Annotated in this window: 58 protein-coding genes and 1 riboswitch (1 of these 59 running past the window's edge); of the genes, 26 read left to right on the top strand and 32 right to left on the bottom strand. The window is 71.9% G+C overall.

The window, feature by feature from the left end; all coding sequences use genetic code 11:
* Positions 1-63: 63 nt before the first annotated feature.
* A riboswitch (FMN riboswitch) is annotated at positions 64-198 on the bottom strand.
* Between the two features lie 93 nt (positions 199-291).
* From ACIPJ2_RS15265 to ACIPJ2_RS15250, 4 genes are all read right to left on the bottom strand, one after another.
* Positions 292-2,760, bottom strand: a complete 2,469-nt coding sequence (locus tag ACIPJ2_RS15265) for a bifunctional lysylphosphatidylglycerol flippase/synthetase MprF (RefSeq protein ID WP_402729526.1) — start codon at positions 2,758-2,760, stop codon at positions 292-294.
* Positions 2,757-4,100, bottom strand: coding sequence for an alpha/beta hydrolase (locus ACIPJ2_RS15260; RefSeq protein ID WP_402729525.1), 1,344 nt, complete (start codon positions 4,098-4,100; stop codon positions 2,757-2,759). Before ACIPJ2_RS15260 ends, ACIPJ2_RS15265 begins: the two co-directional genes overlap by 4 nt.
* A 175-nt stretch (positions 4,101-4,275) precedes the next feature.
* Positions 4,276-6,018, bottom strand: a complete 1,743-nt coding sequence (locus ACIPJ2_RS15255; RefSeq protein WP_402729524.1) for a hypothetical protein — start codon at positions 6,016-6,018, stop codon at positions 4,276-4,278.
* An 83-nt stretch (positions 6,019-6,101) separates the two neighbouring features.
* The gene (locus tag ACIPJ2_RS15250; protein WP_402729523.1) at positions 6,102-7,427 is read right to left on the bottom strand and encodes a hypothetical protein; all 1,326 of its coding nucleotides are present in this window, start codon (positions 7,425-7,427) and stop codon (positions 6,102-6,104) included.
* A gap of 110 nt (positions 7,428-7,537) precedes the next feature.
* Here ACIPJ2_RS15250 and ACIPJ2_RS15245 point away from each other — a divergent pair, with 110 nt between their 5' ends.
* Positions 7,538-7,969 (top strand): GNAT family N-acetyltransferase, encoded by a 432-nt coding sequence (locus ACIPJ2_RS15245; RefSeq protein ID WP_402729522.1) that lies wholly within the window; start codon positions 7,538-7,540, stop codon positions 7,967-7,969.
* Between the two features lie 29 nt (positions 7,970-7,998).
* On the opposite strand, the gene ACIPJ2_RS15240 is transcribed toward ACIPJ2_RS15245, so the two are convergent.
* The 3 genes from ACIPJ2_RS15240 to ACIPJ2_RS15230 all read right to left on the bottom strand — a co-directional run bounded on the left by ACIPJ2_RS15240 (position 7,999) and on the right by ACIPJ2_RS15230 (position 9,507).
* Positions 7,999-8,526 (bottom strand): Lrp/AsnC family transcriptional regulator, encoded by a 528-nt coding sequence (locus tag ACIPJ2_RS15240; RefSeq protein WP_281265191.1) that lies wholly within the window; start codon positions 8,524-8,526, stop codon positions 7,999-8,001.
* A 68-nt stretch (positions 8,527-8,594) separates the two neighbouring features.
* Complete coding sequence (locus ACIPJ2_RS15235; protein ID WP_281265192.1) at positions 8,595-9,101, bottom strand: hypothetical protein; 507 nt, start codon at positions 9,099-9,101, stop codon at positions 8,595-8,597.
* 19 nt (positions 9,102-9,120) lie between these two features.
* Positions 9,121-9,507, bottom strand: a complete 387-nt coding sequence (locus tag ACIPJ2_RS15230) for a DUF5997 family protein (protein ID WP_281265193.1) — start codon at positions 9,505-9,507, stop codon at positions 9,121-9,123.
* Between the two features lie 33 nt (positions 9,508-9,540).
* Here ACIPJ2_RS15230 and ACIPJ2_RS15225 point away from each other — a divergent pair, with 33 nt between their 5' ends.
* A complete protein-coding gene (locus ACIPJ2_RS15225) occupies positions 9,541-10,317 on the top strand; it encodes a LysR family transcriptional regulator substrate-binding protein (protein WP_402729521.1) in 777 nt (258 codons plus the stop codon).
* On the top strand, positions 10,314-10,784 hold the full coding sequence (locus tag ACIPJ2_RS15220; protein ID WP_402729520.1) for a GNAT family N-acetyltransferase: 471 nt from the start codon (positions 10,314-10,316) through the stop codon (positions 10,782-10,784). Before ACIPJ2_RS15225 ends, ACIPJ2_RS15220 begins: the two co-directional genes overlap by 4 nt.
* Here the strand turns inward: ACIPJ2_RS15220 and ACIPJ2_RS15215 are convergent.
* The 3 genes from ACIPJ2_RS15215 to ACIPJ2_RS15205 form a co-directional block, all read right to left on the bottom strand.
* Positions 10,777-11,589 carry a DJ-1/PfpI family protein gene (locus ACIPJ2_RS15215; RefSeq protein WP_402729519.1) on the bottom strand — a complete coding sequence of 271 codons (813 nt, stop codon included), beginning with the start codon at positions 11,587-11,589 and terminating at the stop codon, positions 10,777-10,779. The two genes, ACIPJ2_RS15220 and ACIPJ2_RS15215, sit on opposite strands and share 8 nt — an antisense overlap.
* A 57-nt stretch (positions 11,590-11,646) precedes the next feature.
* The gene (locus ACIPJ2_RS15210; RefSeq protein WP_402729518.1) at positions 11,647-12,237 is read right to left on the bottom strand and encodes a DNA-3-methyladenine glycosylase I; all 591 of its coding nucleotides are present in this window, start codon (positions 12,235-12,237) and stop codon (positions 11,647-11,649) included.
* Between the two features lie 343 nt (positions 12,238-12,580).
* Positions 12,581-14,512, bottom strand: coding sequence for a copper-translocating P-type ATPase (locus ACIPJ2_RS15205; protein ID WP_402729517.1), 1,932 nt, complete (start codon positions 14,510-14,512; stop codon positions 12,581-12,583).
* A gap of 6 nt (positions 14,513-14,518) precedes the next feature.
* Between ACIPJ2_RS15205 and ACIPJ2_RS15200 the strand changes: the two genes are divergently transcribed.
* Both ACIPJ2_RS15200 and ACIPJ2_RS15195 read left to right on the top strand, forming a co-directional pair.
* Positions 14,519-14,728 (top strand): hypothetical protein, encoded by a 210-nt coding sequence (locus ACIPJ2_RS15200; RefSeq protein ID WP_402729516.1) that lies wholly within the window; start codon positions 14,519-14,521, stop codon positions 14,726-14,728.
* Between the two features lie 45 nt (positions 14,729-14,773).
* Entirely contained in the window at positions 14,774-15,865 is a 1,092-nt protein-coding gene (locus ACIPJ2_RS15195) for a glycoside hydrolase family 5 protein (RefSeq protein ID WP_402729515.1), read from the top strand.
* Here the strand turns inward: ACIPJ2_RS15195 and ACIPJ2_RS15190 are convergent, their stop codons facing one another.
* From ACIPJ2_RS15190 to ACIPJ2_RS15175, 4 genes are all read right to left on the bottom strand, one after another.
* Complete coding sequence (locus tag ACIPJ2_RS15190; RefSeq protein ID WP_402729514.1) at positions 15,866-16,846, bottom strand: lysostaphin resistance A-like protein; 981 nt, start codon at positions 16,844-16,846, stop codon at positions 15,866-15,868.
* A 25-nt stretch (positions 16,847-16,871) separates the two neighbouring features.
* Complete coding sequence (locus ACIPJ2_RS15185; RefSeq protein ID WP_402729513.1) at positions 16,872-17,288, bottom strand: VOC family protein; 417 nt, start codon at positions 17,286-17,288, stop codon at positions 16,872-16,874.
* 240 nt (positions 17,289-17,528) lie between these two features.
* Complete coding sequence (locus tag ACIPJ2_RS15180; protein ID WP_281265201.1) at positions 17,529-17,858, bottom strand: hypothetical protein; 330 nt, start codon at positions 17,856-17,858, stop codon at positions 17,529-17,531.
* Between the two features lie 20 nt (positions 17,859-17,878).
* The gene (locus ACIPJ2_RS15175; RefSeq protein WP_281265202.1) at positions 17,879-19,549 is read right to left on the bottom strand and encodes a sodium:solute symporter family protein; all 1,671 of its coding nucleotides are present in this window, start codon (positions 19,547-19,549) and stop codon (positions 17,879-17,881) included.
* Between the two features lie 188 nt (positions 19,550-19,737).
* Here ACIPJ2_RS15175 and aroQ point away from each other — a divergent pair, with 188 nt between their 5' ends.
* Entirely contained in the window at positions 19,738-20,181 is a 444-nt protein-coding gene (gene aroQ / locus ACIPJ2_RS15170) for a type II 3-dehydroquinate dehydratase (RefSeq protein WP_281265203.1), read from the top strand.
* A 109-nt stretch (positions 20,182-20,290) separates the two neighbouring features.
* Here aroQ and ACIPJ2_RS15165 read toward each other — a convergent pair whose 3' ends face one another.
* A complete protein-coding gene (locus ACIPJ2_RS15165) occupies positions 20,291-20,887 on the bottom strand; it encodes an NAD(P)H-dependent oxidoreductase (protein ID WP_281265204.1) in 597 nt (198 codons plus the stop codon).
* A gap of 85 nt (positions 20,888-20,972) precedes the next feature.
* On the opposite strand from ACIPJ2_RS15165, the gene ACIPJ2_RS15160 reads away from it, so the two are divergent.
* Positions 20,973-21,494 (top strand): MSMEG_6728 family protein, encoded by a 522-nt coding sequence (locus ACIPJ2_RS15160; protein WP_402729512.1) that lies wholly within the window; start codon positions 20,973-20,975, stop codon positions 21,492-21,494.
* On the opposite strand, the gene ACIPJ2_RS15155 is transcribed toward ACIPJ2_RS15160, so the two are convergent.
* From ACIPJ2_RS15155 to ACIPJ2_RS15115, 9 genes are all read right to left on the bottom strand, one after another.
* Positions 21,454-21,744: a hypothetical protein gene (locus tag ACIPJ2_RS15155; RefSeq protein ID WP_281265206.1), complete on the bottom strand. Its 291-nt coding sequence runs from the start codon at positions 21,742-21,744 to the stop codon at positions 21,454-21,456. The genes ACIPJ2_RS15160 and ACIPJ2_RS15155 overlap by 41 nt on opposite strands.
* Before the next feature lie 241 nt (positions 21,745-21,985).
* On the bottom strand, positions 21,986-22,252 hold the full coding sequence (locus tag ACIPJ2_RS15150) for a hypothetical protein (protein ID WP_402729511.1): 267 nt from the start codon (positions 22,250-22,252) through the stop codon (positions 21,986-21,988).
* Between the two features lie 69 nt (positions 22,253-22,321).
* A complete protein-coding gene (locus ACIPJ2_RS15145; protein ID WP_402729510.1) occupies positions 22,322-23,218 on the bottom strand; it encodes a hypothetical protein in 897 nt (298 codons plus the stop codon).
* Positions 23,211-23,336: a hypothetical protein gene (locus ACIPJ2_RS15140; RefSeq protein ID WP_402729509.1), complete on the bottom strand. Its 126-nt coding sequence runs from the start codon at positions 23,334-23,336 to the stop codon at positions 23,211-23,213. Before ACIPJ2_RS15140 ends, ACIPJ2_RS15145 begins: the two co-directional genes overlap by 8 nt.
* Before the next feature lie 35 nt (positions 23,337-23,371).
* A complete protein-coding gene (locus ACIPJ2_RS15135; protein WP_402729508.1) occupies positions 23,372-24,523 on the bottom strand; it encodes a cysteine desulfurase family protein in 1,152 nt (383 codons plus the stop codon).
* 1 nt (position 24,524) lies between these two features.
* Positions 24,525-25,490, bottom strand: coding sequence for a carboxylating nicotinate-nucleotide diphosphorylase (nadC, locus tag ACIPJ2_RS15130; RefSeq protein WP_402729507.1), 966 nt, complete (start codon positions 25,488-25,490; stop codon positions 24,525-24,527).
* Positions 25,487-27,112 (bottom strand): L-aspartate oxidase, encoded by a 1,626-nt coding sequence (gene nadB / locus ACIPJ2_RS15125; protein WP_402729506.1) that lies wholly within the window; start codon positions 27,110-27,112, stop codon positions 25,487-25,489. Before nadB ends, nadC begins: the two co-directional genes overlap by 4 nt.
* A 9-nt stretch (positions 27,113-27,121) precedes the next feature.
* On the bottom strand, positions 27,122-28,393 hold the full coding sequence (gene nadA, locus ACIPJ2_RS15120) for a quinolinate synthase NadA (RefSeq protein ID WP_402729505.1): 1,272 nt from the start codon (positions 28,391-28,393) through the stop codon (positions 27,122-27,124).
* A gap of 8 nt (positions 28,394-28,401) precedes the next feature.
* Positions 28,402-29,118, bottom strand: a complete 717-nt coding sequence (locus tag ACIPJ2_RS15115; RefSeq protein ID WP_402729504.1) for an NrtR DNA-binding winged helix domain-containing protein — start codon at positions 29,116-29,118, stop codon at positions 28,402-28,404.
* Positions 29,119-29,275: 157 nt separating this feature from the next.
* Between ACIPJ2_RS15115 and ACIPJ2_RS15110 the strand changes: the two genes are divergently transcribed.
* The 3 genes from ACIPJ2_RS15110 (at position 29,276) to ACIPJ2_RS15100 (ending at position 32,614) form a co-directional block, all read left to right on the top strand.
* Positions 29,276-29,557: an acylphosphatase gene (locus ACIPJ2_RS15110; protein WP_281265213.1), complete on the top strand. Its 282-nt coding sequence runs from the start codon at positions 29,276-29,278 to the stop codon at positions 29,555-29,557.
* A 135-nt stretch (positions 29,558-29,692) separates the two neighbouring features.
* Positions 29,693-31,177 (top strand): MDR family MFS transporter, encoded by a 1,485-nt coding sequence (locus ACIPJ2_RS15105; RefSeq protein WP_402729503.1) that lies wholly within the window; start codon positions 29,693-29,695, stop codon positions 31,175-31,177.
* A gap of 198 nt (positions 31,178-31,375) precedes the next feature.
* Positions 31,376-32,614: a D-arabinono-1,4-lactone oxidase gene (locus tag ACIPJ2_RS15100; protein WP_402729502.1), complete on the top strand. Its 1,239-nt coding sequence runs from the start codon at positions 31,376-31,378 to the stop codon at positions 32,612-32,614.
* A gap of 128 nt (positions 32,615-32,742) precedes the next feature.
* Here the strand turns inward: ACIPJ2_RS15100 and ACIPJ2_RS15095 are convergent, their stop codons facing one another.
* Positions 32,743-33,237 (bottom strand): 2'-5' RNA ligase family protein, encoded by a 495-nt coding sequence (locus ACIPJ2_RS15095; RefSeq protein ID WP_402729501.1) that lies wholly within the window; start codon positions 33,235-33,237, stop codon positions 32,743-32,745.
* A 155-nt stretch (positions 33,238-33,392) separates the two neighbouring features.
* Between ACIPJ2_RS15095 and ACIPJ2_RS15090 the strand changes: the two genes are divergently transcribed.
* The 3 genes from ACIPJ2_RS15090 to ACIPJ2_RS15080 are packed head-to-tail and all read left to right on the top strand — an operon-like array spanning position 33,393 to position 36,039.
* Positions 33,393-34,340, top strand: a complete 948-nt coding sequence (locus tag ACIPJ2_RS15090; protein WP_402729500.1) for a MetQ/NlpA family ABC transporter substrate-binding protein — start codon at positions 33,393-33,395, stop codon at positions 34,338-34,340.
* Complete coding sequence (locus ACIPJ2_RS15085) at positions 34,340-35,371, top strand: methionine ABC transporter ATP-binding protein (protein WP_281265218.1); 1,032 nt, start codon at positions 34,340-34,342, stop codon at positions 35,369-35,371. Before ACIPJ2_RS15090 ends, ACIPJ2_RS15085 begins: the two co-directional genes overlap by 1 nt.
* On the top strand, positions 35,368-36,039 hold the full coding sequence (locus ACIPJ2_RS15080; protein ID WP_402729499.1) for a methionine ABC transporter permease: 672 nt from the start codon (positions 35,368-35,370) through the stop codon (positions 36,037-36,039). The genes ACIPJ2_RS15085 and ACIPJ2_RS15080 overlap by 4 nt, the downstream gene beginning before the upstream one ends.
* Positions 36,040-36,388: 349 nt before the next feature.
* Here ACIPJ2_RS15080 and ACIPJ2_RS15075 read toward each other — a convergent pair whose 3' ends face one another.
* Positions 36,389-37,165, bottom strand: coding sequence for an endonuclease/exonuclease/phosphatase family protein (locus ACIPJ2_RS15075; protein WP_281265220.1), 777 nt, complete (start codon positions 37,163-37,165; stop codon positions 36,389-36,391).
* A 150-nt stretch (positions 37,166-37,315) separates the two neighbouring features.
* Positions 37,316-38,734, bottom strand: coding sequence for an MFS transporter (locus ACIPJ2_RS15070; protein ID WP_281265221.1), 1,419 nt, complete (start codon positions 38,732-38,734; stop codon positions 37,316-37,318).
* Positions 38,735-38,856: 122 nt separating this feature from the next.
* Between ACIPJ2_RS15070 and ACIPJ2_RS15065 the strand changes: the two genes are divergently transcribed.
* Genes ACIPJ2_RS15065 through ACIPJ2_RS15045 form a run of 5 tightly spaced genes read left to right on the top strand, consistent with a single transcriptional unit; the run spans position 38,857 to position 44,095 of the window.
* Positions 38,857-40,068, top strand: a complete 1,212-nt coding sequence (locus ACIPJ2_RS15065) for an alanine racemase (RefSeq protein ID WP_402729498.1) — start codon at positions 38,857-38,859, stop codon at positions 40,066-40,068.
* Positions 40,068-40,895, top strand: a complete 828-nt coding sequence (locus ACIPJ2_RS15060) for an IclR family transcriptional regulator (protein WP_281265223.1) — start codon at positions 40,068-40,070, stop codon at positions 40,893-40,895. The genes ACIPJ2_RS15065 and ACIPJ2_RS15060 overlap by 1 nt, the downstream gene beginning before the upstream one ends.
* Positions 40,892-41,857, top strand: coding sequence for a sugar kinase (locus tag ACIPJ2_RS15055; RefSeq protein ID WP_402729497.1), 966 nt, complete (start codon positions 40,892-40,894; stop codon positions 41,855-41,857). Before ACIPJ2_RS15060 ends, ACIPJ2_RS15055 begins: the two co-directional genes overlap by 4 nt.
* A gap of 25 nt (positions 41,858-41,882) precedes the next feature.
* Positions 41,883-42,536 carry a bifunctional 4-hydroxy-2-oxoglutarate aldolase/2-dehydro-3-deoxy-phosphogluconate aldolase gene (locus ACIPJ2_RS15050; RefSeq protein ID WP_402729496.1) on the top strand — a complete coding sequence of 218 codons (654 nt, stop codon included), beginning with the start codon at positions 41,883-41,885 and terminating at the stop codon, positions 42,534-42,536.
* Complete coding sequence (locus tag ACIPJ2_RS15045; protein ID WP_402729495.1) at positions 42,533-44,095, top strand: amidohydrolase family protein; 1,563 nt, start codon at positions 42,533-42,535, stop codon at positions 44,093-44,095. Before ACIPJ2_RS15050 ends, ACIPJ2_RS15045 begins: the two co-directional genes overlap by 4 nt.
* A gap of 49 nt (positions 44,096-44,144) precedes the next feature.
* On the opposite strand, the gene ACIPJ2_RS15040 is transcribed toward ACIPJ2_RS15045, so the two are convergent.
* The gene (locus ACIPJ2_RS15040) at positions 44,145-44,555 is read right to left on the bottom strand and encodes a RidA family protein (RefSeq protein WP_402729494.1); all 411 of its coding nucleotides are present in this window, start codon (positions 44,553-44,555) and stop codon (positions 44,145-44,147) included.
* Between the two features lie 154 nt (positions 44,556-44,709).
* Here ACIPJ2_RS15040 and ACIPJ2_RS15035 point away from each other — a divergent pair, with 154 nt between their 5' ends.
* Positions 44,710-45,939 (top strand): hypothetical protein, encoded by a 1,230-nt coding sequence (locus tag ACIPJ2_RS15035; protein ID WP_402729493.1) that lies wholly within the window; start codon positions 44,710-44,712, stop codon positions 45,937-45,939.
* 100 nt (positions 45,940-46,039) lie between these two features.
* Here ACIPJ2_RS15035 and ACIPJ2_RS15030 read toward each other — a convergent pair whose 3' ends face one another.
* The 3 genes from ACIPJ2_RS15030 to ACIPJ2_RS15020 form a co-directional block, all read right to left on the bottom strand.
* Positions 46,040-46,531 (bottom strand): pyridoxamine 5'-phosphate oxidase family protein, encoded by a 492-nt coding sequence (locus tag ACIPJ2_RS15030; protein ID WP_281265228.1) that lies wholly within the window; start codon positions 46,529-46,531, stop codon positions 46,040-46,042.
* A 107-nt stretch (positions 46,532-46,638) separates the two neighbouring features.
* Entirely contained in the window at positions 46,639-47,262 is a 624-nt protein-coding gene (locus ACIPJ2_RS15025; protein ID WP_281265229.1) for a hypothetical protein, read from the bottom strand.
* Positions 47,263-47,358: 96 nt separating this feature from the next.
* The gene (locus tag ACIPJ2_RS15020) at positions 47,359-48,468 is read right to left on the bottom strand and encodes an LLM class flavin-dependent oxidoreductase (RefSeq protein WP_402729492.1); all 1,110 of its coding nucleotides are present in this window, start codon (positions 48,466-48,468) and stop codon (positions 47,359-47,361) included.
* Between the two features lie 80 nt (positions 48,469-48,548).
* On the opposite strand from ACIPJ2_RS15020, the gene ACIPJ2_RS15015 reads away from it, so the two are divergent.
* The gene (locus ACIPJ2_RS15015; protein ID WP_402729491.1) at positions 48,549-49,457 is read left to right on the top strand and encodes an SDR family oxidoreductase; all 909 of its coding nucleotides are present in this window, start codon (positions 48,549-48,551) and stop codon (positions 49,455-49,457) included.
* Between the two features lie 79 nt (positions 49,458-49,536).
* Here the strand turns inward: ACIPJ2_RS15015 and ACIPJ2_RS15010 are convergent, their stop codons facing one another.
* Complete coding sequence (locus ACIPJ2_RS15010) at positions 49,537-50,328, bottom strand: NRDE family protein (protein WP_402729490.1); 792 nt, start codon at positions 50,326-50,328, stop codon at positions 49,537-49,539.
* Between the two features lie 124 nt (positions 50,329-50,452).
* Between ACIPJ2_RS15010 and ACIPJ2_RS15005 the strand changes: the two genes are divergently transcribed.
* From ACIPJ2_RS15005 to ACIPJ2_RS14980, 6 genes are all read left to right on the top strand, one after another.
* Entirely contained in the window at positions 50,453-51,790 is a 1,338-nt protein-coding gene (locus ACIPJ2_RS15005) for a bifunctional phosphopantothenoylcysteine decarboxylase/phosphopantothenate synthase (protein ID WP_402729489.1), read from the top strand.
* Positions 51,791-51,927: 137 nt separating this feature from the next.
* Positions 51,928-52,329, top strand: a complete 402-nt coding sequence (locus ACIPJ2_RS15000; protein ID WP_402729488.1) for a hypothetical protein — start codon at positions 51,928-51,930, stop codon at positions 52,327-52,329.
* Positions 52,326-53,087: a YqjF family protein gene (locus tag ACIPJ2_RS14995; protein WP_402729487.1), complete on the top strand. Its 762-nt coding sequence runs from the start codon at positions 52,326-52,328 to the stop codon at positions 53,085-53,087. Before ACIPJ2_RS15000 ends, ACIPJ2_RS14995 begins: the two co-directional genes overlap by 4 nt.
* A complete protein-coding gene (locus ACIPJ2_RS14990; protein WP_402729486.1) occupies positions 53,084-53,527 on the top strand; it encodes a DUF1810 domain-containing protein in 444 nt (147 codons plus the stop codon). The genes ACIPJ2_RS14995 and ACIPJ2_RS14990 overlap by 4 nt, the downstream gene beginning before the upstream one ends.
* Before the next feature lie 106 nt (positions 53,528-53,633).
* A complete protein-coding gene (locus tag ACIPJ2_RS14985) occupies positions 53,634-54,284 on the top strand; it encodes a GntR family transcriptional regulator (RefSeq protein ID WP_402729485.1) in 651 nt (216 codons plus the stop codon).
* A gap of 199 nt (positions 54,285-54,483) precedes the next feature.
* Positions 54,484-54,907, top strand: partial view of a MarR family winged helix-turn-helix transcriptional regulator gene (locus ACIPJ2_RS14980; RefSeq protein WP_402729484.1) — the 5' portion only. 59 nt of this gene lie beyond the right edge of the window; only the first 424 of its 483 coding nucleotides appear in the window; it begins with the start codon at positions 54,484-54,486; its stop codon lies off the right edge, out of view.

Genomic DNA, 54,907 nt, shown 5'->3' with positions numbered 1-54,907 from the left:
GCGTTCGACGATCGTCGGCATCGACGGACCCGTGCGCCCACGCAGGTGGTCGCGTCGTGTCCGCCAGCGCGCCTCCCATCCGGACTCTCACCGTCGGTCCCGGAGTTTCACCGAGTCAACATCAGGCGGGTTCACACCCGTCGTCAGTTCGTGGACTGTCACCACCGGTTCGGAATTACACCGACCCCGGAGCGCTTGCGTACCCCGAACGATACCCCAGCCGTGTGGGCGTCGCATCGACACCGGTCACACGCCGTCACGTCGTCACGTCGTCACGGGGTTCGTGGCTCGTCAGCCGCGGCCGCGCGCGAGTGCGACGGCCTGTCGGAGCGAGAGGTCGGGCAGGTACGCGCGGACCACCGCGACCCCGATGGCCGGCAGTGCCACCGGGTCCGGGTACGCGAGCGCGAGCGGGTGCAGGTCCGGGCCGAACTTCTGCTTGAACCGCAGGAGCGACCGGAAGCCGTAGACGGGTTCCAGGACACCGCCGACGAGTTCGAGGAGGTTCTGTCCGCCCTCGGGGGCAGGGCCGCCGGCGCTGGCGAGCGGCGCGGCGGAGAGGCTGAGCCGTTCGGCGCCGTCCTCCCGCATCCGCTCGGCCGCGCTCGCGACCAGGAACTCCATCACGCCGTTCGGGGCTGCTGCGGTGCGGCGCATCACGTCGAGGGTCCATCCCACGACGCGCCCTTCGCGGAACGACGGCAGCCAGCTGGTGACGGCGAGGACAGTCCCCTCGGCGTCCTGCGCGACGAGCGTGCGGACGGCGGGGTCGCGCATCTCGTCGATCCCTCCGAGCGTGAAGCCCATCTCCGGGAGCTCGCGCTCCGCGACCCACTCCTCCGAGATCGCCTCGATCTGGCGGGTCGTGGTCGCGGGGAGCTCGTCCCAGCTCGCCCACGTGGCCGTCACGCCCTCGCGGGCGGCCTTGTTCACCGAGGTCCTCACGTCCTGCTTCCGCTTGCCGCTCGTCGTCCAGGTCCGCGGGTCGAAGTCGGCGTCCTCGGCGACGGGCAGCGTCGCCCAGCCGACGGCGGTCAGCGCCCCGGCGACCTGCACGTCCACGCCGTAGAACACCGGCGTCCACCCGTTGTCGTCGCAGTACCGGGCGAAGTCGGTCAGCGCGGCCGGCCGGGCGTCCGGGTACCCGAACGGTCCGCCGACGGTGACCGCGACGCCACCGTTGCGCCGGAACGCGACACCGGCCCGGCCGTCCGCCGCGAACCAGTACGCGTTGCCGCGCCAGGTCGTCATCCACCCGAACGTGTCGCCGCCGCCCGCGACGAGCAGCGCGCGGGCGCGCTCCCGGTCGCGGTGGACCTCGTCGGAGTCCGCGTCGGGTCGTGCCGCACCGGTGGGGCCGATCGCCGCGATGGCGACGACGAGCCAGAGCACCGGGCCGGCGAGGCCGAGCGACAGGCGGCGCGCAGGGTCGAGGGCCGGCAGGTGGTCCCAGAACGTGGTCGGGGCGATCGGCCCGAGCGCCGCCACGACCACGCGCAGGGGGTCGGGGACCCGGTTCGGCGACGCGTCGGTGACGACCAGCAGCACCGTGACGATCACCGCCGCAGCGACGAGCACGGCCGCGGCGAACCCGACGGTGCGGCGACGAGACGGCAGCACGGTGAACGATCGGCGGAGCACGACGAGGACGACCGCGGTCGCCAGCGGGACCGCGATGGAGGCGAGGATCGAGAGCGTCACGACGAACTGGTCCTCCGAGCCGTGCAGGCGCTCCACCCGACCAGGGACCGCGCCGTACGTGACCGCCGCGGCGAGCGCGGTCACCACGTCGACCGCCACCACGAGCCACACCGCGAAGCGGCTGCCGCGGAACAGCCCGAGGCCGCCGACGACCAGGACGAGGAGCGGCGGCACCGCGAGCAGCACCGTCCACGGATCAGCCGCGTGGTACGCCAGGAGCCGCCGGAGGCACTCCCCCGCGACGCCGTCCGTCCGGCACCCGGACACCGGTGTGACCGGGCCGGCCCCGACGACGGCGGCGATCGGCGCGAGGATCCCGACCCGGGCGCGCGAGACGAGCGCGATGATGGGCCCCACCGCGGACACGAGGACGACGGTGCCGAGCAGGACGCGCGTCTCTCGGTGCGAGCTCCGCACCCACCCGGTGCGCTTCGGCGTGTTCCGGAGCAACTCGCCGAGCATCCACCCGGCTGCAGCTGCCAGCACCGCGTACAGGTCGGAGGCATGCCCGGCGTAGAGGAACAGGGCCGCGACGACCGCGAGGGCGTTGACGCGGATCCGTCGGCGCCACAGCGGACCGGCGAACGCGCTCGCGGTGACGATCGTGCCGACGACGGCGGTCCACGGGTCGAACGCGGTCGCGCGCCCGAGGAGGAGCGGACCGGCTCCACGGCCGTCGAGGTCGACGAAGGCGCTGAGTGCGCCGACCCCGGTTCCGACCACCGTCGTCACGACGAACGCGACGGCGGTCCGCCACGAGCCCATCAGCCGTTCCGAGGCGCCGACGAGGACGACCACGCCGGCGATGGTCAGGACCAGGGCGACGAACCCGGTCGACGCGGCGAACACGCGGAGCGGCCCCAGCGCAGCGGTGCCGGACGCTGCGTGGTGGACGCGCATCGCGACGCCGATGGCGGAGGTCAGCACGACGAGCAGCACGACGACACTCGTGACCGGGTACCGCCGGACACGGCCGACGACGGCGCGCCCCGCGCGGGTCAGCCGGGCGCGCACGGGCGCGACACGCTCCTCGTCGAGGACGCGGCCCCCGCCGGTCACAGCGCCCCTCGCATCGACGGCAGCCCGAGGTGGGCGACCACTGCCGGCAGCCCGTTCGCGAGGACGTACCGCACGGTGTTCCAGTCGTGCGCCGATCCGGGCGAGACGATGACCGACGTCTGCATGCCCGCCTGCACCGCGGCGTCGCGGAGCGCGGTGGTCGACGCGCGGTACGGAGCGTCGTCCTGCCCGAACCCGAAGACGGTGAGGTGGTCGTGGTACGGAGCATCGCGACGCATGGTGGCGATCGGCGCCGCGGCCTCGTAGGCCGCCCGGGAACCCCCGAAGCCGACGCGGACCGTGTTCGCGAGCGACCCGTTCTTCACGGTGAGTTCACTCGAGATGGCCAGCGCCGTACCGAACACCCCGGGGTGTTCGGTGGAGAACTGCATCGCGCAGGTCGCGCCCTCGGAGAAACCGGTGATGCCCCACGCGTCCGGTGTCGACGCCACGTCCAGGTGGTCCGTGATCCAGCGGACCGTGTCCGTCATCACGTACGTCGCGCTCCGCCCCAGGCGACGCGAGTCGACGCACATCGGGTTCCGGTTCGGCGCCCCGAGCTGGTCGGGCGACACGACGATCGGTGCCAGACCGTGGTGCGCCGCTGCGTAGCGGTCGAGGTAGCCACCGAGGTTCCCGGTCTGGAACATGTCGGACGGCTGACCCGGCTGCCCGGACAGCGCGATCAGGACCGGGAGGGTCGGCGGGTCCGCCGTCTGCGCAGCCGGCGGGAGCCAGACGACCGCCTTCCGTGCCCGGAAGTGCGAGACCGTCGCGGGGATCCGCACCGACAGTGTCCTTCCGGACTTCGGCATGTTCGCGGGGGCGGTCCACCGTGCTGCATCGACGACCGGGGTCCCCGCAGCCACCGCGTGCTGGTGGCCGAGCGAACCCGACGGGTAGGGGTTGGTGGTGATCGCCTGCTGGATCGTCCGGTAGGCGCCGAAGTCGACGTTCACGCCGAGCCCGGACGCCAGCAGGACGGCGGCAGCTGCGGCGACCGCGACGGTGCGACGCCCCCAGCCGCCCTGCACCAGGACGACGAGGCACATCGCGACGGCAGCGCACGCGAATGCGATCCACATCCGGGTGACCGGCGTGAACGCGACGCCGAACTCGTCCTGCACGTCACCGAGCCACCACACGAGGACGAGCCCGACCGCAGCACCCACCACGAGCGCCGCGGCACGGACGAGCAGCCGACGTCCTCGACCGCCCGCGCGCGAGCTGCGACGGAACGGGCCGAGCAGCGCCCAGATCGTCAGCAGCGCTGCCGCGACGTCGACCGGGATGAGGACGTCGGGCCGGACGATCGGCACGCGCAGCAGTTCGTTGAACACGCGTTCATCGTCCCGCTCGGTGACTCACCCGATGCTGCCGAACCGCTTCCGCTCCTCACAGCATCGGCATCATGCGCTTGCAGGAAGCACCCGGCTTGTTCCCAGGACACCTCCGTGCCGTGGGCGTGGTGCTGCGGGGTACCGGCGAACCGGTACCCCGCAGCGCGGATGGTGATCAGTGGCGGCGTCGGAGGACGAGTGTCCCGGCACCCCCGAGGAGCAGCATCAGCGCGATCCCCGCTGGCACGAGCTGCGAGGACGCCCCCGTGTACGCGAGCCCGGATTGGGTCGCCCAGGAGGTCGCTGCGCGGGCTGCCGTGGTGGAGACCGTCGCGACACCGGTGGTGGAGACCGCGGTGCCCGAACCGGTCGTCGACACGGTGGTCACGGCCTCGGCCGTGGTCCCCGAGCCGTCATCGCCGATCGGGGTGGTGACGCCGCCGGGCGTCGAACCGCCGTCGCCCGGGTCCGTGCCGTCGCCGGGCGTCGTGCCGTCACCCGGGTCCGTGCCGTTGCCGGGGTCCGTGCCGTCGCCGGGGTCGGTGCCGTCACCGGGGTCGGTACCGTCGCCGGGCGTCGTGCCGCCGTCACCGGGGACCGTCGTGGTCCCGGTGCTGGTGCCGTCGCCGACCAGGCCGATGCCGTTCCCACCGATGGTGATCGGGAGTGAGACCACCGGTGCGATCTGCGTCCCGGACAGGACCCCGTCCGAGCCCGACGTGGATCCGGCCGTGCCGCCGGTCGTGCCGGTCGCGGTGCCGCCAGCCGGCACGGTCGTCGTGGCTCCGGTGCTGGTGCCGTCGCCGACGAGACCGATGCCGTTCCCGCCGATGGTGATCGGGAGCGAGACCACCGGGGTGACCTGCGTGCCCGAGGCGGTGCCGTCCGTGCCGTCGGTGACCGGACCGGCCGTGGCGCTGCCGTCAGCCGTGCCCGTTCCGCTGGTCGGGGCGGTGCCGGTCGTGGTGCCGCCCGTGCTGGTGCCGTCACCGAGGAGACCGATGCCGTTGCCCGCGATGGTCACCGGCAGGGAAACGGCCGGTGTCACCTGCGTCCCCGAGGCGATGCCGTCGGACCCGGAGGTCGTCGGGGCGCCCGTCGTGCCGGTCGAGCCGGAACCCGGAGTACCGGCAGCCGGGGTGGTCGTCGATCCGGTGGAGGTTCCGTCTCCCACGACGGCGATCCCGTTGCCGGAGACCGTCACCGGGATCGAGATCAACGGTGCCACCTGGGTCCCGGAGACGGTCCCGTCGGCGCCGGAGGTCGAGCCCCCGGTCGATCCGCCGGAGGTCGCGCCGGCCGGAGCCGCCGTGCCCGTCGTCGAGCCGGTAGTGGTCCCGTCACCGAGCAGACCGATGCCGTTCCCGGACACCGTGATCGGCAGCTCCACCGCGGGGGCGACCTGCGTCCCCGAGGCGATCCCGTCCGACCCGGAGGTCGACGGTGCCGCGGGAGTCGCCTGCGCGGGTGCCGCGGCGGGGGCAGGGGCGGTCGGCACGGCGGTCGACGCTGCGTCGCCACCGACCGAGATCGCGTTGCCCGTCACGTCGACGGGCGCGCTCACGTCCGGTACGACCTGCGTCCCCGAGCCGACGCCGTCCGACCCGGAGGTCGACGGCGCCGCGGGAGCCGTGTCGGGCACCGCCGCCGACGCAGGGTCGACGGCCGGTGCGGCCGGTGCGGCGGGAGCTGCCGGAGCGGCCGGAGCCGGGACGGCCGAGGACACCGCGTCGCCGAGCACCCCGAGGGCGTTGCCGACGGCGGAGACGGGCGCGTCGATCGACGGCGCCACCTGCGTTCCTGAGACGGTGCCGTCCGTGCCGGAGGTCGTCGCCGCGTTCGCCGCGGTGGCCCCTCCGACCGTCAGCCCGCCGACGAAGAGGGCGAACCACAGCCCTCTCGAGACGTACTTGTTCATGGTCATCACTCCTGATCGAGATGTGTTCCCGACCGCGGTCGCGGTCGGTGGCGCGTCCTGCCTGACGGGCAGGTGCGCCGATCTCAATCAGGGGCGACGTCGTGGTCGCCGGTGAGCGACGCGGGAACGGCGTCGTCGGCGATGGTGCCGCGTGTCCCCGCGGCGAGGGGGTCCTGGTCGGCGTCGGCGCCGACCGTGCCGACGACACCGGCGCCGGCCGAGCCGACGGTCGTGGTGCTGCCGGCGAGTCCTGATCCGGAACCGCCGAGCGGCGAGTCCTGGTGGCCGTGTCCGTCGGGGACGAAGAGCGCGCCACCGCCGATCGCCGCGGACGCCGGAGCGGCCTGCTCACCGGAGGACGCGGCGGGCGCGAGCACGGTGACGTCGTCCGCGGCCGGGGTGGCCTGCGCGGCGACGACCTTGGATGCCGCAGCGGCCCGAGCAGGGACCTTCTCCGACGTTTCGGCCACCGACGTCGAGGAGCCGCCCACGGCGGGGACACCGTCACCTGCCGGAGGCGAGGGGATCTGTGGATGGGGCTCCGAGCCTCCAGGCAGGGTGCCCCCACCGGTCCCGGGCGTGCCTGGAAGCACGTCCGGGACCGTTCCCACGGCGGTCCCGACGCCGCCGAGGGTGTCATCGACCAGCCCGCTGACCGGTGCGGTCACCGTGCCGAGCGTGTCGTCGCCGAGCAGCGTGCCGACGATCGGGACGGCGCCGACGACGTGGTCGAGGGTGCTGACCACCGTCGTGACCGGGCGTGCGTCGGTGAGCGTCTGCACGGTCCCGGTGACGGGACGGAGCACGGTGGCGACGGTGCCGGTGAGCGGACGGGAGGCGCTGGTCGCCTCCGCAGGGTCGGCCGGCGTGGTCGACGTGGGCGGCGCGGTCGTGGTGGCCGGCTCTGCCGGCTGCGGTGCGGTCGGCTGGACCGGAGCCGCCGGTCCGGGAGCCGTCGGTGCGGCTGCTGTCTGCGGCGCGGACGGCTGCGCGGGGGTGCTCGACGGCGGTGCTGCCGGAGCGGGTGCTGCGGCCGGTGCTGGCGCAGCGGCCGGGGCTGGCGCGGGTGCCGGTGCCGCTGGGGCTGGCGCGGCCGGGGCTGCGGGGGCTGGCGCGGCGGGGGCTGGGGCTGCGGGGGCGACGGCCTGGTGCACGGGGTCCACGACGTCGCCGAGGACCTCCCCGACGCCACCGGCGACGCCGTGCACGGTGTCGCCGAGCCCCTGCACGAGGCCGCCGACGAGACCCGGCTGCGACTGCGACTGCGTCTGGGCGGGCGGCGCCGTGGAGGCGGACGCGGAGTGCGCGCCGAAGGTCAGCGAGAGCAGCACGGCGGCGGCGCTCACCCCGGTGCCCACGAGGGCGTACCGGATCGCAGCGTGCCAGGGTGCACGCAACGGCTTGTCCATGCGCTCACCTCCTGATCTGGCTGCGCACGTAGAGTGGTTGACCGGCACGGTACGCCTGATCGGGCGATCGCGCACCCCCTTTCCCAAGGAACCGTCAGGAACAGCTCGGCATGACCTCGATCTTCAGCGCCCCCACCCGTAACCTCGACATCGTCACGCTGCACGAGATCCTCCGGCTGCGCCAGGACGTCTTCGTCGTCGAGCAGGCCGCTGCCTACCCGGACATCGACGGCCGCGACCTCGAGCCGGGCACGATCCAGTTCTGGGCGGGCGAGGGCTCGGTCGACGCCACGCTGCGCCTGCTGCGCGAGCCCGACGGAACCGAGCGCATCGGTCGTGTGGCGACCGCGGCGGCCGCTCGGGGCAAGGGCCTCGGCGCGGAGCTCATGGAGGCCGCGATCGCCGAGACACGCTCCCCCGTGGTGTCGATCGACGCCCAGGAGCACCTCGAACAGTGGTACGGCCGGTTCGGGTTCGTCCGCTCCGGGGACCGGTTCCACGAGGACGGCATCCCGCACGTCCCGATGACCCGCACGCGGTAGCTCGTGCCGCGAGGTTCGCGCTCCCCGGCTCAGGCGTGCCAGCGACGGAGCTCGTCGTACGAACGCCCCTGGCGCTCCCGGTCCGCGACCAGGCGCTCGAACACGATGTTCGTCTGCGTCGTCGCGACGGACGGGTCCCCGCTCAGCTCGTCCGCGACGAAGTCCCGCAGCTGTTCGGTCGACGTGCACGCGATGTGCACGAGGAAGTCCTTGTCCCCGGCGAGGAACGACACGTCGAGCACGACGGGCACCCGGAGCAGGCGCTTCGCGAAGTCCCGGAGCTCGTGCCGTGCTGCCGCGTGCACCCGGACCGAGACCATCGCCTCGATCGAGAACCCGAGCCGCGCCACGTCGACGTCCGCCCGGTAGCCGCGGATGACCCCGGCGTCCTCGAGGGCGCGGACCCGCGCGAGACACGTCGACGGCGCGATGCCCACCGCGGCGGCGAGCCGGTTGTTCGGGATCCGCGCATCGGCGGCGAGGGTCCAGAGGATGCGCTCGTCGACCTCGTCGAGGCGCGGGGCGGGGTCGGGTCGGCGGACTGGGCGATCGGACACGGGACCACCGTAACGCGGGCTCGCAGCGATCGAGGGAAGGGGGCGCGGGGGACGCGGGGCGCGGCGCGCTACATCGCCAGGGTCATGCCGATCACGGCGACCGTCATCGCGAACACCTCGCCGCTGCGCACCGCCCGACGGTCGTCGCGCGCCCACTCGTACCGCAGGAGCCAGCCGCTGAACGCGCAGTACCCGATCACGCCGCCGCCGAGGACCGCCGACAGCGCGATCCCGTGTCCGGCGTGCGCGTCCGCGATCCCGGTCGCGTGACCCATCAGGAGCATCCCCGCCATCACGACCGACGACAGTGCCCGGTGCACGTCCATCGGCTCCGCCCGGCGCCCGTCCGCCCGGCGACGACGCATCACGGGCAGCGGCGCGAGGAGCAGCAGCAGCGTCGCCGCGAGCAGCGTCCACACCGCACCGGCGTGCACGACGGGCATCACCATCGCGACGAGCATGACCGCGGCGGGCACGATCACGCCGGGGCGCGGACGGTACCGGTCCCCGACGATGCAGCACACCGAGGCGAACTGCGGCACGACGAGCATGGCGTCGGCGACGGTCTCGTGCACTGGTGGTCCCGGCCGGAGGTCAGTCCTGCTTCGCAGCTGCGCGCGCGGCGCGGTCCTGCTTCACGCGGGCGTTCTCGGCGTGCACGGCGGCCTGCGTCGCACGCTCCTGCACGAGCCACTCGGGCTTCTCGACGAGGAGGTCCTTGATCTGCGCGGTCGTCAGCGGCTCGTCGATGCCGGAGCGGCCGAGACCGGAGATCGACACGCCGAGCTTCTGCGCGACGACGGGACGCGGGTGCGGGCCGTCGCGACGGAGTTCCTCGAGCCACGTCGGCGGCTCGGTCCGGAGTTCCTCGAAGGCGGTCCGCGTGACGGGCGCGTCGCGGAAGGACTCCGGAGCGGCCGACAGCAGGATGCCGAGCTTCTTCGCAGCCGTCTCGGGCTTCATCGTCTGTTCCTGCGCCATGGTGTCAAGGGTACGGCCCCTATGCTCGGTTGCATGACCGCGGCACTCACCATCGCCTTCGTGCCAGGGGTGTCCCCGGCCAAGTGGGCACGCGTGTGGCGTGATCGCTTCCCGTCCGTGGAGCTCCGGCTCCGTCCGATCGGCTCGTCCGACGTCGACGCGGCACTGGCCGACGACGTCGACATGGTCTTCGCCAGGATGCCCGTCTCGGACGTCCACAACGCGATCCCGCTCTGGACCGAGACCGCGGTCGTGGCGACACCGAAGGACTCCACGCTCGCGGACTCGTCCGAGATCACCCAGGCCGACCTCGACGCCGTGCACGTCATCGACGCCGGTCCGGTGCCGGCTGACGTCGACGGCGCGCTCGACCTCGTCGAGGCGAACGTCGGCGTCGTCGTCCTCCCGCAGTCCCTCTTCCGCAAGGCCAGCCGCAAGGACCTCGTCGCTCGCGCACTCGTCGACTCCCCCGGCACGCGGATCGCGCTCGTGTGGCGGGACGAGGACGCCTCGGAGCTCACCGAGGAGTTCATCGGCGTGGTCCGCGGGCGCACCGCCAACAGTTCCCGGAGCCAGCCGGACCAGCCGGGAGGCCCGGATCGCGCCGGCGACGCCGACGCACGCCCGTCCCGTGGCGGCTCCAAGGCCGCTGCGGGTGGCAAGGACGCCGCCGGCGGCAAGGCCAAGGCGAAGTCGCCAGGCGGCGCCAAGTCCGGCAGCGGCAAGGGCTCGAACAGCGGCAAGGCCCCGAAGCCCGGTCGCGGGCGGATGCGGGGCAAACCCAGCCGTGGCTCGAAGGGCAACCGATGACGGGCACGCGCCTGCAGACGATGCCGGCCACGAGCCTCCCGGCCTGGCTGGACGCGACGATGGCGGAGTACGTCGAATCGCGCATGCAGGCCGGCGAGACCCGCGAGCAGGCCGAGGCCAACAAGCAGAAGTCGCTCGACCAGTGGTTCCCCGATGGCGAGCCGCTCGCCGGGCACCACGTGTGGGACGTGCTCGACGGCGACGACACCGTCGTCGGGTACCTGTGGATCGGGCCGTTCGAGCCGGGCAGTGCCGACTGGTGGGTGTTCAACGTGGAGATCGACGAGGCGCACCGCAGGAAGGGCCACGCCCGCCGGGCGCTCGAACTCGGGCACGCCGTCGCGAAGGACGAGGGTGCGACGAGCATCGGGCTGAACGTGTTCGGCTACAACGCGGGCGCCAAGGGGCTCTACGAGCGACTCGGGTACGGCGTCACCGCGATGCAGATGAAGCTGCCGCTCACCTGATCACGGCGGCTGCCGCCCGTGCGACGCGTTCGCCGCGGGACTCCTCGGCGGCTGCGCGCGCCTCGGCGACGACGCGCGCGTCCGCCCGATCCGCCGACCCGGCGTCGAAGGGCGGCTGCGGGTCGTACTCGATCTGCAGCTGGATGCGCTCGGCGACCGGCTGACCGGCGAGCTCGGACGCGAACCACAGGGCCATGTCGATGCCGGCGCTCACCCCGGCCGCGGTGACGATCGACCCGTCGTCGACCACCCGTTCGTCCACCGGCGTCGCGCCGAACGCGGCGAGCATCGGCTTCGAGGCCCAGTGCGTCGTCGCCCGCTTGCCGGCGAGGAGCCCGGCGGCACCGAGGACGAACGCGCCGGTGCACACCGAGGTGATCCACGTGGCGCGTTCGGCCTCCCGCCGGACGAACCCGACGATCTCGGGGTCGAGCATCGCGTCGAACGCACCGTCGCCACCGGGGACCACGAGGACGTCCGCCGGAGCGGCGTCGGCGATCGTCACGGTGGGGACGAGGGAGAGCCCGCAGTCGCTCGGCACCGGGTCGAGCGTGGCGGCGACGTATTCGATCCGGGCGCCGGGCACGCGACTGAGGACCTGCGCCGGTCCGGTGAGGTCGAGCTGTGTGAGGTCCGGGAACAGCAGGAACGCGATCCGGATCTCCGACGAGTCGTGCTCCGGGGTGGTCACGTCGTCCTCGACGGGATCGGAGGCGGGGACCTCGACGTCGACCGGCACGTCGACGTGCACCGCGTCGACGGGGGTGATCTGCGTGACCCGGGGGTTCGGGTGCTCGTGCGTCATGCCCGCGACCCTAGCCCCGCGCTGATGCGGCTGCCCGGCCAGCCGCCGTCGAACGGCTCAGGCCCAGACGCCCGAGGTGCCCCGCCGGTGGCTGCCGACCAGGTGCGTGTCGACGATGCCGAGCGCCTCCATCAGCGCGTACATCGTCGTCGGGCCGACGAAGGCGAACCCGCGCTTCCGCAGCGCCTTCGACAGTGCGAGCGACTCGTCGCTCTTCGTGGGAACGTCGGCGTACGTGATCGGCTCCGGCGTCCGGTCGGGGCGGAAGGACCACACGAAGTCCGCCAGTCCGCCGTCCTCCCGCAGAGCCACCGTGGCGTTCGCGTTGGTGATCGTCGCGAGGATCTTCGCCCGGTTCCGGACGATGCCGGCGTCCGCCATCAGTCGGGCGACGTCCGCTTCACCGAAGCCCGCGACCGCGTCGGCGTCGAAGTCCGCGAAGGCGGCGCGGAACGCCGGTCGCTTCGCGAGGATCGTGCGCCACGAGAGGCCGGACTGGAACGCCTCGAGCGAGAGCCGCTCGAACACCCCGCGCTCGTCCCGCACGGGCATGCCCCACTCGGTGTCGTAGTAGTCGCGCAGCATCGGGTCGGTCGAGGCCCACACCGGGCGGGCGAGTCCGTCGTCCCCGGTCACCAGATCAGTCACGCCCCCATCCTGGCGGACCGCACCGACGTCATCGTCCTCCCCACTCGTGATGCGGGAGCTGACCTGCGGGACCCGACCCGAGCCTCCCGTCCGCGCATCCGCCCGTCGCCCGGTCGTCGACCGGTCACGACACCCCGCTCAGTGCTGCCGAGCGGCCTCGAAAGGTCGCTCGAGCGCGCTGGATCCGACAGATAGTGACCCCTCGGCGGACCCCCGCCGGGGTGTTGTGACCACTCGACCATCTGCCCGGGCGGGAGACGCGGCCGGGCGACGCGCAGCGGGCGCCACGGGCGGGCGCCGCCGGCCGGCGACCCCGGCCGGCGACCCCGGCCGGCACCGCACGTCAGGCGCGGAAGCGACGGAGGAGCTGGGCGTTCAGGCTGACGATCACGGTCGACAGGCTCATCAGCACCGCGCCGACCGCCGGGGACAGCACGAACCCGACCCCCGCGAGCACCCCGGCCGCGAGCGGCACCGAGAGCACGTTGTACCCGGTGGCCCACACGAGGTTCTGCACCATCTTCCGGTAGGTCGCACGCGACAGGTCGATCACGGTGAGCACCCGACGCGGGTCGTTCGATGCGAGCACGACACCGGCACTCTGCACCGCGACGTCGGTCCCCGCGCCGATCGCGATCCCGACGTCGGCACGCGCCAGCGCCGGGGCGTCGTTCACACCGTCACCGACCATCGCGACCACGGCGCCGGACTCCTGCAGCCGTGCGACCTCGCCGTCCTTGTCCTCAGGCAGCACCTCGGCGCGGACCTCGTCGATGCCGAGCTCCCGCGCGACCGCATCGGCCACCTGCTGGGCGTCGCCGGTGACCATCGCCACCCGGATCCCGCGGTCGTGCAGGGCACGGACGGCCTCGGCGGACTCGTGACGGACGGCGTCGCGCACCGCGAAGGCGGCCTGCACCGTCCCGTCGACCACCGCGACGATGACCGCCGCTCCGTCGGCACGCCACCCGTCGACGGTGGACTCGAACGCGGACGGCATGGTCGCACCGCTCTCGCGGAGCATCGCGGGTCCGCCGACCGCGACACGTCGGCCCTCGACGACCGCGCTGACCCCGCGGCCGGGGACGGACCCGGTGTCCGTCACCCGGTCGGACACGGGCACGCCACGGGCGTTCGCCGCGCTGACGATCGCGCGCGCCACCGGGTGTTCGCTGTCCCGCTCGGCAGCGGCGGCGAGACCGAGGACGGCGTCGTCCCCGACGGTGTCGACGACCTCTGGAGCCCCGGTCGTCAGCGTGCCGGTCTTGTCGAACACGACGGTGTCGACGTTCCGCATCGCCTCGAGCGCGAGCCGGTCCTTCACGAGGATCCCGGCCTTCGCGGCGCGCTCGGTGGAGATCGCGACGACGAGCGGGATCGCGAGACCGAGGGCGTGCGGGCAGGCGATGATCAGCACGGTGACGGTGCGGGTGATCGCCTCGGTCGGGCTGCCGAGGAGCAGCCACACGACGAAGGTGATGATCGCCGCCCCGGTGGCGAAGTAGAAGAGGAGCGCCGCAGCACGGTCGGCCAGGACCTGCGTCCGCGAGGACGACGACTGCGCCTCGGCGACCATCCGCTGGATGCCGGACAGGGCGGTGTCGTCGCCGGTGGCGGTGATCCGGACGCGGATCGAGCTGTCCGTCGCCACGGTGCCTGCGACGACGCGGTCACCAGCGGCCCGTTCGACGGCCGCGGACTCCCCCGTGATCATCGACTCGTCGACCTGCGCGCGTCCGTCGACGACCTCGCCGTCCGCCGGGACGCGGCCGCCTGGCCGGACCACGACCGTCTGGCCGACCTGGAGGCTCGACACCGGCACCTGGGACACGTCGCCCTGGTCGTCGATCACGTCCGCCTCGTCGGGCAGCAGAGCCGCGAGCGCGTCCAGCGCGCTCGACGCGACGCCCATGGCGCGCATCTCGATCCAGTGCCCGAGCAGCATGATCACGATGAGGAGCGCGAGCTCCCACCAGAAGTCGAGGTCGAGCCCGAACAGGCCGAGGCTCGTGATCCACGACGCGACGAAGGCCACGACGATCGCCATGCCGATCAGGAGCATCATGCCCGGCCGCTTCGTCCTGGCCTCCGACCACCCGCCGGTCAGGAACGGCCAGCCGCCGTACACGAACAGCACCGTGCCGAGCACCGGTGAGACCCAGCTCGCCCAGGCCGCGTCGGGAAGCGGATAGTGCAAGATGTCGGCGAACATCGTGCTGAACGCCACGACCGGGACCGCGAGGACGAGGCTCCACCAGAAGCGGTCGCGGAACATCGCGGCATGGTCGCCGTGCCCGCCGTGCCCGTGGTGCATGTGGTCGTGCCCGCCGTGCCCAGCGGTTCCGCCGTGGTCCGCGTGGTGGTCGTGGCCGGCGTGCTCGTCGTGCTCGTGGTGGGCGTGGTCGTCGTGCACGTGTCTCTGGTGGTCAGCGTGCTCGTCGACGGTGGTTCCGTGGCGGTGCTCGTCCATGCCGTCCACCATACCCCCTAGGGGTACCCGGTGGCGGTGACGCCGGAGAGAGCGCACCATTGCCGCATGAGACGACCCGAACTCGTCCGGCGCGCCCTGGCTGCCGGATGCACGATCATCGCCGTCCTCGCGGGCTCCCTGATCCCCGCGGCGACCGCCGGCGCAGCGACGACCCCGGCGACCCCGGTCACCGCACTGCGCGTCACGAAGAACGTCATGGTCGACCCCGCCGGCAAGGCGGTCAAGCTCCGCGGCGTGAACCGGTCAGGCACCGAGTACAACTGCCAGCAGGGCGGCGGGATCTTCTCCGGCCCGACCGACCAGGCGTCGATCGACCTGCTCCGCTCGTGGAACGTCAACACCGTGCGGATCCCGCTCAACGAGCACTGCTGGCTCGGCATCGACTGGGCACCGCAGTCGACCGGCGAGCCCTACCGCGCGGCGGTGCAGGACTACGTGGACCGGCTGGCCGCGAACGGGATCCGTTCGATCCTCGACCTGCACTTCACCGGCCCGGTCGCGATCTGGGGCGAGCAGGAGAAGGAGATGGCGAACACGACGTTCTCGTTGCCGTTCTGGACCTCGGTCGCGAGCCGGTTCGCCTCGAGTCCCGCCGTCCTCTACGAGCCGTTCAACGAACCCCACGACATCTCCGAGGCGTGCTGGCTGAACGGCTGCACGATGCCGGAGGGCTGGCAGGCGGCCGGGTACCAGCAGCTGGTGAACACGATCCGGGCCACCGGCGCCAAGCAACCGATCATCGTCAACGGTCTCGACTGGGGCCACGACATGTCGCCGATGCTGCGCTCGCTGCCGAAGGACCCGGCGAAGGCCCTCGTCGCCGGGCAGCACCTCTACAACTTCAAGGGCTGCGTGACGGCCTCGTGCTGGTCGGCGAACTTCGCCCCGGTCGCCGCGCGGATGCCGATGGTCGCCGAGGAGATCGGCGTGAACGACTGCTCGACGACCATGCCGCTGGCGTTCATGCGGTGGATGGACGCGAACGGCGGTGACGGGTACGTGTTCTGGAACTTCGGCACCACCGGCTGCCCCGACGGCGGACAGTACGGCGGTTCGGCGCTCATCAGCGACTGGAACGGCACTCCGACCCCGTACGGTGACGCAATCCGGCGGTACTTCCTCAGCCGCCCGGTGTGATCAGTCGGCCGGGCGGATCGGCTCGGCGGCCGCGACGGTCGTCGCCGGGGTGGGCGCGAGTGCACCCCGGCGACGGATCGCACCGGTCACGACGAGCACGGTGACGACGAGCGCGAGGACGATCCACCCGCCGTACCCGAGCGGACTGCGCGCCACGTCGGACACGTCGACACCCGAGGCGACGAGCACCGCCCCCACACCGGCGGCGCCGTTCACCCCCGCGTGGGCGAAGACGGCGGGCCAGACCGATCCCGTGCGGAGCCGGAGCCACCCGAGGACCATGCCGAGCAGCACGCACGCGACGACCATGAAGACGACGCCGAGCCAGTCCGTGCGACCGAAGTTGTAGCCGAGCAGGATGATCGGCGCGTGCCAGACACCCCAGACGACACCGGACCCGACCAGCGCGACCCAGGTGCCGTACCGCTCGAGCGCCGGGACGAGGAAGCCCCGCCACCCGATCTCCTCACCGACCGTGGCGAACGCGTTGAACACCGAGACGAAGGGCACCTGCGCCAGCTGCAGGGCGACGAGCAGTCCGATCGGCATCGGCAGTTCGCGGAGCCCAGCCGCGGCGAGGACGTCCCGGTAGCCGGAGAAGCCGGCGAGGTCGACCGGGAACCAGCCGGCGAGCACCGCCACGACGAGCGCCGCGACCGGGAAGAGCACGCCGCCGAGGTACGCGAACACGGTCACCCAGATCGTGCGGCGGACCGGGCGGAGCGGCCACACCCCGAGGAACCGCAGCACCGGCCGTGGACGCCGTCGCCCGAGCAGCGCGAGGACGACGACCGCCGACAGCAGCGGCGTGAACATCATCCCGACGATGAACAGCGTGGCGAACGGCGTCCCGAGCCCGCGCCCGGACAGCCAGAGCGGGAGCGTCACCGCCCACGCTCCCCCGAGCGCGAGCAGGACGAAGAGCGTGGTCGCCCACCCCGGGACACTGCGGTCGACGGCGGGCTCCCCCTGGTGGATCATGCCGGAATGCTACCGGCCACGACCGTCACGCCGCGGGCGGGCCGTCCTGCGCGGCCTGCGGGTCCATCCACACGTACTCCCAGCGGTGGCCGTCCGGGTCGGTGAAGCTCCGCTGGTACATGAACCCGAGGTCCATCTCCGGCCGGTCCTCGGTGCCCCCCGCTGCGACGGCCGCGTCGACGATGCGGTGCACGTCGTCCTTCGAGTCGGCACTGAGGGAGTTGATCACCTCGATCGTCGAGGGGTCGGCGATCGTCTTGTCGGTGAACTCGGCGAACTTCGCCGTGGTCAGGACCATGACGTAGATCGTGTCGCTGACGACGACACACGCGGCGGTCTCGTCGCTGAACATCGGGTTGATGGGGTACCCGAGCGCCTCGTAGAAGGCCTTGGAGCGGTCGAGGTCGGCGACGGGCAGGTTGATGAAGACCATGGTCGGCATGGACCCAACCTGGCCCGACCACGCGCGCACCGCAACCGTTTCGTGTCGCAACCATCGCTGCCGGACCCGACCCGAGCCTCCCGTCCGCTCCAGGGCGACAACGTCGCTGTCGCACGACGACCGCTCTGTCGCTCCTTGCGGACGCACACTGTTGCGCCCGTGCAGGAACGACGAAGTCGCTGTCGTACGACAGCGACTTCGTCGTTCCGAGTCGAACCGGATCAGCGGCCGACCGATCGCTCAGGCGAGCTCGCGGCCTTCGCCTGCTGCCTTCTGGTGCGCCTCCGCCTCGGCCTGGCCGATGATGTCCTCCGCCGGGACGGGCGCGAGCCGGTCCCAGAGGAAGAAGAGGAGCCCGCCGGCGAGCATCGAGAGCCCGACCCAGAGGTTGATGTGGATGCCGCCGGTCTTCTCCGGGTCGGTGTCCCAGTGCACGATCCCGACGATCGTCGTGATGATGCCGTAGAGGACGAAGAGGCCGCCGAGGATGCGGCGCAGGTCGAGGCGGCGGGTGGAGCGGACGAGCGCGGCCTTCTGCTCGTCCGTCATCGAGGTGGTGGTGTCACTCATGAGCGGTGATCTCCTTCGGATCAGAGGAACGGCAGGTAGAGGACGACGCAGAGCACGAGGGCGATCGTGCCGAGGAGCGCCGGCGAGCGGTACCAGGCGGTGTCGGTCGCGACGGCGTCACCGTGCATGTCGATCTTGCCGACGCCGTAGACCAGGCCGCCGAGGTCCTTCTCGGCCTTGGGCTTGGTGAACATCGACACGACGAACCCGACGACGAGCACCGTGACGAACGAGATGATCGCGCCGTACAGCGTCTCGGCGGTCCCGGTGGCGAACAGCTTCGGGTTGACCAGGTACGCGATCCAGGTGACCGTCGGGGTCACGATGCCGAGGATGTAGCCCCACAGCGCACCCTGGGTGGTCATCCGCTTCCAGAGCAGACCGAGGATGAACACGGCGAACAGCGGCGCGTTGAAGAACGAGAACAGCGTCTGCATGTAGGTCATGATGTTCCCCGCCTGGGCGGCGATGAACGCGGTGGCGATGCCGACGAGGACACCGACGACGGTGACCCAGCGACCGGTCTTCAGGTAGTGCACGTCCGGCATGTTCGGCTTGATGTAGCGCTGCCAGATGTCGTAGGTGAAGACCGTGTTGAACGACGACACGTTCGCGGCCATACCGGCCATGAAGCTCGCGAGGAGCCCCGTCACCGCGACGCCGAGGACGCCGGTCGGCAGGTACATCTGGATGAGCTTCGGGATCGCGTCGTTGTACGTCAGCGTGCCGTCGGCGAACTGGTTGCCGACGACCGCCGCGGCGATGAGGCCGGGGATGACGACGATGAAGGGGATGAAGAGCTTCGGGATCGCGGCGATGAGCGGGGTGCGGCGGGCTGCGGACATGTTCTTCGCCGAGAACGCGCGCTGCACCTCGGTGAAGTTCGTCGTCCAGTAGCCGAAGCCGAGCACGAAGCCGAGGCCCAGGACGATGGCGAGCCAGTTGGCGCCGATCGGGTTGGTCACGTCACCGAAGCCGGTGCCGGCCCACGCCTGCAGGTGCTGCACGCCCTGTGTCTCGATGATCGCGGACTTGAGGCCGCTCCAGCCGCCGACGCGGTGCAGGCCGACGATCGTCAGCGGGACGAGCCCGGCGATGATCACGAAGAACTGCATGACCTCGTTGTAGATCGCGCTCGAGAGCCCGCCGAGCGTGATGTACGCCAGCACGAAGCCGGCGGAGACGATGATGGCGAGCCACTCCGGCCAGCCGAGCATCGCCTCGATGACGATCGCCATCGCGTAGAGGTTGATGCCCGCGATCAGGACGTTCGACACCGCGAACGCGATCGAGTTCACCAGGTGCGGTGCCTTGCCGAAGCGACGGAGCATGAACTCCGGCACCGACCGGACCTTGGAGCCGTAGTAGAACGGCATCATCACGAGCCCGAGGAACACCATCGCCGGCACGGCACCGACGAGGTAGTAGTGCAGGGTCGCCATGCCGATCTGGGCACCGTTGGCGGCCATGCCGAGGATCTCGGTCGCGCCGAGGTTGGCGGACACGAACGCCAGACCGGTGATCCAGGCGGGCATCGAGCGGCCGGACAGGAAGAAGTCCATGCTCGTCCTGACCTGTTTCCGGGCGGTGAACCCGATCCCGATGACGACCGCGAAGTACACGATGATCATCAGGTAGTCGACCCAGCCCAGGTTGAGCTGGATCCCGTTGTTCGCTGCAGCGAGAACCATGTATTGACTCCACGTCGATGTGCTGTGATCCGCGTCTGCGCAGATCCATCGGGGGACATTACCCGGGTAGTACCGTTTTGTAACTTTTGCGCCGATCTGCGCGGTGGCCTATTGTGACCGTTCACATAGCCATGACATGTGTCAGGCGAACCGGGGGACGTCAGAATCCCCCTCGGTAGGCTTCGGACATGACCGAGCAGCCGCGCATCCTCGTCCTCAACGGCCCGAACCTCGACATCCTCGGCCGACGCGACCCGGAGCAGTACGGCGCCGTGACACTCGCCGAGATCGAGGCGATCGTGCACACCGAGGCAGCGGTCCACGATCTCGAGGCGGACTTCCGTCAGACCAACCGCGAGGGCGAGCTCGTCGAGTGGCTGCACGAGGCGCTCGACGACTTCGTCGGCGTCGTCATCAACCCCGCGGCGTACGCGCACACCTCGGTCGCGCTGCACGACGCCGTCGAGGCGCTCTCGGTCCCGGTCGTCGAGGTGCACATCTCGAACACGTGGAAGCGCGAGTCGTTCCGCCATGTCGACCACGTCGCCACGGCGGCCACAGCGGTGATCGCCGGCGCGGGCGCCGACGGCTACCGCCTGGCGGTCGCACACGTCGCGTCCCTGCTGAACTGACCCTCGGTCGGGTCGAGACACCTCACTCTGCGCGAGACGACGCACAATCCGGCGGCGTCTCGGCCGGAGGGCGGCGTCTCACACCGGTGCGCGTGCGCCGGCGCCAGGCTCAGAAGTCGGCGGGGCGGGGGACGTCCGTCGCCGCTGCCGTGACGAAGCCGCCGCGGATGATCGGCAGCGCCCGGCGGACGGCCTGGTCGATGCGGAGCTCGAGGTCGATGTTCGAGATGTCGTAGCCGCCCTCGCGCTTGGTGAAGTCCCGCTCGTTGCCGAAAACCCCGATCGGGAGCGTCGTGGACTGGAAGAAGCCGAACAGCGGACGCATCTGGTGCTCGACGAGCAGTGCGTGCCGGTCGCTCCCGCCCGTCGCGGTGAGGAGGACCGGGGTGTCGACGAGGTCGTACTGCCCGATCCAGTCGAAGAAGAGCTTGAAGGCGCCGGAGTACGCGGCACGGAACGCCGGACTGCCGACGACGAGCACGTCGGCCGCTTCCACGGCTTCGAGTGCGGCGACCGTGGTCGGGGACATCGCCGAACGGTCGGACGCTGCCCCGAGGTCGGCGAGCAGCGGCCCGATCTCCACGGTCAGGGTGCGCGCGTCCTCGATCTCCTCACCGAGTCGCGCGACCGTGGCGGCAACCAGGGTCGATGTGCGCGACGGGTCAGATGGGCTGCCGCTGACGCCGACGACGAGTTCTCCGCTCATGCGTTCGATGCTCACACGCACCCGGAGAGCCCGCACGGTTGTGACGACATGTGTCGCCCCAGGCGGCCCGCGTACCGTTCGCCGCATGCAGACGTTCCTGCCGTTCGCGGACTTCCACGCATCGGCCGAGTCCCTCGACGACCGGCGGCTCGGGAAGCAGCGCGTCGAGACGCTGCAGGTGATGCGGGCCCTGACCCTGCCGGACTACGGGTGGCAGCACCACCCCGTCGTGGCGATGTGGCGCGGGTACCGGCCGGCGCTGATGGCGTACCAGGACGCCGTCTGCGCCGTCTGGCTCGACCGCGGGCACGTCGACACGTGTCTCGCGAAGACCCTGGCCGACCTCGGCCGCTCCCCCGATGACCTCGACGCGTACGAACGCGGCGACTACCGGGTGCCGCCGTGGAACGACGACGAGGCCGTGCACCGATCGCACCGGTCGAAGCTCGTGCAGAAGGACCGGGAGCACTACCTGCCGCTCTTCCCCGACGTCCCCGACGACCTCGACTACGTCTGGCCGGTGCCGTCGGCGAAGGCCACGCGAGCGGGGAGCGTTGCGGGGAGTCCTACGCGATCGGGGTCCACGTCCCGCCGTCACGGCGCGTGACCCGGTCGGAGCGGATCTCCACCGTGTCCCGCAGGCCGGCGACCGCGAGCCGGGCGACCGCGATCGCGACCTCGTCGTCACCCGCCTCGTAGCGGACGACCGCGCACGGGACACCCCGGATCAGCCGGACGTCCTGCGCTTCGACGACGACCTGCTCGGCGACGAGGCGAGCGGCAGCCGGGAGCACGGCGTCGGGGGCGACACCGGGCGCCAGGGCACCGACGGCGAGGGTCACACGGTACGAGGGCACAGGCCAACGCTAACGATCATCCCCGACAGGGAAACGCACCCGGTCCCACCACGGACGGAGGGGATCCGGGGACGTCGTACAGGGATGACGTCCCGCGATCCGTGGCGGGGCTCCGGGTACTGCGGGGCACGACGACAGGGGATGTCGTGACCCGCTCCGGACGCGTGCTTCACAGGACGCTTCCGGCTGATCGCGCCGATCGGATCCCGAGGGGGGAACCGGATCCGGGCGGCGCGGGTCTTCAGCGGTGCTCGGTGTCCTCTCGGTACCGCTCCGACTCGGTCGGGGCGGGCATCGATCGACACGTCGCAGCGGGGCGGATCATCGGGAGCACCGCGCTCCCGATGGTCGCGAGCGCCCCGATGACGGCGATGAGCCCGAGGGGCGCCGAACCGAGATCGTGCCCTGCGGCGACGGCGAGTGCGAGGACGGTCGCGGGCGCCGGCAGGAGCTGCACCACCCGGAAGCGGTCCTCCCGGGCGACTCGAGTCGTTATCGCGTTTGCCATGTGAACACTGTGGCCGAGATCGCGTGTCCGCAAAAGGGGGGACAAGTCCCCAGTGCTGGAGTAGAACGTCTAGTACACCACTGTGGCCCCTGCAGACGGAATCACGTCGGAAACCCATGTAGCCACCCTGATTCCCGCTTCGACTCCGATTCCACTCGTGAGGAGAATCGAGGCGAGGGCGCTGAATGCAAGGGTCCATCGCATGCCGGTCGACCAGCGCACGGTCCAGAACACCGGCCGCCACAGCCAACGCCCCCAAGCTCCGTCACCACCGAGGACCACGTAGACGCCGGCAACGCTCGCGATGCAGAGCGATGTGCCGGAAACGAGCACGAAAAACGCAATGACAGCACCGACCGCCTGACAAAGGAGGACCGGGACCTCACTTCCTTGCGCATGCATCACAGCAGAGACCGCCGCGGAGAAGGTGCGATCTGCGGGGTCGACCCGCTCGAGGAACGTCTGGAGCACCGGATGCATGAGCGGGTGCAGCAACCAGATCGCGCTTGTGACCCCGAATAGGACGTAGAGCAGGACGGACAGGAGTTCCCACGCAAACCGCCGCCCAGCGACCACCCCCTGCCAGAAGAGGATCGCGAACGTTGCCACGGTCGAGAGCAGGGTTAGGCCGGCAGCGACCGCCAGAACCGTTGCAACCTCGGTCGAGAAAATTGCGTAGAGGTAGACGAGATAAACAGTGACGCCGAGCGAACCGAGCAGCCGCCCCCAGTCCCCATCGGATCCAGAGGATCCGTGAGTTCGAGACCGAGCGTGCCCGGTGCCGAGAGACGATCGGACGCGGGCCCAGACATGCCAGTCGGTACTCGCTCGAGCCTCCGCGATGGCGCCGTGCAGGCCGACCCCGCCTTCGAGGTGCGAGCCCGTCGCAAGTTGATTGAATGCACTTCCGATTGGAAGCCCCATCGCGATACCAATGAGGCCCGAGGCGGTCGAGAAATCAATCATGACGACCACGCCGCCGCCGCCCGAACCGCGAGTACAGCCATCCGAGCGCGGTCGAGGCAAACGCGCCGGCGAGGAGCCAGGCGATATCGTCGTAATGCTGACGGATCAACTCGAGCATTGCGCACCCATCCCAGCAACATATCAGGTGCCACTCTAAATCAGAGCGCGCACCGCCGCGACGGCGTCGGCGACCGCCCCGACCACGACTGGCACATCGGCGTCGGACAACGACGCATCGAACGTCAGCCGCACCGCACTGCGCGCCACCTCGTCGGAGAGCCCGAGCGCCGTGAGCACGTGCGATGCCTCTGTGCTGCCGGCTGCGCAGGCACTCCCCGACGACGAGACCACGTCACGCTGTTCGAGCTCGAGGAGCACCGTCTCGCCGTTCACCCCGGGGAAGCAGAACGACGCGTGCCCTGGGAGCCGGTGCTCGCGCGACCCGGTGACGAACGCCCCGGGGACACTCGCCACGACCCCGTCCAACACAGCGTCACGCACCGAGGAAGCGTGCATCGAGGAGGCCCGCGCCGCATCCGACGCGGACGCACCCCCGACCGACAGTGCCGTCGCCACCGCCACCGCGCCGGCGACGTCCTCGGTCCCGGACCGACGCCCGCGCTCCTGTCCCCCGCCGTGCACGAGCGGCTCCATCGGCACCCCGGCACGGATCGCGAGGACACCGGTGCCCTTCGGGGCGCCGAGCTTGTGACCGGAGAACGAGAGCGCGTCGACCCCGAGGACGTCGAGCCCGATCGGCAGCCACGGTGCGGACTGCACCGCGTCGGTGTGGAAGCGCGCGCCGACACCGTGCGCGAGTGCGGCGAGTGCCGGGATGTCCTGGACGGTGCCGATCTCGTTGTCCGCGTGGGCGATCGACACGAGGGTGGTGTCCGGTCGGAGCGCGGCGGCCAGCACGGCAGGGTCGACCCGACCGGACGCGTCGACCGGCAGCACGGTCACCGTGAAGTCGTGGAAGCGTTCGAGGTACTCGCAGCTCGCCAGGACCGCCTCGTGTTCGATCGCACTCGTCACGACGTGGCGCCCGCGCGGTGTCGCGAGCGCGATGCCCTTGACCGCGGTGTTCGCCCCCTCGGTGCCACCCGCCGTGAAGACGACCTCGGCCGGGCGGCATCCGAGCAGGTCGGCGACGGACGCCCGAGCCGCCGCGAGCCCGCGCGCCGCCTGGTCCCCGATGCCGTGGGTCGACGACGGGTTCCCGAAGCCACCGGTCAGCCACGGCCACATCGCCTCGAGCACCTCGCGGCGGACGGGCGTCGTCGCGGCCCGGTCGAGGTAGAACACGTCAGCCCGCAGAACCGGAACCGGAACCGGAACCGGAACCGCCACCGGAACGGGCACCGGAACCGGAACCGCCACCGGCACCGGCGCCGGCCGCCGGACCGGTCACGGACACGTCGAGCCCGAGGTCGAGTGCGCGCGCGGAGTGCGTCAGGGCCCCGACCGAGATGATGTCGACCCCGGTGGCCGCGATCGCCGCGACGGTGTCGAGGGCCACCCCGCCGGACGCCTCGACGAGCGCGCGTCCGGCCACGAGATCGACACCCGTCACCAGGTCGTCGATCGAGAAGTTGTCGAGCATGATCGTGTCCACTCCGGCGGCGACGACGGGTTCGATCTGGTCGATGCGGTCCACCTCGACCTCGAGGTGCACGGTGTGCCCGAGTCGCTCCCGGGCGTCCCGGATCGCCTGCCCGATGCCGATCCCGCTCGCGAGCAGCACGGCGAGGTGGTTGTCCTTCGCGAGCACCGCGTCGGACAGCGACGTCCGGTGGTTGTGGCCGCCGCCGCACCGGACCGCGTACCGCTCGAGCGCGCGGAGCCCCGGCGTGGTCTTCCTGGTGTCCACGATCCGTGCCCGGGTCCCGGCGACGGCCGCGACGTAGCGCGCCGTCGACGTCGCGATGCCCGACATCCGCTGCACGAGGTTGAGCGCGACCCGCTCGGCCCGCAGCACCGCTCGCGCCGGCCCGGTCACGGTCGCGAGGACGTCACCCGGCTCGAACGGGTCGCCGTCCGCGACGAGGACGGTCGCCGAGATGAGCGGGTCGACCGCGTGCATCACGGCGACGAACACCCCGCCACCACTCAGCACGCCGGGTTCCCGCGCGCCGAGGGTCGCCGTCGCGATCGCGTCGATGGGGAGGAGCGTCTCACTCGTGACGTCGCCCCACGGTGCGTCCTCCTCGAGCGCGGTCTCGATGACGCGACGGAGCGCGTGCGGCGGGATGGTTCCTGGATCGGTGGTCATGCGAGTGCTTCCTCGGGGACGGGATCGGAGACGGACGAGCGGACGGCGACCCAGCCGGTCGATGCCGGAGCACCGGGGTCGGTGTCCGGGTGGTCGGTGCGGGCGTGCGCGCCGCGGGACTCGGTGCGGGCCTCGGCGGCACGGGCCACCAGACGGGCGAGGTCGAGCAGCGCTCGGTCCTCGTGCTCCCGCACCGTCCGGGGTGCGTCCACGGCGAGCGCCGCGAACTCGCGGCGCGCGGCCGCCAGCCCACCGGCGTCACGGAGCAGGCCGACGCGGTCGGTCATGACGGTCTGCACCGTCTGACGGACGTGCGCTTGCGGGTCCTGGTGATCCGGGCCTCCAGGACGGCACTGCCGGGAGGCCCGGATCGCCGCCGCCTCGTCGCGCACCGCGGTGACGGGGAACGTCGCATCGCCGCGCAGGCGGAGCAGGCCGGGTCGCGCCGCGTCGACCGCGTCCGCTGCGCGGACGGCGAAGACCAGTCCTTCGAGCAGCGAGTTCGACGCGAGTCGGTTGGCGCCGTGCACGCCGGTGCAGGCCGCCTCGCCGATCGCGAGGAGTCCGGGGAGGCTGGTGCGTCCCTCCGCGTCGGTGGCGATGCCGCCCATGAAGTAGTGCGCTGCCGGGGCGACGGGGACGCCCTCCCGGGTCCAGTCGAAGCCGGCTGCGCGGGTCGCACGGGTGAGGCCGGGGAACCGTGCGACGAGGAAGTCCGGGTCGAGCCCGCTCGCATCGAGGAACACCTCGCCGCCGTCGCGCATCGCGGCCGCGATCCCCCGTGCCACGACGTCACGGGGCGCGAGTTCGGCGTCCGGGTGGACGTCCGGCATGAAGCGGTGTCCGCGCGCGTCGCGGAGGACGGCGCCCTCGCCGCGGACGGCCTCGGAGACGAGCCCGCCGCCGGGGACCGCGAGCCGGGTCGGGTGGAACTGCATGAACTCGAGGTCCGCGAGGACGGCTCCGGCGCGCCAGGCGGCCGCTGCGCCGTCGCCGGTCGCGACGAGCGGGTTCGTCGTCTCGCGGTAGAGGTGTCCGGCTCCCCCGGAGGCGAGCACGACGGCGTCGGCGTCGATGCGGCGCGGCTCGCCCAGCAGGTCGAGCACGTCGATACCGACCACCGTGCCATCCCGCACGACCAGGCCGGTGAGGCAGGTGCGCTCGAGGATCGTCACGTGCTGGCGGTGCAGCGCGCGGATGAGCGTCTGCTCGATCGCGGCACCGGTCGCGTCCCCGGCGGCGTGCACGACCCGCCAGCGCCCGTGTGCGGCTTCCCGCCCGCGGGCGAGGTCGTCGCCGTACCGGTCGAGGCTCGCCGGGTCGTCGGTGCGGTCGAACGGGACGCCGAGCGCGAGCAGGTCGCGGACGCGTGCCGGTCCGTCGGAGCAGAGGACCTCGACGGCGCGGGCGTCGGCGCTGCCCGCCGCCGCGACGTGCGTGTCCGCGGCGTGCAGTGCCACGGTGTCGTCGGCGCCGAGCGCGACGGCGATGCCGCCCTGCGCGTGGCTCGTCGCGGCGTCCGCGAGGGCACCCTTCGTCACGAGGGTGACGTCGTGGCGGGCGCTCGCACGGATCGCGGCGGTGAGGCCGGCGATGCCGGAGCCGACGATGACGACGTGCACGGCGCCGTCCTAGTCCCGCGGCTTCGCGGCGAGCATGCGTTCGAGGGCGACCTTGGCGTCGGCCTTGACCTCGTCCGGGACGACGATCTCGTTGAGGACCTCGCCGCGCACGAGCGCCTCGAGCACCCACGCCAGGTACCCGGGGTGGATCCGGTACATCGTCGAGCACGGGCAGACGACCGGGTCGAGGCAGAAGATCGTGTGCTGCGGGTGCTCGGCGGCGAGCCGGTTCACCATGTTGATCTCGGTGCCGATCGCGAACGTGGTCGGTTCGGTCGCGGCCGCGACGGTCTTCCGGATGAGGTCGGTGCTGCCGGCGGCATCAGCGGCGTCGACGACGGCCATCGGGCACTCCGGGTGCACGATCACCTGGACGCCGGGGTGGTCGCGGCGGGCCTGGTCGATCTGGTCGACGGTGAAGCGGCGGTGCACGGAGCAGAAGCCGTGCCAGAGGACGACCTTCGCATCCTGCAGGTCCTCAGCAGTGTTGCCGCCGAGGGGCTTCCTCGGGTTCCACATCGGCATGAGGTCGGTGCTGATGCCCATCGCCTTCGCGGTGTTGCGCCCGAGGTGCTGGTCGGGGAAGAACAGCACGCGCTGTCCACGCTCGAACGCCCACTCGAGCACGGTCGCCGCGTTGGAGCTGGTGCAGACGATGCCGCCGTGGCGACCGCAGAACGCCTTGAGGTCGGCGGCGGAGTTCATGTACGTGACGGGGATGACCGGCACGCGGCCGTCGGCGTCGGGTTCGGTGCCGTAGACGGACTCGAGCTCGGCCCATGCCGCCTCGACGCTGTCGATGTCGGCCATGTCGGCCATCGAGCAGCCCGCCGCGAGGTTCGGCAGGATGACGCGCTGGTCGTCACGGGCGAGGACGTCGGCGGTCTCCGCCATGAAGTGCACGCCGCAGAAGACGATCGCCTCGGCATCGGGCTTCGTCAGGGCGGCGTTGGCGAGCTGGAACGAGTCGCCGAGGAAGTCCGCGTGCCGGACGACCTCGTCGCGCTGGTAGAAGTGGCCGAGCACCACGACCCGGTCCCCCAACGTCGCCTTCGCCTGCTCGATGCGCTCGTGCAGTTCCTCCACCGGCGCGTGCTTGTACTCATCCGGGATCACGCCCTGCCGCGGTGCGGAGGTCGGGATGACGTCGGACATCGACGAACCGGGGCCGTAGCCGGGCCTGGCGTCGAAGTCCCACGTCGGCATCGCGAGGTCCGGCGTGCAGGTGCTGCCGTCGGCCTTGCCGTTGGAGATGAGCTCGATGGTCGTTGCGATGGACACGGTGGTTCCTATCGGTTCTGCGGTCGTGTCTGGTTCTCGGTCGTGGTGCCCTGTCGCAGCGGGCCGTTGTCCGCGTAGGCCAGGTCGGGGTTCGAGCGGTACAGCCGGGCCGGACGGTGCCGGTCCCCGCTCGTGGTCTCGTCGGTGGCGATCACGGCGTCGGACTGCGCGACCTGCCGCCGGAAGTTCGCGGGGTCGAGCGGACGACCGAGCACGGCCTCGTACACGGCGCGGAGCTCGGCGAGGGTGAACCGGTCGCCGAGGAACGCCTGCGCGATGCGGGAGTACGACATCTTGTTCCGCAGCCGCCAGAGGGCGTACTCGGCGATGTGGTCGTGGTCGAACGCGAGCGGCGGGTGCTCGTCGGCGAGGAACCACCGCACGTTCCAGTCGTCCGGCACGACGCTCGCCTCGTCCGGGCGGACCAGCGCCCAGTACACGATCGACACGACGCGGGTCGGGGACCGGTCGACGTCGCCGAACGCGTAGAGCTGCTCGAGGTAGCGCGGCTGGACGTTGGTCGTCTCGCGCAGGCGGGCGGCTGCGGAGTCCTCGAGCCCCTCGTCCGGACGGACCCAGCCACCGGGGAGCGCCCACGATCCCTCGTACGGCTCGGCGGTGCGGCGGACGAGCGGCATCCACAGCGCCGGCGCACCCGTGTCGGGGTGCGGGCGCAGCGCGACGATCACGGTCGAGACCGCGACGCGGATTGCTGCTTCGTCCAAGGTGCCTGCGTTCAGGTTTGATTGACTTTAAGTGTTCTGGTTCCAGTGACTCTATCACCGTGTCCACATGCCGGCGACACGTCGCCGAAACAATCGGTCACGGCCCCGAAAAACCCTGGTGATGCCCGGGAAACCCGACCCGCATACATTGGGCGACATGACAACGGTGACCAGGGTGCACGCCATCGTCTCGGGGACGGTCCAGGGGGTCGGGTTCCGCTACTGGACGGCACGCAAGGCGGACGGGCTCGAGCTGACGGGCTACGCACGGAACCTCTTCGACGGCACGGTCGAGGTCGAGGCGGAAGGGCCGTCGCCCGCCGTGGACGCCCTCGTGGAGATGCTGCACACCGGGCCACCGTCGGCGAGCGTGACCGAGGTCTCGACGCGCCCGGTCGTCCCGCACGGCGACGCCGCGTCGTTCGACATCCTGCACTGACCGTTCACCACGGGTGTCGGTGGATCGCGGAATAATCGAGTCCGTTCAGGTGCTGCACACCCAGTGCCCGGCGTGACGCCCGGTCACGCGTCCGCTCGTGCGGACTCCCCACAATCCACCGTTCGGAGCCGCCACATGACCGACCACGCCATCGACACCGCACCACGGACCGGCAGCGTCCCGGCGCGCACGGCTGCCGACGACCGCCTGGTGATCGGGCTGCTGCTCGTGTCCGCGTTCGTCGTGATCCTCAACGAGACGATCATGGGTGTCGCGCTGCCGCGGCTCATGGACGACCTCGACATCAGTGCGGCGACCGGGCAGTGGCTGACGACCGGGTTCCTCCTGACGATGGCCGTCGTCATCCCGATCACCGGATTCCTGCTGCAGCGTTTCAACACGCGGCCGGTCTTCATGTGGGCGATGAGCCTGTTCTCCGCCGGCACGCTCATCGCGCTCCTGGCTCCCGGGTTCGCCACCCTGCTCGTCGGGCGCATCGTGCAGGCGAGCGGCACGGCGATCATGATGCCGCTGCTCATGACGACCGTCCTGACGCTCGTCGATCCGGCACACCGCGGTCGGATCATGGGCAACATCTCGATCGTCATCTCGGTCGCCCCCGCCGTCGGACCGACCATCTCCGGGCTCATCCTCAACGCGTTCTCGTGGCGCTGGCTGTTCGGGTTCGTGCTGCCGATCGCGATCGCGGCGCTGGTCCTCGGCATGGTGAAGGTCCGGAACGTGGGCACCCCTCGGCCCGCCCCGCTCGACGTGCTCTCGGTCGTGCTCTCCGCCTTCGCGTTCGGCGGCGTCGTGTACGGCCTGTCGAGCATCGCCGAGATCGCCACCAGCGGACCGGTCGTCCCGATCACGGCGCTCGTGGTCGGTGTCGTCGGGCTCGTGCTGTTCGTCCTCCGGCAGACCCGGCTCCAGCGCAGCGACCGCGCCCTGCTCGACCTCCGCACGTTCCAGAGTCGGGGCTTCACCGTGCCGATCGTCGGGATGGGGCTGAGCTTCCTGGTCATGCTCGGCACGCTGATCCTGCTGCCGATCTACCTCGAGCGCGTCCTCGGGCTCGAGGTCCTGAACGTCGGTCTCCTCCTGCTCCCCGGCGGCCTGCTCATGGGTCTGCTCTCCCCGATCGTCGGGCGCATCTACGACCGGCGCGGGCCGCGGGTCCTCCTCATCCCGGGCACGATCATCATCAGCGTCGTGATGTGGGGGTTGTCCACGGTCGGCACGGACACGAGCGTGTGGTTCGTCCTCGGCGCCCACGTCGTGCTGAGCATCGGGCTCGCCCTGACCTTCACGCCCCTCTTCACCGCGGCACTCGGCGTGCTGCCGCCGAAGCTCTACTCGCACGGCAGCGCGGTCCTCGGCACGACGCAGCAGCTCGCGGGTGCCGCCGGCACGGCGTTGTTCGTGACGTTCCTGACGATCGGCGCGGCGACGGCGACGGCGGGCTCCGGGGCAGAGGGTGTGGCGCTCGCGACGGCGTCCGGCGTGAAGACGGCGTTCCTCGTCGGTGGCGTCATCTCGCTCTTCGGGATCCTCACCGCCTTCTTCGTGCGGAAGCCCGAACTGCCGGAGGGCGCCCCGACGCCCCCGCCGGCGCACTGACCCGCCGCGGGAGCCCGCGCGCCCGGCGGCGCTGACGCGGTCGCGGCGCCGCACCCGCGCGCCCGGCGGGGCCCACGCGGTCGCACCCCGTCACGAACATCGCGCCCCGTCACGGCGGGGCGCGATGCTCGTGACGGGGCGCGATCTCTCGCCGGCCCGGCGCCCGCGGCACACGGCAGCGCGTGGCATCGTGGGCGCATGCGGTCGACGACGAGCGAGCTCAACTGGTCCGGCACGGTCACGTACACATCGGAGCGCGTCGAACGCCCGAGCACGCTGGACGAAGCCGCCGCGATCGTCGCCAGGGAGCCCCGGGTCCACGGCCTCGGCACCCGGCACTCGTTCAACGACGTCGCGGACGCTCCCGGGGTGCTGCTCGACCTGACGGCGATCCCGACCGACCTGGTGATCGACCGCATGCCCGACGGCCGCGCGACCGCCACGCTCGGCGCCGGCACCCGGTACGGCGACGTCGCCCCCGCGATCGACGAGGCCGGCTTCGCGCTGCACAACATGGGGTCGCTCCCGCACATCTCGATCGGCGGCGCGATCGCCACCGGCACGCACGGCTCCGGCACCGCACTCGGGTCGCTCTCGACGGCCGTCAGGAGCCTCGAACTGCTCGGTCCGGACGGCGAGACGCGCACCATCGGCAGCGACGACGTCGACGGAGCCGGCAGCGTCCTGCACCTCGGCCTCCTCGGCATCGTGACCCGGGTGACGCTCGACCTCGAGCCGACCTACGCCATGCGCCAGGACGCGTACGGCCCGTTCCCGTGGCGGACGTTCCTCGACCACGCCGCCGAGATCCACGCCGCCGGCACCTCGGTCTGCTCGTACACGCGCTTCGGCGACGAGATCAGCGAGGTCCTCGTGAAGGCCCGCAGCGCGCACGTGCCCGACGAGCTCGTCGGCGCACCGCGGCTGCCAGGGACGCCGGGCGACGAGCACCGCACCGCCCGCGACGGGTCGATGGGCCCGTGGTGGGACCGACTCCCGCACTTCCCGATCGGCACGGTCCCGTCCCACGGGTCCGAGGTGCAGAGCGAGCACTTCGTCCCGCTCCGGCACGCAGCAGCGGCGCTCGACGCCCTCCGCGGGCTGGCCGACCGCATCCAGCCACACCTGCACGTCGCCGAGCTCCGCACGATGGCGGCCGACGACCTCTGGCTCTCCCCCACGCAGGGCGATGACGTGTTCTGCATCGCGTTCACCTGGAAGAAGCACCCCGTCGAGGTCGCGGCACTCCTCCCCGACCTCGAGGCGCGGCTCGCCCCCTTCGACGCCCGTCCGCACTGGGGCAAGATGAGCTCGCTCGACGCGGACGCGGTGGCAGCGCTGTACCCGCGGCTGCCCGCGTTCCGCGACCTGGTCCGCAGGGCCGACCCGGATCGGACGTTCGCGTCCGCCTTCGGCGAGCGCGTCTTGCGGACCTGACCCGAGCCTCCAGTCCGGCAGTCCACCGGCCACCGAACTGGGCCCACGCCGCCGGTTCCCGGCCGACGCGCCAGCGGCGGACGGGCCGTGCCGGTGGGGAGAGGCTCGGCACCGGCCCGCCACCCCCCTCACGCCAGTGGGGTGACCACCTTCGCGTCGCCGTCCCAGTGGCGGAGACCGCCGACGGCCAGCGTCTGCGGGAGTGGCCCGATCGCCGCGAGCGCGCGGAGCGCCGCGGGGAGGTCGACGTCGCGGATGCGCCGGGCGAGTGTGACGTGCGGCGCCCACCGTCCGGGTGCCGATGGGTCGAGCGACCCGGGCGAGACGTGGTGCACCGCCTGGTGGAACCGTGCGAGGGGCTCGTCGACGACCACGCCGAGGCCGAGCACGTGCCGGCCGGGTCCTGCGGGGAAGAGCAGGATCCCCGCGATGCGGAGCGCCGCCGGCAGGGGCACGTCGAAGCGCTCCGGGACGGGCAAGGACTCGCCCGCCGCCAGCGTGACGTGCGGGTCGTTCGTGCCGGAGCGCCCGAGGCTCGGCAGGTCGGCCTCGGTCAGCGCGTTCCACACGGCCCGGACCTCGCGATCCGAATCGTCGTCCAGGACCAGCTCGATGCTCCGCACGGATCGAGTCTGCCCACGGACGCCTGCGCAACGGATGTAACACGGCGGAACGCAAGTCGCCGCCGCTCGGTCTGCGCGTCACACTCGTGGTCAGTCACGACCGTGTGACCCCCCGCAGCACGGCCCGCGAGGCCCCCGCCCCACGAGGAGCACCCATGACCGCCCCCGCACTGCCCCAGAAGCCGAAGCGCAAGCGCCCGATCGGCTGGATCGTCGCCGCGGCGATCGTCGTCGTCGCGATCATCGTCGCCGTCGTCGCCGTCGCGGTCCGCTCCGGCGGTGACAGCGACGGTGCCGCATCGGGTGCCGCTCCGAAGACCGTGACGATCGGTGTCTCCGACAAGTCGCTGCCGTACTGGAACACGTACGTGAAGCTCGCGAAGGACAAGCTCAACGTCACCGTGAAGCTCCAGAACTTCTCGGACTACTCGCTGCCGAACCCTGCGCTCAAGGACAAGCAGATCGACATCAACCAGTTCCAGCACATCCAGTACCTGGCGAACTACAACGTCACCTCGGACGACGACCTGCAGCCGATCGGCGCGACGGCCGTGTACCCGCTCCCGCTGTACTCGACGAAGGTCTCGAAGGTCTCCGAGTTCGAGGACGGCGCGAAGATCGCGATCCCGAACGACGCCATCAACGAGGCGCGTGCACTGCTGGTGCTGCAGTCGGCCGGCCTGCTGGAGCTCAAGGACGGCGGCAGCGCCTTCTCCACGACCGCGGACATCACCTCGCACAAGGTCGACGTGCAGACGCTCGACGCCTCGCAGACCGCGAACGCGCTGCAGCAGGGGTCCGTCGAGGGCTCGATCGTCAACGTGAACTACGCCACCTCGGCCGGGCTCGACACCAAGGACGCGATCTTCCAGGACGACCCGAAGAGCGCCTCCGCCAAGCCGTACGTGAACGTCTTCGCGGTGCGTGACGCCGACAAGGACAACAAGACGTACCTCGACCTGGCGAAGCTGTTCCAGGACGACGCCGTGCAGAAGGTCTTCGCGAAGGACTACCCGGACGCCGTGTCGAGCGACGAGAGCGCCGCGTCGCTGCAGCAGGAACTCGTGTCGGTCGAGAAGGACGCGAAGGCGGCAACGAAGTAGTGGCTGCCCTCGTCGAACTCCGCGGCGTCTCGAAGCACTACCGCCGCGCCGACACCGGCGAGACCGTGGTCGCCGTCGAGGACGTGTCGCTCGACGTCGAACAGGGCGAGGTCCTCGGCGTCATCGGGTACTCCGGTGCCGGCAAGTCCACCCTCGTCCGCCTGGTCAACGCCCTCGAGCTGCCCTCCTCGGGCACCGTGACGGTCGCCGGCCAGGAGCTGACGGCGATCCCCGAGCGGGATCGCCGTCTGGCGCGTCGTCGCATCGGGATGATCTTCCAGCAGTTCAACCTGTTCCGGTCGCGCACCATCGCCGGCAACGTGGCGTACCCGCTCAAGGTCGCCGGTGTCGCGAAGGAGGAGCGCGACCGCCGTGTCGCCGAACTCCTCGACTTCGTCGGACTGCTCGACCGTGCGTACGCCTACCCCGAGCAGCTGTCCGGTGGGCAGAAGCAACGCGTCGGCATCGCCCGTGCGCTCGCCGGCAACCCCGACCTGCTGCTCGCCGACGAGGCCACGAGCGCCCTCGACCCCGAGACCACCTCGGAGGTGCTGGCGCTCCTCCGTCGTGTGAACCGGGAACTCGGCGTCACGATCATCGTCATCACGCACGAGATGGACGCCGTCCGGCAGATCGCGGACCGGGTGGCCGTGATGGAACAGGGACGGGTGGTCGAGGTCGGCGACGTGTACGACGTCTTCTCCACGCCGACCAACCCGGCGACCAAGCGGTTCGTCCGCACGGCCCTGCACGACCGGCCGTCGGCCGAGACGCTGGCGCGGTTGCGGGAACGCCACCCCGGTCGGCTCGTGACCGTGCAGATCACCGACGAGGTCGGCCTGCAGAACCGGATCGACCAGGTGTTCCGCTCCGCGGGGGTGACCGCAGAGCTCGTCTACGGCGGGGTCGGTGAGATCCGGGAGCGCCGGATCGGTTCGCTGACGTACGAGCTGTCCGGACCCGGCATCGACGACGTCGTCTCGGCGCTCCGCGCGGCCGGGGTCACCACCGACGAAGAGGACCGAGCGTGAACAACTCCTTCCAGAGCGTGATCGACACGTTCGACGTCTTCCTGTCCTCGGTGCGCGACACCATCGTGATGTCGCTCGTCTCGCTCGTGATCGCCGGGCTCATCGGTCTGGCGCTCGGCCTGGCGCTGTACGCCACCCGGCCGGGCAGCCTGCTCGGCAGCCGGACGGCGTACACGATCATCAACCTGGTCGTGAACATCGTCCGCCCGATCCCGTTCGTGATCTTCCTCGCGGCGATCGCACCGTTGTCCCGCGTGGTCGTGCAGACGACGATCGGTGTCCCCGCCGTGACGTTCGCGATCTCGCTGGCGGCGGCGTTCGCGGTCGCCCGCATCGTCGAGCAGAACCTGCTGTCCGTGGACCCGGGCGTCGTCGAGGCAGCGCGGGCATCGGGTGCGCACCCGATCTCGATCCTGCTGACGGTGCTCATCCCCGAGGGCCTCGGGCCGCTCATCCTCGGCTACACGTTCATCTTCATCGGCATCGTCGACATGACGGCGCAAGGTGCCCTGATCGGCGGCGGCGGCCTCGGCGAGTACGCGATCACGTACGGGTCGCAGCGGTACGACTGGTGGATCGTCTACGTGTCGGTGGCCGCGATCGTGGTGATCGTGCAGCTCGGGCAGTTCATCGGCAACCGCTTGGCGCGGGCGACGCTCCGGCGCTGACGCGGTCGTGCGACCGGTCGCAACACCCCGCTCACGTCCGCCGACCGGTCGCAGATCGTCGGTCGAAGCGTCCCCGAGCGACAGTTCGTGACCGCTCGGAGGTCAACCGACGGAGTGTCGTGACCGGTCGGCGGGCGCACCGTGCGACGGACCGGCCGGGATGCTGTGGCGTCACCGGCGCGCCGGGCGGGCACCGAGCCTCCCGGCCGGTCGCAACAACCCGCTCACGTTCCCCGACCGGTCGCGGAACGTCGATCGGAGCGCCACAGGGCGACGATCTCCGACCACTCGACGGACGCCGGGCGTCGGCGCCGGGCGTCGGTGCGGCGCGCAGCGCGCCCCGCCCCCGTCAGGCGGCGGAGTCGGCCTCGACGGGACGGGACGACGACGCTGCCGGGGCCTCGTAGTGCGCGCGCACCAGGATCGGGCGGTGGTCCGAGATGCCGGCGGGCAGCGTCTCCACGCCCGCGATGTGCAGCCCGACGCTCGTGGCGAAGTCGAAGTGCCCCGTGAACTTCCGGTACCGCAGGTACGTCGGCTGGTCGGAGAGCGAGAGCGCGAAGCCGTGCGACTCGATCTTGCGGCGGAGGTTCGTCTGGAACCAGGGGTAGTTGAAGTCGCCGACCATGATCGCGGGGGCCTCGCTCGACAGGTCGCGGACGAACTGGTGCGCTGCCTCGATCTGCTTGCGGCGCAGGGAGTTCGTCGCGGTCAGGGGCGAGGCGTGGAACGACGCGACGATCACGTCGGTCGACGCCTCCCGGTCGCGGAGGTGCATCGCGATGAGCCGTTCGTGCGCCGGAGCGAGCACGCGGTCGTGGAGCGACTTCTGCAGGGAGTGGATGCTGAAGTCCTGCACGTCGAAGCGGTCGTCGCGCTTGTAGATCGCGAGTCCGAGGCGGTTCGCCTTGGTCGACGCCGCGAGCGTGAGGCCGCCGACGGAGGGCGCGAGGTCGTTGCTGTCGCACTCCTGCACGCAGATGACGTCGGCGTCCGACGCCTCGGCCAGTGCGGCGAGTTCGCCGTTCGCGGTGTGCTCCCGCAGGTTGTAGCTGACGACGCGGATGGTGGTGGGTCGGACGTCGGTGTCCGTCGGGATCGTCCCCTGCTGGTCTGGCACGGTCATGCTGCCTTCCTTCCGGAGTGGGGTCCCTGCGTCCCGCTCAGTCTGCCGCGGCAACGGTACTCGTCGACCTCAAGCAGTTTCTGAGACTGTAGCGCCTGCCGGGTTTCGTGCGCGTGACGGCGACACGAACGGTCGTGTCGCCTCGACGACTCACGCACGGACCCGTCGTGCCGGTCGGACGGTCTCCCCCGCCGTCCGACTCATCACGAGCCCCTCGACGCAGGCCACCACGAGCAGGGCTGCGATCACCCAGAACGTCAGGACGTAGGCGCCGTCCCCGGCGAGCCCGGCGCCGGCACGGATGACGACGGCCGCGACGGCGACACCGAACCCGGCGGCCGTCTGCTGCAGCGTCGAGGACAGGGTGTTCGCCGGGGTCATGTCGGCCTGCTCGACGTCGGCGAAGGCGATCGTGTTGTACGCGGTGAACCCGACCGAGCGTGCTGCACCGCTCACGACGAGCAGGACGGCGAGCAGCCAGAACGGGGTGTCCGGCGTCAGGAAGGTCATCGCGACGACCGTCAGCGCCGCGATGGCGGACGACACGATGATCACCGGCCGGTAGCCGAACCAGCGGAGGAACGGCGTGGTCGCCGGCTTGATGCCGAGGTTGCCGACGAAGACGAACAGCACGGCGCTGCCCGCCTCGACGGCCGTCCACCCCCAGGCGTCCTGGAAGAGCAGGGGCAGCACGAACGGCACCGCGGACACGGCCAGGCGGAACAGGCTGCCGCCCGCGTGCGACACACGGAAGGTCTCGAGCCGGAACGCGTCGAGCCCCATGATCGGGTGCTGCGCCCGCCGGAAGTGCCGGATCGCGAGCCAGCAGCAGGCGGCCCCGACCACGCCGGACACGATCGTGGCGACGACCGGCACGGTGTCGAGCGCGAGCAGTGACGCCATCACGACGACCCCGCCGAGCCCGACGCACGCCAGCAACGACCCCGGCCAGTCGAACGGCACGCGCTCCGGCGCACGTTCCTGCGGCACGAGGACGAGCGCGGCGATCAGTGCGATGACCCCGAGCGGGATGTTGACGAGGAAGATCCAGTGCCACGACAGGGTGTCGACGAGCACACCACCGACGAACGGCGCGATGATCGGCGCCGCGAGGGCCGGCCACGTCAGGATCGCGATCGCCGTGACGAGCTGCTCGCGCCCGGCGCTCCGCAGCACGACGAGCCGCCCGACGGGCACCATGAGCGCTCCGCCGATCCCCTGCACGATCCGCCAGATCGTCAGCTCGACCAATCCGGTCGACAGGGCGCAGAGTCCGGACGCGATCGTGAACACCGCGATGGCGCCCACGAACACCGTGCGCGAGCCGACCCGGTCGGTCAGCCAGCCGCTCACCGGGATGAACACGGCGAGGGTGACGAGGTACGCGGTGATCGCGATGCCGATCGCCGCCGAGTCCACGCCGAGGTCACGGCCCATCGCCGGCGCGGCGGTGGCCAGGATGGTGCCGTCGAGGAGCTCCATGAAGAACGTCCCCGCCACGAGCACGGCGACCGCGGTGCTCCCGGTGCGTCGGCGGGCAGGGGGTGCTGTCGATGTCGTCCTCGTCATGTCAGTCCAAATGCTATGCCCGCCACCACCACATGACGTTCTGCAATGTGGAACGGTGGACGTGACGACGTTGTCCGGGCGAGCGCCGCTGGACCAGCGTGGGACCCGTCGAAGGAGGATCGATGCCGACCACCCCCGCCACCGTGACCGCGAAGGGCTCGTGGGAGCCGAGCGCTCCCGCGCCGCACCACGTGCTGCAGGACGCGCACCTGCCCGTGATGACGCTCCGCGAGTCCGCGCTGACGAACAACACCGCCGTCATGCAGGCGTACGTCGAGCGGCACGGGCTCCTGTTCGCGCCGCACATGAAGACGCACATGGCGCCGGCACTCGCCCAGCGGCAGATCGACGCCGGCGCGTGGGGCGTCACCCTGGCGTCCGTGCAGCAGGCGATGGTCGCGTGGGAGCACGGGATCCGGCACGTCCTGATCGCGAACGAGGTCCTCGACCCGGCAGGACTCCGCTGGCTCGCATCGCGCCGCGCCGTCGACCCCTCGTCTGACGTGCTCTGCTACGTCGACTCGACCGCCGGGGTCGACGCGGCCGCTGCCGCCGCGTCCGCCGTCGACGGCGAACTCCACGTGCTGGTCGAGGTCGGGTTCCCCGGCGGTCGTACCGGCGCCCGATCGGCGGCGGCAGCGACATCGGTCGCGGGAGCCGCCTCCGATGGCGGTCTCGTCCTCCGCGGGGTCTCCGGGTACGAGGGCGGTCTGCCCGGCGTCGACGAGGCCCGCGCGTACGTGGCCGGCGTCCTCGACGTGGCCGAGGCCGTCCGCCCGCTGGTCGCCGGTCCGCGCGCCCTGTTGAGCATGGGCGGCAGCGCCTGGTTCGACGCCGTGAGCGAGGCCGTCGCAGCCCGCCCGGACGACCTCGACGTGCTGCTCCGCTCCGGCGCGTACCTGACCCACGACGACGGCTTCTACGAGGAGCGCACACCCTTCCACCGACACCCGACGGAGGGCGCGCTCCGCGCAGCCATCGAGGTCTGGGGGCGGGTCACGTCGTGCCCCGAGCCCGGCCTGGCACTCGTGGCCGTCGGCAAGCGGGACATCTCCTTCGACGAGGGGCTGCCGGTGGTCCGGCAGATCCGGCAGATCCGGTCTGGAGGCTCGGTGCAGGTTCCTGGGACCGCGCCCGTTCCCGGGGCGGTCACCGTCACCCGTCTCGACGACCAGCACTGCTACCTCGCGCTGGCGACGGGGGTGTCCCTGACGCCGGGCGACGTCGTCGTGTTCGGCATCTCGCACCCGTGCACGGTGTTCGACAAGTGGCGGCAGGTGCACGTCATCGACGACGACGACACCGTGCTCGAGACGATCGCGACGTGGTTCTGATGACCGTGACGGATGCGCAGGAGCTGCCGGCCCGCAACGCCGCCCTGTCGCTTCGCCGCGGCCTCCGCATCCTCGACCTCGTCGCCGACCGCACCAGGAACGGCGAGCCATCCGTCAGCCTCACGACCCTGAGCGTCGAACTCGGCACGTCGAAGTCGACGGTCCTGCGGCTCACGGCACCCATGATCGAGAACGACCTGCTGCGCCGCACCGCGGACGCCGGGTTCACGCTCGGGCTCGGGGCGCTCCTGCTCGGCCAGAGCTACCTCGAGGGCATCGACCTCCGCGCAGCCGCCGCACCGTTCCTGCGGCGGACGGCGGAACGCACCGGGCTGACGTGCCACCTCGTCGTGCCGGACGGCACCGACATCGTGTACGTCGACAAGGTCGAGACCCGCGGGACCGTCCGGATGGGGTCCAGGATCGGCAACCGTCTGGCGATGCGCAACACCGCCTCGGGCAAGGCCATGGTCGCGTTCGGGGACCCCGAGCTGCTCGACCGCGTGCTCGCGCACCCGGCGACCGCGATGACCGAGCACTCCATCACCGACGACGACCGGTGGCGGCAGGAGATCGGCAGGACCCGGGAACGCGGGTACGGCATCGACGACCGCGAGAACGAGCCGGACATCCGGTGCGTCGCCGCCCCGGTCTTCGACCACGCCAACCAGGTCGTCGGGGCGATGAGCATCTCGGGGCTCGCCTCCCGTTTCCGCACGACCGCGGTGCGCGAGCTCGGTGACGGGGTCGTCCGCACCGCGCTGGAGATCTCGGTGGCGCTCGGGTCGTCGTCCGCGCAGCTCGCCCTCGCGCGGGGTGCCCGGTGACCGGCGTCCTGACCTTCGGCGAGACGATGCTGCTCCTCGCCGGACGCGGAGCGCTGACCGACCTCGACACGATGCGCGTCGACACCGGCGGCGCCGAGAGCAACGTCGCGATCGGCCTGGCGCGTGCCGGGGTCGACGTGACCTGGATCGGCCGCGTCGGTGCCGACCCCGCCGGTGACCGGGTGCTCGCCGACGTCGCAGCAGAGGGCGTCGACGTGGTCGCGGTGCGGGACCCCGAGCGGTCGACCGGGATCATGGTCAAGGAACGACTGGCGGACGGCCGCACCCGTGTGACCTACCACCGACGCGGCTCCGCCGGTTCCGCGTTCACGCCGGGAGACCTGCCGTCGGGGATGGTCGAGCGCGCGTCGCTCCTGCACGTGAGCGGGATCACCCTGGCGCTGTCCCAGACCGCCCGTGAGACCGTGCACGCCGCGGTCGTCCGGGCGCACGACGCCGGGGTGCCGATCGCGTTCGACGTCAACCACCGGCCGAAGCTCGTCGACGACGTGACCGGACGCGAGTACTACCGCGCGGTCGCTGCACGGTCGTCGGTCGTGTTCGCCGGTGACGACGAGGCTCGACTGGTCCTCGGGCACGACGAGGACGACGGCGACGAGGAGTCGCTGGCGCACGAGCTGGCCGCCCTCGCGAACGGTCGCGCCGTCGTGAAGCTCGGGTCGCGCGGTGCGGTCGCCTCGATCGACGGCGTGCTGCACCGCCGCGCGGCGAGCCCCGTCGCCGTGGTCGATCCGGTCGGTGCCGGTGACGCGTTCGTCGCCGCCTGGCTCGCCGCCGACCTGGCCGGCGAATCCCCCGACCGGGCCCTCGACCGCGCCGCGGACGCCGGCGCGCTCGCCTGCACGGTGGACGGCGACTGGCGCCGTCCCGACCCGGCAGCGCTCGGCGTCGTGGACCCGGCCGGCATCGACCACGCCGTCCACGACCGCGTCGACCGCTGACCACGATCAGAAGAAGGAACGCACGATGACCGACACCGCATCCCCCGCCACGCGCCCCCAGCGACACCGTCACGACGCCGGCCCGACGATCGCGATCCTGCGGGGCGGGACCGGCGACCACGTCGAGGACGTCATCCGCACGCTCGTCGACAGCGGCGTGAGCGCGATCGAGATCACGACGAACACCCCGCGGTGGCGCGAGGGCATCGCGTGGGCCGCCGAGCGCTACGGCAGCGCTGCGTCGATCGGCGTCGGCACCGTGCTCGACACGCGACAGCTCGACGAGGCAGCGGCAGCGGGAGCCACCTTCGCCGTCAGCCCGCACACCGACCAGGCGATCGGCGAACGGGCCCACGAGCGGGGGCTCGGCTGGTACCCGGGCGCCGCGACGCCGACCGAGATCGTCCGGGCGTGGCAGCTCGGCGCCCGGGCCGTGAAGGTCTTCCCCGCCGCGCCGCTCGGCGGCCCCGCGTTCCTCAAGCAGGTGCTCGCGCCGCTCGACTTCGTGGACGTCATCCCCACCGGGGGCATCGGGGTCGACGACGCGGCCGAGTACCTCGCCGCCGGTGCGGTCGCGGTCGGCCTCGGCTCCCCGCTCGTCGGTGACGCCCTGACGTCCGGCGACCTCGACGCGCTCCGTGGGCGGGCCGAACGCCTCGTCGCCGGGCTGTCGAGGTGACGAGCGTCCTGCTCCGCGGCGGCTCGGTCGTCGGCGAGACCGGAGCGCTCCGAGCGGACGTGCTCGTCGAGGACGGTCGGATCACCGGGGTCGGGACCGACCTCGACGTCCCGGCCGGCGCGACCATGGTCGACTGCGGCGAGCGCCTCGTCATGCCGGGATCCGTCGACGCGCACTCGCACGGCGGGTCGCTGGTCTTCGAACCGGAGGTCCAGCTCGCGCTCCTCCGGCAGGGCGTCACCACGATCGTCACCGGACAGGACGGCGTCGGCCCCGCTCCGGGAGACGGGTCCTACGCGGACACCTACTTCGCCGCGATCGACGGGCCGCACCCGACGTACCGCGGCGGCGGCATCGGCGCGCTGCTGGACACGTACGACGGAACGACCCCGGTCAACGTCGCGACGCTCGTCCCAGCCGGCACCGTCCGGCAGCAGGTCGTCGGCGACGTCGACGGGCCCGCGACGCCCGAACAGCTCGCGGCGATGCGGGCCACCGTGCGCGCAGGCCTGGACGCCGGCGCCGTGGGGCTCGCGACCGGGCTCGACTACGTGCCGGGGCTCTTCGCCGACACGGCGGAGCTCATCGCGCTGTGCACCGAGGTCGCGGCCGTCGACGGGCTCTACGTGTCGCACATGCGTGGCGGCTACGAGACGAACGCCCGCGCGGGGCTCGACGAGATCGCCGCGATCGTCCGGTCGTCAGGGGTCCGGGCGCACGTGTCGCACCTGCACGCCCCGGTCGACCTGTTGCTCGAGGCGCTCGCCGACCTCGAGCGGACCGGCGCCCCGATGTCGTTCGACGCGTACCCGTACTCCCGTGGGTGCACGATCCTGTCGATGCTCCTCCTGCCGGCGGCCCTCGCCCGCCCGGGGACGACGGACCTCGCCCGGGCGATCGCCGATCAGGACGGTCGCGCCCGTGTCCGCGGTGCGGTGCTCGACCGGGTGCTCGGCCGGGCCGACCTCGGCACCGGATGGGCCGAGCAGATCACGCTCTCGCACGTCCCGGCGGCAGAGTTCCACGCGCTGCAGGGCCGGACGCTCGCCGACGCGGCCGAGGCCACCGGGACCGACCCGGTCGACCTCGCCCTCGACGTGCTCGTCGACTCGGACCTGCAGGTGACCGTGGTGATGCGGGTCCCCCGGCCGCGGACCGCGGACGACCTCGCGCCGCTGTTCCGGCACCGGGGGCACTCGGCGGGCTCCGACGGCATCTTCGTCGGCACGCACCCGCACCCGCGGGCGTACGGCACGTTCGCGCGGTACCTCGAGGAGTACGCGGTCGCGGGTCGGCTGACGTGGCCAGAGGTCCAGCGGAGCCTGTCGACCACCGCCGTCGAGCGCTACCGGCTCGGCGACCGCGGACGGGTCGCCGTCGGGGCGGTCGCCGACCTCGTCGTGGTCGATCCGGAGACCGTCGCGGCGCAGTCCACGTACGACCACCCGATGCGTGTCGCCGAGGGCATCGACGACGTCCTCGTCGCCGGGGTGCTGGTGCTCGCGGACGGTGCGCTGACGCACGAGACCCCCGGTCAGGGTCTCCGTCGAGGTCGGTGACGGGACTCCATGACCGGGGGTCGCTGAGACTGGACTCAGCTGCGCGGGATCAGGCGTCCTCGCCGTCGGTGACGCGGGTCTTCGTCGGCAGGACCGCGACGACGTCGATCTCGACGAGGATGTTCGCGAGGTGCGACTGGACGGTGGTCCGGACCGGGTACGGCTCGGAGAAGTGCTTCGCGTACTCCTCGTTGAAGGCCGGGAAGTCGCGGTCCGAGTGCTCGAGGTGCACGGTCGACTTCACGACGTCGTCGAGCGTCGCGCCGTGTTCGGCGAGGACGGCTGCCACGTTCGCCAGGACCTGGGCGGTCTGACCGGCCACGTCGTCGGCGAGCGCCCCGGTCGCGGGGTCCTGCGGGCCGAAGCCGGCGGTGTAGATGAACCCGCCCGCGACGATGCCCTGGCTGTAGGGTCCTGCGGGCTTGGGGGCGTTGTCGGTCACTATGGCGGTCTTCGTCACGGTGGCTCCTCACGGTGGGGGTCGAACGGGGCCTCCAGGCTAGAGCGCGCCGTGGTGGCGTGCCCGGCCGTCTCCGGGACGTGTTCTGGCCTGCAGAACGCACCACGAGACTCCAGTGCGAGCACCACTCAGCCACCGTGACTATCGTCGTGTCGTGCCGTCCGCCCCGTCGTCGATCGCCGCCGGCCGTCGCCGCGCGGTCGATCTGGTCACGAGTCTGCCCACCTGGGCGACGGTCGTGCTCGTCTGGGTCGGTGGGCGCGTGCTCTCCACGCTGTGGCTCGCGCTCGCGTACCCGCTGATCGGGCGGTCACAGCCGGAGAACGCGATCTGGACGAACGACCACGGGTTCCTGCGGTTCCTCACCGCGTGGGACGGCCAGTACTACGAGCAGATCTCGCTGCACGGCTACCCCACGACGCTGCCGCTCGACGCCGCCGGACACGTGGCACAGAACCCGTGGGCGTTCCTGCCGGCGTTCCCGTTCACGATCCGGTTCGTGACCGTGTGGACCGGGATGACGTTCGAGGTGGCGGCGCCGCTGATCGCGCTCGTGGCGGGGATCGTCGCCACGTTCCTGCTGCACCGACTCGTCCGGGAGCGTGCCGGGGACACCGCCGCGCTGTGGTCCGTCTTCTTCTTCACCTGCGGGCCGCTGTCGTTCCTGCTGCAGGTCGGCTACGCGGAGAGCATGTTCCTCGCACTGACCTTCGGTGCGCTGCTCGCGATCGAGCACCGGCGGTACGGGCTCCTGACGGCGCTCGGGGTCGCCGCTGCGTTCACGCGGCCGGGGGCGCTCGCGATCCCGTTGACGCTCGGCATCGTCGCCCTGGTGCGCTGGGTCCGGCTCCGTCGCGCAGGTGACCGCGTGCTCGACCGGTTCCCGTTGCGGGAACAGCTCACGGTCGTGCTGTCGGGGCTCGTGATGGTCGCCGCCGGTGTGGCGTGGCCGGTGATCGCGTCGCACGTGACCGGGCGCCCCGACGCGTACCTGGCGACCGAGATGTCGTGGTGGGTGAACTTCATCGGGCGTGTGGACTTCGTGCCGCTGACCCCGTGGTTCCTCACGACGCTGCAGTGGGTCGGCATCGGTGGGATCCCGATCGTGATCGGGCTCATGGTCGGGTACCCGATCTGGCTCCTGCGCCGCTCGACGCGGAAGCTCGGGCTGACGACGCTGGTGTTCTCCGGCGGGTACGCGCTCTACGTCTTCGCGGTGTCGCTGCCGATGGCCTCGACGCCGCGGCTGCTCATGCCGCTCGCGCCCCTGATGGGCTCGCCCGAGCTCGTCGCGAAGCCCTGGATGCGCTGGACACTGGTGTCGTGCGCACTCGTCGGGCAGCCCGTGCTCGTCGCCGTGCTCTGGCTGCTCGGCCCCCCGTGACGGTCCGACGCTGACGAGACGCCGCCGAACCGACGAGACGCCGCCGAACCCGGCGGCGTCTCGTGCGTTCGAGGGCGTCTCGTGCGTTCGGCGGTGCCGACTAAAGCTCGACGGTGCCGTGACGGCCGACGTCCGGCTGGGACTGCCCGCCGAGGGCGGCCTTCATCGTCTGGACCAGGCTGCCGACCGTGCCGGCGTCCTGCGTCCAGTACTCCACGGAGTCGCCCTCGACGGTGAGCAGTCGGATCGAGGGGTCGTCGCGACCGTCCGGGAACCACGCCTCGGCGAACGGTGACCAGAGTTCGTCGATCACCGAGTCGTCCTGGGTGACGGTCGCGGTGCCGGCGATGGAGAGGTACCCGCCCTGCGACTCGATCGCGACGTTCACGTGCGGGTTCCTGGCGATGTCCTCCACCTTCTCGCTGCCGTCCTGCACCAGGAAGCGGAGTGTGCCGTGGAAGGCCTTGTCCTGCACGGCGAGAGGCCTGGCGTGCAGGGACCCGTCCTCGCTGACCGTGGTCAGCAGGGCGGTGCGGGCTCCGTGGACGATGTCCGAGATGGCGGCGCGCTGGTCCGTCTGGGTGTCGGTCATGGTGCTCCTTCGCATCGTGCGCCCCGCCACCCGACGTGCGGCCTGGCGAGCGGGGCCGTACCGTTCGGACCAGTCTGCCCCCGATCCCTGGAACGCGTCCGAACGGCTCAGGCGGGCTCGTGGATCGTCGTCTCGACGTCGACGACCTGCGGGATGCGCGGCATCGACGCGAACCCGAACCGGACCGGCGGGTCGAGCGGCACCAGGGAGCCGAGCGGTTCGTCCGCCCAGGTCCCGCGGACGCCGGTGACGTCGTGCGCTCCGGTCACGCCGTAGTACTCGCGTCGGCCGCCGCCCGCGGTTCCAGCGGTCCCTGCCCCCGGTGCCACGAGCCGTGCGATCGGGTCGATCGCGCGCAGCCACCGAGGGTCGCGGGCGATCGGCTTCGGGACGACCCGCAGCACGCGACCGAGCGGCGAGATCGTGCCGACGTCGATCGCGGCGCGGAGCGGACCCGCGTCGAGGTCGATGCCGGATGCGGTCCGCCTGGCGGTGACGTCGACGACCTCGACGGCGTCGAAGCGGTATGTGCCGGAGACGTACGCGGCGACGATCTCGTCGGGGGCGAGCAGCACGCTCGACCCGTCGGGGAGCTCCACGAAGACGTCCGTGAACGCTCCGAACGGGGACCGCTCCCACATCCCGACGACGAGTCGCACGCCGGAGCTGGTGCCGACGCCCGTGATGCGTCCGCGGAACCGGCGTTCGACGATGGCAGGGCGTGACGACATGCCCTGGACCGTACGCGGCGCTGCCGTGAGCCGACGCTCCGGGCCCGTGCCGAGCCTCCTGTCCGCGCCGCGCGCGGCCGCGGGAACCCGCCCGCGCTACGGGACGGGGACCGGCTCTGCCAGGAGCTCACGCACACGGGGTGCGACCGCGGTGCCGTACAGCTCGATCGAGCGCATCATGTCCGCGTGCGGCAGGCGCCCGGTGGCGTAGCGCATGTCGAACCGCGTCACGCCGAGGATCCGCATGTTCCGTGCGATCTTCCGCGCGACGGTCTCCGGCGACCCGACGTAGAGCGACCCGCCGGCCGACAGCCCTGCCTGGTACTGCGCCGCGTCGAGGGGCGGCCATCCACGCTCGCGCCCGAGGCGGTCGGTGACGGCCTTGTGGTACGGCCAGTAGCGTTCGGCGGCCTCCTCGTCGGTGGCGGCGACGAACCCGGGCGAGTGCATCGCGATGGGCTGCTGCGGCAGCTCGAGCTGCGTCAGGGCCTGCCGGTACAGCCGCGAGAACGGGGCGAACTGCGCGGGCTGCCCGCCGATGATCGCGAGGAACAGCGGCATGCCGTAGGACGCCGCACGGATCACGGACTGCGGAGACCCCCCGACGCCGATCCACGTCGGGATCGGACCGTGCTCGAGCTTCGGGAAGACGTCTTGGTCGGTCAGGCTCGCGCGCTTGGTGCCGCTCCACGTGACGGGGTCCCCGCCGCGCAGTGCTGCCCAGAGCTGCAGCTTCTCCTCGAACAGGACCTCGTAGTCCGCGAGCTCGTAGCCGAAGAGCGGGAACGACTCGGTGAAGGAGCCCCGCCCGAGGATGACCTCGGCGCGGCCGTTGGAGATCGCGTCGACGGTGGCGAACCGCTCGTAGACGCGGACGGGGTCGTCGGACGACAGCACGGTGACCGCGGACCCGATCCGGATGCGCTCCGTGCGGGCGGCGATCGCCGCGAGGACGACCTCGGGGGCGCTGACCACGAAGTCCTCGCGGTGGTGCTCACCCACGCCGATGAAGTCGATGCCCACCTGGTCAGCGAGGACGGCCTGGTCCACCACGTCGCGGATGCTCTGCGCATCGGACTGCAGCGAGCCGTCGGCGAGTTCGGTGACGTCGCCGAACGTGTCGAGGCCGAGCTGCACGGGTCCGACGCGGTCGGGTGCGGGCGGCGGGACGTCCGACGGACGACCGGTACCGAATGCGTTGCTCATCGCGCCCTCCAAGTGAATGCGTTTGCATGAATCTAGCACAGTTGCGTGTCCTCGGACAGTCCGCGTGTACGGTCGCGCGCATGCCCAAGATCCCCGACCAGACCGGCCGCCGCATCGTCGTGACCGGAGCGAACAGCGGCACGGGCAAGGAGACCGCCACCCGGCTCGCCGAGGCCGGCGCCTCCGTCGTGCTCGCCGTCCGGACGCCGTCGAAGGGCGACGCCGCCGCCGCGTCGATCCGGCAGGCACACCCGGGCGCCGACGTCGAGGTGCGTGAGCTCGACCTGGCCGACCTGTCGAGCGTCCGTCGGTTCGCCGCGGGGATCATCGACGAGGACCGGCCGCTCGACGTGCTCGTGAACAACGCCGGCGTGATGATCCCGCCGAAGCGCTTCGAGACCGTCGACGGCTTCGAGCTGCAGTTCGGGACGAACTTCCTCGGCCCGTTCGCGTTGACGAACCTCGTGATGCCGGCACTGCTCCGGGCGTCGTCGCCCCGGGTCGCGACGATGTCGAGCCTCGCGGCGATCCCCGGGAGGATCCGGTTCGACGACCTGCAGTGGCTCCGCGGGTACTCACCGTGGCGGGCGTACGCACAGTCGAAGCTCGCCGACCTGCTGCTGTCGCTGCACCTCCACACGCTGTCGGTCGAGCTCGACTGGCCGCTCGTGAGCACCGCGGCGCACCCCGGGTACACCCGCACGAACCTGCAGTCGTCCGGTCGCTCGCTCGGTCGATCACGGCCGGTGTCGTCGAAGCAGCGGGCGTGGCCGTTCACGCAGGACGTCGCGCAGGGCAGCGACCCGCTCTTGTACGCGGCGGTCGGGCCGAACGCCGTCGGCGGCGCGTACTACGGCCCGTCGGGGATGTTCGGCATGGTCGGTCCGACCACGAACGCCCCGATCCCCCGCTCGGCGCGGAGCCCCGAGCTCGCCCGCAGCCTGTGGGCCGTCGCCGAGGACCTCACCGGGACGCACCTGCCCGCCTGACGCGCGCGCACGGCCGGGAGGCTCGGCGCACGCCCGCCCCGCCGGTCCGGCCGCGAGCGCGGCCGGTGACACCCCCGCGTCAGGCGTGGTGGAGTTCGACGCTGCCGTCGATGTCGCCCGGGTCGGCCAGGCGGGCGTGCTGCAACACGGTGCGCCCGGGTCCGACGGCCGCGGCCACGATCGACAGGGTCGCGAAGTGTCCCTCGGGCTCGTGCGCGTCGCGGAGGATCGCGTCGGGATCGTCCGACGGCAGCGCGGCCGAGGCGGCGAGGACCCCGAACCAGGGGCTCCAGCCGTCCCCGGCGTCCGTCCCGGCATCGGCGGCGCGGAGCTCGTCGAACGGAGCGAGCTCCGGCGGCCCGACCGGTGCGTCGACGGCGCGGAAGGGCTCGAGCCAGCGACCGATCCGCGGCGCTGCCGGATCATCGGGCTCGCCGTGCGTGATCATGTGCACGCCGGGCTCGAGCACGGTCGTCCTGACCCGTGACCCGTCCCATGAGATCACCGACGCCCCGGACGACGTGGCACGGACGAGGTTGAACGCCCTGGTCGTCGGGACGGTGTCGTCGTGGCCGGGCAGCACGCCGTCGGCCACCGCGTCGACGGGCAGCACCCCACGCGTGGTCCACGTACCGTCGGCGGAGGGGACGTCCTCCCAGCGGTTCAGCACGACCGCGAGCCCGCCCTCGTCCGAGGCCGCCAGCCAGGCACCGCCGGCCTCGCGGTCGCGGACACCGCGCAGCCCGGGGTCGCGGTCGGGCCACCACGCCGCCGGTGGGTCCCACGGGCGGGTCGGGGACTCGTCGCGCATGGCCAGCACGGTGACGGGCCACGCCGAGCCCGGTTCGACACGGACGACGACGGTGCACATGGAGCCGATCCTGCCATGCGCGCCCGAGCACGAGCACACGCCTGCACCCGTGCCGAGCACACGCCGGCACCCGTGCCCAGCACACGCCCGCTCCGGCCACGCCCCGCCGGGTAGCGTGGCCGACGTGACCAACGCACCGCAGCAGCGCAGGACCATCGTCGTCGGGATCACCGGGGGCATCGCGGCGTACAAGGCCGTCCAGGTCGTCCGGGAGTTCGTGAAGGCCGGGCACGACGTGCACGTCGTCCCCACCGAGGGCGCCCTGCGATTCGTGGGGCTCCCGACGCTCGAGGCACTCAGCAGGAACCCCGTCTCGACGAGCGTCTTCGAGGAGGTCGCCGAGGTCCGCCACGTGTCGCTCGGACGTCGGGCCGACCTCGTGGTCGTCGCACCCGCGACCGCCGACTCGCTCGCGCGGATGGCCGCAGGCCTCGCCCCCGACCTGCTCGGCACGACCCTGCTCGCGACCGAGGCACCCGTCGTCGTCGCGCCGGCGATGCACCCGCAGATGTGGGAGCACCCCGCGACCCGGGCGAACATCGCGACCCTCCGCGAGCGCGGCGTGCACGTCGTCGGCCCGGAGGTCGGGGCCCTCACCGGCGACGACGCCGGTATGGGGCGCATGTCGGAACCCGACACGATCGTCGCGGCCGCCCTGGCGGTGCTGGGGCAGACGCCGGACGCGGGACGACCCGACGGGGGCGAGCCGAGCCTCCAGGCCGGAACGACCGGAACGACCGGGACGACCGGGACGACCGGGACGACCGCAACGACCGCCCGCGGCGAGCAGGGCGACCTGTCCGGCGTCCGCCTCGTCGTCAGCGCCGGCGGCACCCGCGAACCGTTCGACCCCGTCCGCTTCGTCGGCAACCGCTCGAGCGGCCGACAGGGCGTCGCGATCGCCACCGCGGCCGCGGCCCGTGGCGCCGACGTGACCCTCGTCAGCGCGAACGTCGACGGCGGCCTGACCCGAGGACTCGATGCGCACGTCGTCCAGGTCGGGTCGGCGCTCGAACTCGCCGAGGCCGTGCACGCCGCGGCAGCGGACGCGGACGTCGTCGTGATGACCGCCGCCGTCGCCGACTACCGACCGGCCGAGGTCCGCGCCGAGAAGCTCAAGAAGGACGCGCAGGGCGACCGGATGACGCTCGAGCTCGTGCGGAACCCCGACGTGCTCGCGGACCTCGTGGCGAACCGCCGGACCGGGCAGATCGTCGTGGGCTTCGCCGCCGAGACGGAACCGGACCGCGATGCCCGGATCGAGCTCGGCCGCGCGAAGATCGCCAGGAAGCCGGCCGACATGCTCGTGGTGAACCGGGTCGGCTGGTCAGAGGGGTTCGAGCGCGAGGAGAACGCGATCGAGGTCATCGTCCCCGGCGGCGAGGTGGTGCGCGCCGCCTCCGGTACGAAGGCGGAGGTCGCGGCCGTCGTCCTCGACCTCGTCGCGACGGCGCTGGCCTGACCCGCCCCGGCCCCGTGCCCGCCCGGCCGCGGCGCTGGCCTGACCCGCCCCGGCCCCGTGCCCGCCCGACCGCGGCGCTGGCCGGATCCTGGGCCGGCTCTGAGAGCGTCGACGGGCACGCGGGCCACGATGGTGCCATGGGACGACGCTCAGCACGCGCCAGACGCGCCAACCGGACGGCGGCACTCCTCGCCGTGATCCTCGGTGGCGCCGGCGTCACGCACTTCCTCCGCCCGCGCGGCTACGACCGCATCGTCCCGGAGGGCCTGCCCCCACGGACCACGACGCTGGCCTCCGGCGTCGCCGAGCTCGGGATCGCCGCGGGACTCGCCGTCCCGGCCACCCGCCGCGCGGCCGGCATGGCGGCCGCCGCCCTCTTCGTGGCGGTGTTCCCCGCGAACGTCAAGATGGCGAAGGACCTGCTCGAGAGCCCGCGGTCGACCCGCACCATGCGGATCGTGTCGGTCCTCCGCCTGCCCCTGCAGGCACCGCTCGTGTCCTGGGCGCTCCGCGTCGGCCGGTCAGCCCCACGCCGATGACCCCCTCGCCGGACAGTCGGGCCGCGGAGCCGCTCCTGCACCGTCCGGTCACGGTGCACGCCTGGGAGGACGTCGTCTTCGCGCACTGGCGGCACGACCCGGCGTCGCTCGCCCGGCTCGTCCCCCGCGGGACCCGACCGGACGTGGTGGACGGGAGTGCATGGGCCGGGCTCAGCGCCTACGTGTTCCGCGAGACGCGCGTGCCACCGTTCCCACCGTCGGGTCGTCTGGGCACGATGACCGAGGTGACGATCGAGATCCTCACCGTCGACGACCGCGGTCGGCACGGGGTCGCCTACCGGACGATCGACACGGCGAACGTCCCGGCCATCGTGGCGGCGCACGCGTTGCTCGGAGTCCCCTACGCGTTCGCGCACGCCAGGGGGAAGCGGCGAGGGGACGCGCTGCGGTACCGCTCGGTGCGGCACCCTGATCGGTTGCGTCGCGCACGGCCGGGAGGCCCGGCTCGCCCCCGCCACGCCGCGTTCGTCCGCGTCGTGGCCGGTGCCACCGACTCCTCACCACTCGGCGCCGAGCTCACCACGCGCGCGGGGATCCACGCCAGACACCTCGCGCAGACCGTCTTCTGGCAGCGGGAGCACCAGCCCCTCGTGCTCCGCTCGGCGACGCTCGAACGGCTGGAGGGCGACCTGCCGGACGCCGTCGGCATGCCGGGGCTCTTCGACCGGGCACCGGATTCGCTCCTCGTCCTCGACGGCACGACCGTCCGCTACGGCTGGGGTGACGTCGTCCGATGAGCGACCCGTTCGCACTCGACCGCTTCGTCCGCGCGCAGGACGGCGTCCAGGACGCCGTGCTCGCCGAACTCGCCCGGGGCCGGAAGTCGTCGCACTGGATGTGGTTCGTGTTCCCCCAGCTCCGCGGCCTCGGACACAGCCCGACCGCCGAGCGCTACGGCATCTCCGGCGCCGACGAGGCCCGCGCCTACCTGGCCCACCCCGTGCTCGGCCCGCGACTGCTCGCCGCCGCCGAGGCAGCCGGCACCGCGCCCGCGCGCTCGGTCGAGGAGCTGGTGGGCGGCGTCGACGCGCTGAAGCTCCGGTCGTCGATGACGCTCTTCGCCGCGGTCGCCGAGGATCCCCGGCCGTTCCGATCGGTGCTCGACCGGTGGTGGGGCGGGGCCGAGGACCGCCGGACGACGGACCTGCTCGGGCCGAACCCGTCGACGGGTACGTGACACTCCCGGAACCGACCGGAACGCCGTTCGCATATCAGGTATCGTGACCGATGCGTCCGCACAGATCCCGAAACAGGTGCGGAGCCCCCGATCCGAAGGACACAACATGCCGGTCCCCAGCAGCGCCCCGACCGAACACCAGCTGCTCCGCGACACCGTCCGTCAGAAGATCCACGAAGCGATCATGGACGGCACGCTCGAGCCCGGTGAGCGGCTCAACGACGACGAGCTCATCGCATGGCTCGGCGTCTCGCGAACCCCCATCCGCGAAGCCCTCAGCCAGCTCGCCCGCGCCGGGCTCATCGAGATGGCGCCGAACCGCTACACCCGTGTCACCACGCCGGACCCCGGTGAGGTGATCGAGGCGCTGCAGACCCTCGGCGTGCTCTTCGGCGGCGTGGTCCGGCTCGCGGTGCCGCGACTGGGCACCGCCTCGCGGAAGAAGATCCTCGCGGCGCTGGACAAGACGATCAAGGAACTCGAGTCGCACGACGTCAAGGGCGTCAACACCGACGCCCTGGGGGTCTTCGCCCTCTACGTCGAGGAGTGCGGCAACGAGAACCTGCGGCGCGTCTGCATCGACACGATGGACGGGCTCGCCTTCCGTCTGCGTCTGCCGAACCTCGACGAGCTCGTCGACTGGGACCGCATGACGGCGGACTTCAAGCGCCTCCGCACCGCGACCGAGAACGGCGACAACATCGAGGCCGAACTCGCGACCGAGGCGATCCACCAGCTCCCCGGCGAGAAGCACTGAGCCGCATCGATCCGGTGTTGCTCGTCGTTCCCGTGTTGCACTGAGCAGCCGTACAGGAACCGCCCGTACCGGACCCCGGGGCGGGCGGTTCGTCCTTCGTGTGTCTCCCCGCGCGACGCCCCTGGCACGCTCCCAGCGACGCGATCCGGGCAGCCGGTAGCATCGCCACGACCGCTCGACGACGACCCCGGAGCAGCAGATGACGCAGCGCCAGCCCGAACCGCACACGGGGCAGACGGACCGCACCGAGATCGCCGCGCGCCTCGCCGCGGCGGTCGGCCGCATCAACCGTCGGGCACGCACCGATTCCGCCGCACTCGGGTACGGGATCGTGTCGGCGCTCGCGACGATCCAGCGCGACGGACCCCTGCGCCCAGGCGACCTGTCGCGGCTCGAGGTGGTCACGAAGCCCACTATGACCCGCATCCTCACGGAGCTCGAGCAGCGCGGGTTCATCGCCCGCGAGGCCGACCCGACCGACGGCCGCGCGTTCATGGTGAGCGCCACACCTGAGGGCATCGCGGCGGTCGAGCTCGCCCGCTCGGAGCGCACCGGGATCGTCGCGTCGCTGATCGCCGAGCTCCCCACCGAGGACGTCGACGACATCGCCCGCGCCCTCGGAG

The sequence above is a fragment of the Curtobacterium sp. NPDC090217 genome (assembly GCF_044746705.1).
In the GTDB taxonomy this organism is placed as follows: domain Bacteria; phylum Actinomycetota; class Actinomycetes; order Actinomycetales; family Microbacteriaceae; genus Curtobacterium.
Note: the sequence above shows the minus strand (reverse complement) of the source record. Positions and strands in the feature narration are given on the sequence as shown.

Coding starts and splice junctions, on each gene's coding strand:
- ACIPJ2_RS15195 (WP_402729515.1), top strand. CDS start 14,774: ATGAGACGACCCGAACTCGTCCGGCGCGCCCTGGCTGCCGGATGCACG.
- ACIPJ2_RS15160 (WP_402729512.1), top strand. CDS start 20,973: ATGCAGACGTTCCTGCCGTTCGCGGACTTCCACGCATCGGCCGAGTCC.
- ACIPJ2_RS15065 (WP_402729498.1), top strand. CDS start 38,857: ATGCCGACCACCCCCGCCACCGTGACCGCGAAGGGCTCGTGGGAGCCG.
- nadC (WP_402729507.1), bottom strand. CDS start 25,490: ATGACCACCGATCCAGGAACCATCCCGCCGCACGCGCTCCGTCGCGTC.
- ACIPJ2_RS15145 (WP_402729510.1), bottom strand. CDS start 23,218: ATGATTGATTTCTCGACCGCCTCGGGCCTCATTGGTATCGCGATGGGG.
- ACIPJ2_RS15020 (WP_402729492.1), bottom strand. CDS start 48,468: ATGAGCAACGCATTCGGTACCGGTCGTCCGTCGGACGTCCCGCCGCCC.
- ACIPJ2_RS14995 (WP_402729487.1), top strand. CDS start 52,326: ATGACCCCCTCGCCGGACAGTCGGGCCGCGGAGCCGCTCCTGCACCGT.
- ACIPJ2_RS15070 (WP_281265221.1), bottom strand. CDS start 38,734: ATGACGAGGACGACATCGACAGCACCCCCTGCCCGCCGACGCACCGGG.
- ACIPJ2_RS15165 (WP_281265204.1), bottom strand. CDS start 20,887: ATGAGCGGAGAACTCGTCGTCGGCGTCAGCGGCAGCCCATCTGACCCG.
- ACIPJ2_RS15105 (WP_402729503.1), top strand. CDS start 29,693: ATGACCGACCACGCCATCGACACCGCACCACGGACCGGCAGCGTCCCG.
- aroQ (WP_281265203.1), top strand. CDS start 19,738: ATGACCGAGCAGCCGCGCATCCTCGTCCTCAACGGCCCGAACCTCGAC.
- ACIPJ2_RS15245 (WP_402729522.1), top strand. CDS start 7,538: ATGACCTCGATCTTCAGCGCCCCCACCCGTAACCTCGACATCGTCACG.
- ACIPJ2_RS15215 (WP_402729519.1), bottom strand. CDS start 11,589: ATGACGCACGAGCACCCGAACCCCCGGGTCACGCAGATCACCCCCGTC.
- ACIPJ2_RS15050 (WP_402729496.1), top strand. CDS start 41,883: ATGACCGACACCGCATCCCCCGCCACGCGCCCCCAGCGACACCGTCAC.
- ACIPJ2_RS15100 (WP_402729502.1), top strand. CDS start 31,376: ATGCGGTCGACGACGAGCGAGCTCAACTGGTCCGGCACGGTCACGTAC.
- ACIPJ2_RS15230 (WP_281265193.1), bottom strand. CDS start 9,507: ATGGCGCAGGAACAGACGATGAAGCCCGAGACGGCTGCGAAGAAGCTC.
- ACIPJ2_RS15090 (WP_402729500.1), top strand. CDS start 33,393: ATGACCGCCCCCGCACTGCCCCAGAAGCCGAAGCGCAAGCGCCCGATC.
- ACIPJ2_RS15205 (WP_402729517.1), bottom strand. CDS start 14,512: ATGTTCCGCGACCGCTTCTGGTGGAGCCTCGTCCTCGCGGTCCCGGTC.
- ACIPJ2_RS15030 (WP_281265228.1), bottom strand. CDS start 46,531: ATGACCGACACCCAGACGGACCAGCGCGCCGCCATCTCGGACATCGTC.
- ACIPJ2_RS15150 (WP_402729511.1), bottom strand. CDS start 22,252: ATGGCAAACGCGATAACGACTCGAGTCGCCCGGGAGGACCGCTTCCGG.
- ACIPJ2_RS15025 (WP_281265229.1), bottom strand. CDS start 47,262: ATGTCGTCACGCCCTGCCATCGTCGAACGCCGGTTCCGCGGACGCATC.
- ACIPJ2_RS15185 (WP_402729513.1), bottom strand. CDS start 17,288: ATGCCGACCATGGTCTTCATCAACCTGCCCGTCGCCGACCTCGACCGC.
- ACIPJ2_RS15075 (WP_281265220.1), bottom strand. CDS start 37,165: ATGACCGTGCCAGACCAGCAGGGGACGATCCCGACGGACACCGACGTC.
- ACIPJ2_RS15200 (WP_402729516.1), top strand. CDS start 14,519: ATGGTCGCCGTGCCCGCCGTGCCCGTGGTGCATGTGGTCGTGCCCGCC.
- ACIPJ2_RS15190 (WP_402729514.1), bottom strand. CDS start 16,846: ATGATCCACCAGGGGGAGCCCGCCGTCGACCGCAGTGTCCCGGGGTGG.
- ACIPJ2_RS14985 (WP_402729485.1), top strand. CDS start 53,634: ATGCCGGTCCCCAGCAGCGCCCCGACCGAACACCAGCTGCTCCGCGAC.
- ACIPJ2_RS15000 (WP_402729488.1), top strand. CDS start 51,928: ATGGGACGACGCTCAGCACGCGCCAGACGCGCCAACCGGACGGCGGCA.
- ACIPJ2_RS15110 (WP_281265213.1), top strand. CDS start 29,276: ATGACAACGGTGACCAGGGTGCACGCCATCGTCTCGGGGACGGTCCAG.
- ACIPJ2_RS15225 (WP_402729521.1), top strand. CDS start 9,541: ATGACCGCGGCACTCACCATCGCCTTCGTGCCAGGGGTGTCCCCGGCC.
- ACIPJ2_RS15250 (WP_402729523.1), bottom strand. CDS start 7,427: ATGGACAAGCCGTTGCGTGCACCCTGGCACGCTGCGATCCGGTACGCC.
- ACIPJ2_RS15180 (WP_281265201.1), bottom strand. CDS start 17,858: ATGAGTGACACCACCACCTCGATGACGGACGAGCAGAAGGCCGCGCTC.
- ACIPJ2_RS15255 (WP_402729524.1), bottom strand. CDS start 6,018: ATGAACAAGTACGTCTCGAGAGGGCTGTGGTTCGCCCTCTTCGTCGGC.
- ACIPJ2_RS15060 (WP_281265223.1), top strand. CDS start 40,068: ATGACCGTGACGGATGCGCAGGAGCTGCCGGCCCGCAACGCCGCCCTG.
- ACIPJ2_RS15175 (WP_281265202.1), bottom strand. CDS start 19,549: ATGGTTCTCGCTGCAGCGAACAACGGGATCCAGCTCAACCTGGGCTGG.
- ACIPJ2_RS15140 (WP_402729509.1), bottom strand. CDS start 23,336: ATGCTCGAGTTGATCCGTCAGCATTACGACGATATCGCCTGGCTCCTC.
- ACIPJ2_RS14990 (WP_402729486.1), top strand. CDS start 53,084: ATGAGCGACCCGTTCGCACTCGACCGCTTCGTCCGCGCGCAGGACGGC.
- ACIPJ2_RS15010 (WP_402729490.1), bottom strand. CDS start 50,328: ATGTGCACCGTCGTCGTCCGTGTCGAACCGGGCTCGGCGTGGCCCGTC.
- ACIPJ2_RS15220 (WP_402729520.1), top strand. CDS start 10,314: ATGACGGGCACGCGCCTGCAGACGATGCCGGCCACGAGCCTCCCGGCC.
- ACIPJ2_RS15015 (WP_402729491.1), top strand. CDS start 48,549: ATGCCCAAGATCCCCGACCAGACCGGCCGCCGCATCGTCGTGACCGGA.